The sequence below is a fragment of the Solibacillus sp. NPDC093137 genome, from assembly GCF_050280445.1.
GTDB lineage: Bacteria > Bacillota > Bacilli > Bacillales_A > Planococcaceae > Solibacillus > Solibacillus isronensis_B.
The window spans coordinates 115,344-173,014 of sequence record NZ_JBNNVH010000002.1 but is presented as its reverse complement, the minus strand read 5'-3'; the positions used below and the strand labels follow the sequence as shown (position 1 = coordinate 173,014).

55 protein-coding genes, 1 other RNA gene and 1 riboswitch (1 of these 57 only partly in view) are annotated in these 57,671 nt (G+C 39.3%); of the genes, 16 read left to right on the top strand and 40 right to left on the bottom strand.

What is annotated here, in order from left to right:
• The 4 genes in view from dmpG to ACQKN3_RS12625 are tightly spaced (at most 14 nt apart) and all read right to left on the bottom strand, a layout consistent with a single transcriptional unit that may run on beyond the window.
• A protein-coding gene (gene dmpG / locus ACQKN3_RS12640) for a 4-hydroxy-2-oxovalerate aldolase (protein ID WP_427711903.1) crosses the window boundary here: on the bottom strand, nucleotides 1–889 show its 5' portion. 104 nt of this gene lie to the left of the window's left edge; 889 of the gene's 993 nt are visible here — the first part of the coding sequence; its start codon is at nucleotides 887–889; the stop codon falls past the left edge of the window.
• Entirely contained in the window at nucleotides 886–1,776 is an 891-nt protein-coding gene (locus tag ACQKN3_RS12635) for an acetaldehyde dehydrogenase (acetylating) (protein WP_427711901.1), read from the bottom strand. Before ACQKN3_RS12635 ends, dmpG begins: the two co-directional genes overlap by 4 nt.
• Nucleotides 1,773–2,567, bottom strand: coding sequence for a 2-keto-4-pentenoate hydratase (locus ACQKN3_RS12630; RefSeq protein ID WP_251690595.1), 795 nt, complete (start codon nucleotides 2,565–2,567; stop codon nucleotides 1,773–1,775). Before ACQKN3_RS12630 ends, ACQKN3_RS12635 begins: the two co-directional genes overlap by 4 nt.
• A 14-nt stretch (nucleotides 2,568–2,581) precedes the next feature.
• Complete coding sequence (locus ACQKN3_RS12625; RefSeq protein ID WP_251690594.1) at nucleotides 2,582–3,055, bottom strand: flavin reductase family protein; 474 nt, start codon at nucleotides 3,053–3,055, stop codon at nucleotides 2,582–2,584.
• Between the two features lie 555 nt (nucleotides 3,056–3,610).
• On the opposite strand from ACQKN3_RS12625, the gene ACQKN3_RS12620 reads away from it, so the two are divergent.
• On the top strand, nucleotides 3,611–4,903 hold the full coding sequence (locus ACQKN3_RS12620; RefSeq protein ID WP_427711899.1) for an MFS transporter: 1,293 nt from the start codon (nucleotides 3,611–3,613) through the stop codon (nucleotides 4,901–4,903).
• A gap of 105 nt (nucleotides 4,904–5,008) precedes the next feature.
• Here the strand turns inward: ACQKN3_RS12620 and ACQKN3_RS12615 are convergent, their stop codons facing one another.
• Entirely contained in the window at nucleotides 5,009–6,814 is a 1,806-nt protein-coding gene (locus ACQKN3_RS12615) for a V4R domain-containing protein (protein WP_427711897.1), read from the bottom strand.
• 176 nt (nucleotides 6,815–6,990) lie between these two features.
• On the opposite strand from ACQKN3_RS12615, the gene ACQKN3_RS12610 reads away from it, so the two are divergent.
• The 4 genes from ACQKN3_RS12610 (at nucleotide 6,991) to ACQKN3_RS12595 (ending at nucleotide 11,286) form a co-directional block, all read left to right on the top strand.
• A complete protein-coding gene (locus tag ACQKN3_RS12610) occupies nucleotides 6,991–7,887 on the top strand; it encodes an alpha/beta fold hydrolase (protein ID WP_427711895.1) in 897 nt (298 codons plus the stop codon).
• A gap of 24 nt (nucleotides 7,888–7,911) precedes the next feature.
• The gene (locus ACQKN3_RS12605) at nucleotides 7,912–9,081 is read left to right on the top strand and encodes an acyl-CoA dehydrogenase family protein (RefSeq protein ID WP_427711893.1); all 1,170 of its coding nucleotides are present in this window, start codon (nucleotides 7,912–7,914) and stop codon (nucleotides 9,079–9,081) included.
• 69 nt (nucleotides 9,082–9,150) lie between these two features.
• Nucleotides 9,151–10,131, top strand: a complete 981-nt coding sequence (locus ACQKN3_RS12600; RefSeq protein WP_251690589.1) for a VOC family protein — start codon at nucleotides 9,151–9,153, stop codon at nucleotides 10,129–10,131.
• Between the two features lie 102 nt (nucleotides 10,132–10,233).
• Nucleotides 10,234–11,286, top strand: a complete 1,053-nt coding sequence (locus ACQKN3_RS12595) for an AbrB family transcriptional regulator (protein WP_427712020.1) — start codon at nucleotides 10,234–10,236, stop codon at nucleotides 11,284–11,286.
• A gap of 284 nt (nucleotides 11,287–11,570) precedes the next feature.
• Here the strand turns inward: ACQKN3_RS12595 and ACQKN3_RS12590 are convergent, their stop codons facing one another.
• The 7 genes from ACQKN3_RS12590 to ACQKN3_RS12560 form a co-directional block, all read right to left on the bottom strand.
• A complete protein-coding gene (locus ACQKN3_RS12590; protein ID WP_427711891.1) occupies nucleotides 11,571–12,374 on the bottom strand; it encodes a carbonic anhydrase in 804 nt (267 codons plus the stop codon).
• A 401-nt stretch (nucleotides 12,375–12,775) separates the two neighbouring features.
• Complete coding sequence (locus ACQKN3_RS12585) at nucleotides 12,776–13,198, bottom strand: hypothetical protein (protein WP_427711889.1); 423 nt, start codon at nucleotides 13,196–13,198, stop codon at nucleotides 12,776–12,778.
• 104 nt (nucleotides 13,199–13,302) lie between these two features.
• On the bottom strand, nucleotides 13,303–13,737 hold the full coding sequence (locus ACQKN3_RS12580; RefSeq protein ID WP_251690586.1) for an SgcJ/EcaC family oxidoreductase: 435 nt from the start codon (nucleotides 13,735–13,737) through the stop codon (nucleotides 13,303–13,305).
• Between the two features lie 21 nt (nucleotides 13,738–13,758).
• Complete coding sequence (locus ACQKN3_RS12575; RefSeq protein ID WP_251690585.1) at nucleotides 13,759–14,253, bottom strand: GNAT family N-acetyltransferase; 495 nt, start codon at nucleotides 14,251–14,253, stop codon at nucleotides 13,759–13,761.
• 292 nt (nucleotides 14,254–14,545) lie between these two features.
• Entirely contained in the window at nucleotides 14,546–15,736 is a 1,191-nt protein-coding gene (locus tag ACQKN3_RS12570; protein ID WP_427711887.1) for an acyl-CoA dehydrogenase family protein, read from the bottom strand.
• A 10-nt stretch (nucleotides 15,737–15,746) separates the two neighbouring features.
• Nucleotides 15,747–16,919, bottom strand: coding sequence for a saccharopine dehydrogenase family protein (locus ACQKN3_RS12565; protein WP_427711885.1), 1,173 nt, complete (start codon nucleotides 16,917–16,919; stop codon nucleotides 15,747–15,749).
• An 89-nt stretch (nucleotides 16,920–17,008) separates the two neighbouring features.
• Nucleotides 17,009–18,490: an aldehyde dehydrogenase family protein gene (locus ACQKN3_RS12560; RefSeq protein ID WP_427711883.1), complete on the bottom strand. Its 1,482-nt coding sequence runs from the start codon at nucleotides 18,488–18,490 to the stop codon at nucleotides 17,009–17,011.
• 194 nt (nucleotides 18,491–18,684) lie between these two features.
• Between ACQKN3_RS12560 and ACQKN3_RS12555 the strand changes: the two genes are divergently transcribed.
• Complete coding sequence (locus ACQKN3_RS12555; protein ID WP_251690581.1) at nucleotides 18,685–19,482, top strand: TIGR00266 family protein; 798 nt, start codon at nucleotides 18,685–18,687, stop codon at nucleotides 19,480–19,482.
• Between the two features lie 55 nt (nucleotides 19,483–19,537).
• On the opposite strand, the gene ACQKN3_RS12550 is transcribed toward ACQKN3_RS12555, so the two are convergent.
• The 6 genes from ACQKN3_RS12550 to ACQKN3_RS12525 form a co-directional block, all read right to left on the bottom strand.
• Nucleotides 19,538–20,362 (bottom strand): undecaprenyl-diphosphate phosphatase, encoded by an 825-nt coding sequence (locus tag ACQKN3_RS12550; protein ID WP_251690580.1) that lies wholly within the window; start codon nucleotides 20,360–20,362, stop codon nucleotides 19,538–19,540.
• 23 nt (nucleotides 20,363–20,385) lie between these two features.
• On the bottom strand, nucleotides 20,386–21,456 hold the full coding sequence (locus ACQKN3_RS12545; protein WP_251690579.1) for a metallophosphoesterase: 1,071 nt from the start codon (nucleotides 21,454–21,456) through the stop codon (nucleotides 20,386–20,388).
• A gap of 107 nt (nucleotides 21,457–21,563) precedes the next feature.
• Nucleotides 21,564–21,758 (bottom strand): hypothetical protein, encoded by a 195-nt coding sequence (locus tag ACQKN3_RS12540; protein ID WP_427711880.1) that lies wholly within the window; start codon nucleotides 21,756–21,758, stop codon nucleotides 21,564–21,566.
• Between the two features lie 72 nt (nucleotides 21,759–21,830).
• A complete protein-coding gene (locus ACQKN3_RS12535; protein ID WP_427711878.1) occupies nucleotides 21,831–24,026 on the bottom strand; it encodes a histidine kinase dimerization/phospho-acceptor domain-containing protein in 2,196 nt (731 codons plus the stop codon).
• A 381-nt stretch (nucleotides 24,027–24,407) separates the two neighbouring features.
• Nucleotides 24,408–25,094, bottom strand: coding sequence for a response regulator transcription factor (locus ACQKN3_RS12530; RefSeq protein WP_014824875.1), 687 nt, complete (start codon nucleotides 25,092–25,094; stop codon nucleotides 24,408–24,410).
• A gap of 261 nt (nucleotides 25,095–25,355) precedes the next feature.
• Complete coding sequence (locus ACQKN3_RS12525; RefSeq protein WP_427711875.1) at nucleotides 25,356–26,222, bottom strand: DMT family transporter; 867 nt, start codon at nucleotides 26,220–26,222, stop codon at nucleotides 25,356–25,358.
• A gap of 117 nt (nucleotides 26,223–26,339) precedes the next feature.
• Between ACQKN3_RS12525 and ACQKN3_RS12520 the strand changes: the two genes are divergently transcribed.
• Nucleotides 26,340–26,570 (top strand): DNA-binding protein, encoded by a 231-nt coding sequence (locus ACQKN3_RS12520; RefSeq protein ID WP_427711873.1) that lies wholly within the window; start codon nucleotides 26,340–26,342, stop codon nucleotides 26,568–26,570.
• A gap of 54 nt (nucleotides 26,571–26,624) precedes the next feature.
• On the opposite strand, the gene ACQKN3_RS12515 is transcribed toward ACQKN3_RS12520, so the two are convergent.
• From ACQKN3_RS12515 to ACQKN3_RS12505, 3 genes are all read right to left on the bottom strand, one after another.
• Nucleotides 26,625–27,611, bottom strand: a complete 987-nt coding sequence (locus ACQKN3_RS12515) for a homoserine dehydrogenase (protein ID WP_251690575.1) — start codon at nucleotides 27,609–27,611, stop codon at nucleotides 26,625–26,627.
• 643 nt (nucleotides 27,612–28,254) lie between these two features.
• A complete protein-coding gene (locus tag ACQKN3_RS12510; protein ID WP_427711871.1) occupies nucleotides 28,255–28,653 on the bottom strand; it encodes a hypothetical protein in 399 nt (132 codons plus the stop codon).
• 189 nt (nucleotides 28,654–28,842) lie between these two features.
• Entirely contained in the window at nucleotides 28,843–30,147 is a 1,305-nt protein-coding gene (locus tag ACQKN3_RS12505) for an O-acetylhomoserine aminocarboxypropyltransferase/cysteine synthase family protein (protein ID WP_427711869.1), read from the bottom strand.
• Between the two features lie 117 nt (nucleotides 30,148–30,264).
• Nucleotides 30,265–30,379, bottom strand: a riboswitch (SAM riboswitch).
• A gap of 245 nt (nucleotides 30,380–30,624) precedes the next feature.
• Here ACQKN3_RS12505 and nfsA point away from each other — a divergent pair.
• Nucleotides 30,625–31,359, top strand: a complete 735-nt coding sequence (gene nfsA / locus ACQKN3_RS12500) for an oxygen-insensitive NADPH nitroreductase (RefSeq protein ID WP_251690572.1) — start codon at nucleotides 30,625–30,627, stop codon at nucleotides 31,357–31,359.
• Nucleotides 31,360–31,403: 44 nt separating this feature from the next.
• Here nfsA and ACQKN3_RS12495 read toward each other — a convergent pair whose 3' ends face one another.
• Entirely contained in the window at nucleotides 31,404–33,083 is a 1,680-nt protein-coding gene (locus ACQKN3_RS12495) for a hypothetical protein (RefSeq protein ID WP_427711867.1), read from the bottom strand.
• A 169-nt stretch (nucleotides 33,084–33,252) separates the two neighbouring features.
• On the opposite strand from ACQKN3_RS12495, the gene ACQKN3_RS12490 reads away from it, so the two are divergent.
• From ACQKN3_RS12490 to ACQKN3_RS12480, 3 genes are all read left to right on the top strand, one after another.
• Nucleotides 33,253–33,900, top strand: a complete 648-nt coding sequence (locus ACQKN3_RS12490; RefSeq protein WP_427711865.1) for a lysoplasmalogenase — start codon at nucleotides 33,253–33,255, stop codon at nucleotides 33,898–33,900.
• 151 nt (nucleotides 33,901–34,051) lie between these two features.
• Nucleotides 34,052–35,275 (top strand): peptidase T, encoded by a 1,224-nt coding sequence (gene pepT / locus ACQKN3_RS12485; protein ID WP_427711863.1) that lies wholly within the window; start codon nucleotides 34,052–34,054, stop codon nucleotides 35,273–35,275.
• A gap of 90 nt (nucleotides 35,276–35,365) precedes the next feature.
• Nucleotides 35,366–36,331 (top strand): DMT family transporter, encoded by a 966-nt coding sequence (locus ACQKN3_RS12480; RefSeq protein ID WP_251690568.1) that lies wholly within the window; start codon nucleotides 35,366–35,368, stop codon nucleotides 36,329–36,331.
• A 25-nt stretch (nucleotides 36,332–36,356) separates the two neighbouring features.
• Here ACQKN3_RS12480 and ACQKN3_RS12475 read toward each other — a convergent pair whose 3' ends face one another.
• The 4 genes from ACQKN3_RS12475 to ACQKN3_RS12460 all read right to left on the bottom strand — a co-directional run bounded on the left by ACQKN3_RS12475 (nucleotide 36,357) and on the right by ACQKN3_RS12460 (nucleotide 40,031).
• The gene (locus tag ACQKN3_RS12475; protein WP_427711860.1) at nucleotides 36,357–37,433 is read right to left on the bottom strand and encodes a S26 family signal peptidase; all 1,077 of its coding nucleotides are present in this window, start codon (nucleotides 37,431–37,433) and stop codon (nucleotides 36,357–36,359) included.
• 3 nt (nucleotides 37,434–37,436) lie between these two features.
• Nucleotides 37,437–37,931 carry a sigma-70 family RNA polymerase sigma factor gene (locus tag ACQKN3_RS12470; RefSeq protein WP_251690566.1) on the bottom strand — a complete coding sequence of 165 codons (495 nt, stop codon included), beginning with the start codon at nucleotides 37,929–37,931 and terminating at the stop codon, nucleotides 37,437–37,439.
• Between the two features lie 26 nt (nucleotides 37,932–37,957).
• On the bottom strand, nucleotides 37,958–39,232 hold the full coding sequence (locus tag ACQKN3_RS12465; protein WP_427711858.1) for a polysaccharide deacetylase family protein: 1,275 nt from the start codon (nucleotides 39,230–39,232) through the stop codon (nucleotides 37,958–37,960).
• A 370-nt stretch (nucleotides 39,233–39,602) separates the two neighbouring features.
• Complete coding sequence (locus ACQKN3_RS12460) at nucleotides 39,603–40,031, bottom strand: DUF4395 domain-containing protein (protein ID WP_251690564.1); 429 nt, start codon at nucleotides 40,029–40,031, stop codon at nucleotides 39,603–39,605.
• A 108-nt stretch (nucleotides 40,032–40,139) separates the two neighbouring features.
• Between ACQKN3_RS12460 and ACQKN3_RS12455 the strand changes: the two genes are divergently transcribed.
• Nucleotides 40,140–40,847, top strand: a complete 708-nt coding sequence (locus tag ACQKN3_RS12455) for a Fe-S oxidoreductase (RefSeq protein WP_427711855.1) — start codon at nucleotides 40,140–40,142, stop codon at nucleotides 40,845–40,847.
• 154 nt (nucleotides 40,848–41,001) lie between these two features.
• Here the strand turns inward: ACQKN3_RS12455 and ACQKN3_RS12450 are convergent, their stop codons facing one another.
• The 7 genes from ACQKN3_RS12450 to ACQKN3_RS12420 form a co-directional block, all read right to left on the bottom strand.
• A complete protein-coding gene (locus ACQKN3_RS12450; RefSeq protein ID WP_427711853.1) occupies nucleotides 41,002–42,114 on the bottom strand; it encodes an amidohydrolase in 1,113 nt (370 codons plus the stop codon).
• A 148-nt stretch (nucleotides 42,115–42,262) separates the two neighbouring features.
• Nucleotides 42,263–42,400 carry a hypothetical protein gene (locus tag ACQKN3_RS12445; protein ID WP_251690562.1) on the bottom strand — a complete coding sequence of 46 codons (138 nt, stop codon included), beginning with the start codon at nucleotides 42,398–42,400 and terminating at the stop codon, nucleotides 42,263–42,265.
• Nucleotides 42,401–42,568: 168 nt separating this feature from the next.
• Entirely contained in the window at nucleotides 42,569–44,584 is a 2,016-nt protein-coding gene (locus ACQKN3_RS12440) for a TRAP transporter permease (protein WP_251690561.1), read from the bottom strand.
• The gene (locus tag ACQKN3_RS12435) at nucleotides 44,577–44,936 is read right to left on the bottom strand and encodes a DUF1850 domain-containing protein (RefSeq protein WP_251690560.1); all 360 of its coding nucleotides are present in this window, start codon (nucleotides 44,934–44,936) and stop codon (nucleotides 44,577–44,579) included. The genes ACQKN3_RS12440 and ACQKN3_RS12435 overlap by 8 nt, the downstream gene beginning before the upstream one ends.
• Nucleotides 44,937–45,166: 230 nt before the next feature.
• Nucleotides 45,167–46,201: a TAXI family TRAP transporter solute-binding subunit gene (locus ACQKN3_RS12430; RefSeq protein ID WP_251690559.1), complete on the bottom strand. Its 1,035-nt coding sequence runs from the start codon at nucleotides 46,199–46,201 to the stop codon at nucleotides 45,167–45,169.
• Nucleotides 46,202–46,561: 360 nt separating this feature from the next.
• Nucleotides 46,562–47,101 (bottom strand): superoxide dismutase family protein, encoded by a 540-nt coding sequence (locus ACQKN3_RS12425; protein ID WP_427711849.1) that lies wholly within the window; start codon nucleotides 47,099–47,101, stop codon nucleotides 46,562–46,564.
• 86 nt (nucleotides 47,102–47,187) lie between these two features.
• A complete protein-coding gene (locus tag ACQKN3_RS12420) occupies nucleotides 47,188–47,931 on the bottom strand; it encodes a LysM peptidoglycan-binding domain-containing protein (protein WP_427711847.1) in 744 nt (247 codons plus the stop codon).
• Between the two features lie 570 nt (nucleotides 47,932–48,501).
• On the opposite strand from ACQKN3_RS12420, the gene ACQKN3_RS12415 reads away from it, so the two are divergent.
• The 4 genes from ACQKN3_RS12415 (at nucleotide 48,502) to ACQKN3_RS12400 (ending at nucleotide 50,727) form a co-directional block, all read left to right on the top strand.
• Nucleotides 48,502–48,672 (top strand): YjfB family protein, encoded by a 171-nt coding sequence (locus ACQKN3_RS12415; RefSeq protein WP_427711845.1) that lies wholly within the window; start codon nucleotides 48,502–48,504, stop codon nucleotides 48,670–48,672.
• 360 nt (nucleotides 48,673–49,032) lie between these two features.
• Complete coding sequence (locus tag ACQKN3_RS12410; protein WP_427711843.1) at nucleotides 49,033–49,677, top strand: YfbR-like 5'-deoxynucleotidase; 645 nt, start codon at nucleotides 49,033–49,035, stop codon at nucleotides 49,675–49,677.
• Nucleotides 49,678–49,824: 147 nt separating this feature from the next.
• Nucleotides 49,825–50,016: non-coding RNA, 6S RNA (ssrS, locus tag ACQKN3_RS12405), on the top strand.
• A gap of 180 nt (nucleotides 50,017–50,196) precedes the next feature.
• On the top strand, nucleotides 50,197–50,727 hold the full coding sequence (locus ACQKN3_RS12400; protein WP_427711841.1) for a GNAT family N-acetyltransferase: 531 nt from the start codon (nucleotides 50,197–50,199) through the stop codon (nucleotides 50,725–50,727).
• Between the two features lie 137 nt (nucleotides 50,728–50,864).
• On the opposite strand, the gene ACQKN3_RS12395 is transcribed toward ACQKN3_RS12400, so the two are convergent.
• Genes ACQKN3_RS12395 through ACQKN3_RS12365 form a run of 7 tightly spaced genes read right to left on the bottom strand, consistent with a single transcriptional unit; the run spans nucleotide 50,865 to nucleotide 57,523 of the window.
• Complete coding sequence (locus ACQKN3_RS12395; RefSeq protein WP_427711839.1) at nucleotides 50,865–51,467, bottom strand: malonate decarboxylase holo-ACP synthase; 603 nt, start codon at nucleotides 51,465–51,467, stop codon at nucleotides 50,865–50,867.
• On the bottom strand, nucleotides 51,458–53,146 hold the full coding sequence (locus ACQKN3_RS12390; protein ID WP_427711837.1) for a biotin-independent malonate decarboxylase subunit beta: 1,689 nt from the start codon (nucleotides 53,144–53,146) through the stop codon (nucleotides 51,458–51,460). Before ACQKN3_RS12390 ends, ACQKN3_RS12395 begins: the two co-directional genes overlap by 10 nt.
• Entirely contained in the window at nucleotides 53,139–53,435 is a 297-nt protein-coding gene (locus ACQKN3_RS12385) for a malonate decarboxylase subunit delta (protein ID WP_079523867.1), read from the bottom strand. The genes ACQKN3_RS12390 and ACQKN3_RS12385 overlap by 8 nt, the downstream gene beginning before the upstream one ends.
• Entirely contained in the window at nucleotides 53,389–54,258 is an 870-nt protein-coding gene (locus ACQKN3_RS12380; RefSeq protein ID WP_427711834.1) for a triphosphoribosyl-dephospho-CoA synthase, read from the bottom strand. Before ACQKN3_RS12380 ends, ACQKN3_RS12385 begins: the two co-directional genes overlap by 47 nt.
• Before the next feature lie 12 nt (nucleotides 54,259–54,270).
• A complete protein-coding gene (gene mdcA, locus ACQKN3_RS12375; RefSeq protein ID WP_079523869.1) occupies nucleotides 54,271–55,920 on the bottom strand; it encodes a malonate decarboxylase subunit alpha in 1,650 nt (549 codons plus the stop codon).
• Between the two features lie 2 nt (nucleotides 55,921–55,922).
• Nucleotides 55,923–56,849 carry an ACP S-malonyltransferase gene (locus ACQKN3_RS12370; protein WP_427711832.1) on the bottom strand — a complete coding sequence of 309 codons (927 nt, stop codon included), beginning with the start codon at nucleotides 56,847–56,849 and terminating at the stop codon, nucleotides 55,923–55,925.
• 23 nt (nucleotides 56,850–56,872) lie between these two features.
• Nucleotides 56,873–57,523, bottom strand: a complete 651-nt coding sequence (locus tag ACQKN3_RS12365; RefSeq protein ID WP_251690547.1) for a GntR family transcriptional regulator — start codon at nucleotides 57,521–57,523, stop codon at nucleotides 56,873–56,875.
• Nucleotides 57,524–57,671: the final 148 nt, after the last annotated feature.

Here is a 57,671-nt window from a genome sequence, read left to right as displayed (position 1 = left end):
ATTGTTTTGCGGCCTTTTGTGCATGTAACAGGAAGCTTGAATAAACACCTGCATACCCTAAAGTTAAACTACTACTAGTTATTTCTTGCGGTTGTTGCATGAGCGGTGCAATTACATTATTTGCTAAATCCATTAATTTATACAAATCAATACCAGTCTCATAACCTAGTCGTTCTAAAACCGCTACCATCACTTCTGTTTGCGTATTACCTGCACCAGCACCTAATGCACGTAGACTTCCATCAACATAAGTTGCTCCAGCTTCTACCGCTGCAACTGTGTTCGCCATTGCCATCGATAAATTATTATGGGCATGAAAACCAATATCACACTGTAAATTTTGCTTAAGCGCCTTAATTTTTTCCGTTACATCATTAGGCAACATCGCTCCTGCAGAATCCGTTACATACACAATTTCTGCTCCATAGCTTTCAAATAACTTTGCTTGCTCTACAACTTTTTCAACACTTGCCATATGGCTCATCATTAAAAATCCGGCAGTTTTCAATCCTAGGTTCCGTGCTAGTTCGATATGTTGTGCCGCTACATCTGCTTCGGTTACATGAGTTGCTACACGAACCATTTTCGCTCCTAATTTTGATGCATTTTCCAAATCTTTTTTTGTACCGATTCCGGGAATCAATAACACGGCAACTTCTGATGTCGTACACTCTGAAACAGCAACTTCAATAAGCTTCAGTTCATCTGTTCTAGACAAACCGTACTGTAATGAAGAGCCTCCTAAACCATCTCCATGTGAAACCTCAAAGTAGCGAACACCCGCTGCATTTAAACCTTTTGCTGCGGCCCGGACCTGTTCTTCTGTAAATGAGTGACGCACAGAATGACTTCCATCTCTTAATGATACATCTAATATATTTAAGGTCATAAGATGACCTCCTTTTCACGTTGTAAATGGTGACGTGCCATTTCATTGCCAACTTGTACTGCAGCTGCCGTCATAATGTCCAAGTTACCAGCGTATGCAGGCAAATAGTCAGCTGCACCATTTACTTCAACAAATACAGATACTTTTTTGCCTTCAAAAATTGGTGATGCTTTTAATGTATATCCCGGTACATAAGACTGTACTTCCCTTACCATTTCCAGAATCGATTTTAGAATTGCTTCTTCATGGCCTTCTTTTTCTACTAAAACATGAATTGCATCACGCATAATAATCGGCGGTTCTGCAGGGTTTAATATGATAATGGCTTTCCCTCTTTTAGCGCCTCCAACTACTTCAATTGCTTTTGATGTTGTACTTGTGAATTCATCAATATTTGCTCTTGTACCTGGACCTGCAGAAAGGCTCGCAATCGTTGCGACAATTTCTGCATAGTCTACCGGTACAATACGGCTGATAGCATGAATTATCGGAATAGTAGCTTGACCGCCGCAAGTAACCATATTCACATTTGATTTTTCGATGTGTTCTTTTAAATTTACTGGCGGAACAGTAAATGGTCCAATTGCAGCTGGTGTTAAATCGATCACTTTCTTACCTTTAGCCGTTAATAAATCGCTATTATGCTTATGGGCATATGCACTTGTTGCATCATATACGATATCAACTAATTCAAGGCGTTCCATTAAGCCTTCAATTCCATTTGAAATAATATTGTAACCGCGATTTTCCGCACGTTTTAATCCATCAGATTCCGGATCGATTCCTACCATAACACTCATTTCCAATAATGGACTGCGCTCAATTTTATACATCAAATCTGTTCCGATATTTCCAGATCCCAGAATTCCTACTTTGAGTTTTTTCATTTTTTCACCACTTCCTTCGAAATGATAGCGTTTACTTTTCCAAGTACACCAAAATCAGCCTCGAATTCATCGCCTGCTTCGAAGGGAACAGCTTTCGACAAAGCTCCTGATAAAACAAACATGCCTGGCTTAACAGAAATATCATATTCACTCAGTTCATTTGCTAACCATACTACTGCATTGAGCGGATTTCCTAATACAGCCGAACTTGTAGCTTCATCTAGAAATTTCCCATTTTTCTTTACAACCATTCGTATATTTGCAATATCCTCTATATCTTCAAGCAAAGTACGCTTTTTCCCTAAAATTGCTCCTGCCGATGAACCATTATCTGCTACTGTATCTTCAAATTTTATTTTCCAGTCTGCAATACGGCTATCGATTACTTCTATTGCTGGTACAACATAAGAGGTTGCATCAATTACATCTTGCACCGTCACATTCGGTCCTTTTAATTCTTTATTTAAAATAAAAGCAACCTCAAACTCTACTTTTGGCTGAATAAATGAGTCAGTAGATAAACCTTCGAACTCATCATAAAGCATCGTATCTAGAATAAAACCGTAATCTGGCGTATAGACATTTAACATTTCCTGCATTGCTTTACTTGTTAGACCAATTTTCAGTCCTTCTATCTTCGCGCCGTCGTTAACTTTTTGGCGAATTTGCGTTAATTGTACCGAATACGCATCAGCCACTGTAATATTTCCATAAGTTTCCGTTAATGGTGCAATCGGCTGTTTTGTATGTTCCGCCTCTGCCAATGCTTTAGCCATTGTTTGTATATTCATAGATTACTCCCCCTTTATGACTCTACCGTTTCCAATTCAGTTAGTTTGCGATACTTGCCACCAAAGAATAACAAAGGATCTTTTTCTTCAAGGCGTAAATCTACTACTTTACCGATGAATAATGTATGGTCCCCTTCAACGTGCTCCGATACAACTTCACATGTGAGTTGAGCAATAGCTCCTTTCAATACCGGTTGCTCAGCTAATATTTCAAATTCAACTGCTTCTCCCGGTCTGCCGGCAAAATGGCGTGAATAATGCTCTTGATCTTCAGCTAATATGTTTACTGTATATTTTTTCGATTGTGATACTTTCTCTAAAAATTTCGCCTTCTCACCAATTGAAATTACAACAAGCTTTGGGCTCAATGAAACTGACATGAAACCGTTCGCTGTCATACCATGAATTTCCCCATCATTTTCTGTCAATAAAACTGTTACTCCTGTAGCAAACTTCCCCATTGCATCTCTAAATAGACGATCATCCATCTCCATTCCTCCATCCATAACTGATTAATTCAATCATAAAGGAGTCAATTTAAAATTATCATTACGTTTTTTATTGAAAATTCTGATAAAAACAATAAAAATTACATGTTACTCCATTTGTAAGGTTTATGGATAATTTTAGTTTAAATTTCAGCTTTATCAGTATTTGATGCGTTCATTAATCGAGAAAATATTATTCATTTTTCTCTAAAAATTGTTTCTTATTTTCTCGAAAATACATTTCGGCGTTATTTTTTTATCTTGTAAAACTATTTTTTTTCAAATAAAATTCTTTTCATGAAAGGTTCGGATCCGGATTTTTCTTTTGGACACATAGAGGTGCCCGAAAATTTTGAAGAAAGTACAAGCATTTGAAGTGTTTTGTAAACGCTATCACTTGTCTAGTATTAACCGGAAAGATGAAAATGACCTCATTTTTAGTTCAATATGAGGGCGAATGGAGGTGGGAAATTATCCTAGCAGTTTATCGGATTTACTAGTGTTTTGTCTGTTAACAAGGTGATGGAAAATAAGACAATACAAGGGGGATTTAACATGCGTTGGGTTGTATTAGGATTTTTATTCTTACTCTCTGTTTTAAACTATACGGATAAATCTGTTCTAGGATTAGCTGCGGAACCAATAATGTCCGAGCTAAATTTAACTTACGATCAGTTTGGACTAGTAGGAAGCAGCTTCTTTGCTGCATATGCTATCGGAAGTATTGTTTTAGGTACATTAACGTATCGCTTCAACTCGAAATACCTTCTAATGATGATTGCTGCTGGATGGACGGTTTCATTAGCAAGTGCTTATTTTGTAGAAACATTAACACAATTAATTATTCTTCGTGTTGTTTTAGGTTTCTTTGAAGGTAGTACGCTTAGTATGTGTCTCGTCCATCTTGCACGATGGTTTAATAGTTCACAACGAGGGCTCGCTACTGCTATTATGACTTCTGGTACAACAGTTGGTACGTATTTAGCTGCACCCCTTTTAGTTATGGGGATTACAAACTTTGGCTGGCAACATACATTCGCATTGTTAGGGGTAGCAAGCTTGATATGGGCAATCTCCTTCTTCTTTATGAGAGACGAGCCAAAGCAACCATTAGTAGAAGATGTTAAATCTTTAGCTTCAAACAAAGAAGTACCATTCAAACATATTTTGAAAGTATTCATTAACCCTTATGTATTATCAATTTTAGTTGTAGGTTTCGTATCAATGTGGATCACTACTTGGGTGCTTACTTGGGCACCTACTTACCTAACTCAGATTGTTGGCCTTAAGCCGCAAGATATGAGTCTAATATTCGCTGGGATGGGTATTGCAGGGACAATATTTGCAATTTGCGCAGGTAAATTTACAGACTTTTTATTTAAGAGAAACAAAAGTCTCATTAAATCATATGACCGTGTATTAGTTACCGTATTAATTGTTGGTGCAGCTGCATACGCGATGACAACTATTGTATCTTCTCCCATTTTAGCATGCGTTTTCTTAGGCATTGGTTTAATTATGAATACAAGTTTACTGCCATTGAATGCTGCGATTAAGACACTAATCATTCCGAAAAATTTAGTAGGATCTATAACTGGTATTTCATTGTCTATCTCTAGTATGGCAGGAATCATAGGACCTTGGATAACTGGCTACTTAATTACAATTGCAGGGGATGATGTCCGCTCTGGCTTTAATGCAGGGGTAATTGTTATCGTTAGTTTATATGTTGCAACTGCAATCGTGCTGCTAGCTACACGTAAATTAAAAATTACAGCTACCGAAAAAGAAAATGAAAGCCGAATTGCTGAAGAACAGGCAAAATTGGAAGTCGCTATAGATCAATAAAGTATTCTAGACATATCAGATAAAAAAAGACTGTAAATAAACTCAAAAATGAGTTTCATTTACAGTCTTTTTTACTGAACAGTTACTAAATAATTGATTTCGTTTTTATCGTTCAAATTCTTCAAAATTCAAGGAATCTGACAGTATTAAAGCCTGAATGACTAATAAAGTATAGGCTGCAGTTGAAGCATTTTTCAGGGAAATTTGTAGTTGATCCTCGATTTGTTTTATACGATATTGAATACCACCAATCGATAATGCCAATTCATCCATTGTTTCCTTTAAGCGTTGACTGTTTAATAAATAAACGTAAAGAGTATGCAATAATTCCTTTTTGCGGGAATCCTCAAAATTATATAACTCTTTCAACGTCTTTTTCGCCATTTCATGTAACTGCTCAACGCTCATATGTTTTACAATATCACCAAGCATTCCTAAATGCTCGTATGTTGTTAGTAGCTTTTGGTTTGGGAAGCGCTGTGCTGTACGTGCTTCTTGCAAAGAGCCTTCGAAATCTTTAAAGTTACTGAATGTTCTACTAAGACCTATTGAGTATTTATACTCACTATTTTGTTTTTCCATTTTATTAAATATTTTTGTTATTTTCTTTTCCCAGCCCTGCTTGTCACTACTTAGCGAATTGAGGATTGCAATATCTTCTCCAAGTACTGCAAAAATACAAGGCAAATCCCACTCTTTTGCCAGCATTGACAGCTGTGTTAGCTGATCATGAATGTCAATAATCTCATTGTTTTTCTTTTTCTTTTTTACACTAATAATCCCTGTTGAAAATGGTGGCTGAAATTTAAAGGGTAAGAATTTATAGTAAGATTCAATATCCTTAATATTACGATTGTGGATTAAGCGTTCCAATAACGAACTGCGCATACGTTGCTGTTCTTCAAACTGTGCCTCTTCGTATAAAATGCATAATGCTACAACTGTGGAAATACGTTCTAAAAATAAATGGTCATTCTCCTCTATATGATTTTCACCAAAGTAAAAAAGTGAACAAGTAGCATAGTTTCTTTTATTTATCAGAACAGGCGCTGTCAGCTTCCAGTATTGATCCCCTTTATACTGTGAAATATTGTGTTTACTATTGAACTCCGATAATTTCACCTTATCTTTTTTTATTGAAAGTTTCTGTTCTTCATTAAAACCTATTTCGCATAACGGATTACCGTGAATATCTTCAATTAAAATCGGAATGTTCAACAAGTCATAAGCAGTCTCTATAATTTCATTCAATGAATGTTTTTCAGTTACTTTTTGCGTGAGTTGACCGTGAAACTTTGATATTTTTTCAAGCACTTGTTTATGATGCAGAAGTGAATCATATGTCATTTCGAGCTCTGATAAAATATTATCATTTTGATAAAGGTTGATCAGTTCTTCTTCCTCTTCCATCCAGTCACGTTCCAGACGAACTTTAAATTCACAGCATGGATCCCCCTTTGCTACGCACTTATATTCAATAGCAATAATTGACTCCCCAAATTCATATGTCAATGCACCACTTGCAAAACCGCATAGCATATGACAAACACATTCATCTGCCAGACCGTAATTTTTAAGATGCAGTGCTGCTTCAAATGATTCTACCCATTGTCCCCATGTATTATTACATTCAATCGTGCCGTCCGGGTGAGCTATAATTTCCCCCATGAAAATAACATCTTTAACATGACCTAAGCGCGAATGTCTTTTACCGACAAGATCTTTGGACCCTTTATTTTGAAGAGTATTTTTTGCAGATTCCATCCCAAATTCTTTGCCAAAACGGAATAAAAAGCCTTTCGTTTTATGGGAACCAATATTGTTAACTAAATTGTTTTTTAATGTGTGGAAGGCATTTGCCGACATTAAAATATCTTTTGTTTTACTAGAATCGAATGCAATTTCACTCATTAAATTCACTTCCCCTTTGATTTTCTATTCCCCATATTACAAAAATAAAATTTGTTTTTCAATAAATTTTAAAGATTCTCACTATTCATTCAATAAAAATCACTATAACTTTTAAATTTTTTTACAGGTATACTCAAAGCAGAAAATACTACTTATCATCACAAGGGGGTAAAACAATGACAATTTTTGAAGGATTTCATAATAGTTACGTATTAGCAAATGGTGTACGTACGCACTATTCTTGGGCCGGAACAGAAGGACCAGCAGTGATATTACTACACGGAGCAGGACCTGGGGCTTGTGGCGCAGCCGGATGGCGTTTTATGCTGCCAGCTCTGGCAAAAGCAGGGTTCCGCGCATATGCAATCGATCAATTATCAATGGGGTTCACAGATGTACGCCCTCATGCATGGCCTGTAAACGGACATCAAAGTTTAGTAGATCATGTACATGATTTTATTGAAGCCTTATGTCTGGATGAAGTATCACTTGTCGGTAACTCACAAGGAGCTTACGTTGCAGCTAAATATGCAATCGACCATCCTGAAAAGGTAAATAAAGTAGTTTATATCGGCAGTAATACCATTTATCAGGCAATGCAAGAAGTACCTGAAAGAAAGCTCCGTTCGTTCTTGGAAGTAATTGGATACGATTATACGGAAGAATCGTTACGAAAATTTATGTATCGTAATTCAAATGAAGACACAGTCGTTCCGGAAGAGTTGATTCAGCTCCGTCATCAAGCCGCAACCCGCCCAGGCGTACGAGAATCTAATCAAGCATTTGACGCATACTTGGCAAGAATGAATGAGGAACCAAAACTTTGGGATCGCTACTGCATAAAAGATTCGTTACCAAAATTAAAAGTTCCTGGCTTATTTATCTGGGGGAACCAAGATGCTGTTGCACCAGTTGAGACAGGTTATAAACTCGAAAAATTGTTACCTAAAATTAAATTTGAATATATCGAAAACTGCGGTCACCAGGCACAAACTGACCAACCAGAAATCGTTAACAAACTTGTTATAGATTTTTTAGCAGTTGAAAAGGGACAAAAGGTTACAGCCCAATAAACTATTTTTGAAAGGAATGATTAAATGGTTACCGTAGTTGAAAATAAAGACCTTTATGAAGAAATAATTCAAAAAGCAAAGCGTATTGGTGAAGCTGCAGAGCTAGAAGCAATTGAAGCCGATCACAACTCGACAATTTCTCCCCGCATAGCTGATATTATCCGGGAGGAGGAAATTCACCGTTTAATTTTGCCTAAAGAATTTGGCTATCCACAACTTGATTGGCGCACATTCGTTGATATGGTAAGTACAGTTGGTTACCACAATCTTTCAGCTGCATGGTTAACGTACTTTTTCTCAGCTCATAACGCTTGGGTGTGCTATTACCCAAAACACATTCGTGATGAAGTCATTAATCAGGGAGGTTTTGTAGCAGACGTATTTGCCCCAATAGGCAAAGTAGAAAAAGCGGAAGACGGTTATCTCGTTTCTGGCAAGTATAATTTTGTAAGCGGTATCAACTATTGTGATTGGGTTGGCGTTGGCGCAATGATGAAATTTGATGACAGTGAAAAACCAGAACGTGTAGGGATTTTACTGAAAGTTTCTGACTTGGAAGTTGTAAAAACGTGGGATTCACTTGGTCTTCGCGGATCAGGCAGCAACACATTAATCGTCGATAACATTTTTGTAAAACCTGATGCCATTTTACGCTTCAGCAAAATTATTGAAAATAGCCAGCCACCATATGAAGATTTTGACCAAAATTATTTATACTACAATACACCATTCTACCCTGGATTTTATGTAGGTTTTGCAGCGATGGCTGTCGGTGGTGCCGAGCGTGTGCTTGATGAATTTGAAAAACATACAGCGGGACGCGTACGCTTTTCAGGTGTAAATGAAAAAGAGTCCCCTACCAGCCAACGTGTGCTTTCAGAGCTAAAGCTTGAATTGCTTTCTGCCAAAACACTATTAAATGAATATATCAATATGATGCAAACGGATAAAGGTGGTTCCTACGAAGGGGCTAAATATAAAGCGATTCGTGCAAAAGTTATCGATAAATGTACACAGATCGGTGTAAAGTCACTACTTACATTAGGCGGTCATGCGTTATTAAAAGGTCATCCGGTAGAACTATTTACTCGTGACTTGATGGCGATTGCGACCCACATTACTTCTCTCTATGAAGATGGAATTTTAGGTTACGGCAGACACTTATTCGGTGTTAATACAAATATTCAAGGTTAATAGCAGGATTGAAAAAGAAAAGATTCAGATGACCTTTAAAAAAACTAATATCCTATGAGGTGAATATAAATGGAAAAATTTCTTTACGCACCGGAAATCGCAAAATTAGGGCACGTTGCTTTAGTATCAGAAGACCTTGAAAAATCTTTATGGTTCTTCCGTGACACAATTGGTCTGGAAGAAACAGAAGTTGTAGATGGTGTACACTATTTGCGGGCTTGGGGTGATTTCGAACATCATACATTGTCAATTACAGCCGGTGAGACATCTTATATCGATCATATCGGCTGGCGTACAAAACGACGCGAGGATGTAGCAACATTTGCCCAGTTATTAGAAGATGCAGGTACTGAAGTACGCTGGATAAAAGCCGGTGAAGAGGTTGCACAAGGTGAAGCCATCCGCTTTGAACTACCAAGCGGCCACCGTTTTGAACTTTACTATGATATGGAAAAGACGCCTGCGGATGAATCACGAAAATCCGTACTTAAAAACCAAACGTATAAATCTTGGGCTAAAGGGGTTTCCCCTCGTCGAATCGATCACGTAAATTTGCAAACTTCTCACGACAATGCTGAAATTGTACAATATTTAAAAGAAGCATTAGGTTTTAATTTGCGCGAATATTTCGTCAATCCAGACGATGTGCAGGTTGCAAGCTGGTTATCGGTAACAAACTTAGTGCATGACGTTGCAGTTATGTCTACCCCACGTTCAAAAGAGCCAAATGAAATGCACCATATTGCTTACTGGTTAGACAATGCTCAAGACTTGCTGCGCGCTGCCGATATTTTATGCGAAGCTGACGTACAATTCGTAGGTCCAGGGAAACATGGGATTTCACAAGCAATGTATATTTACGTAAAAGATCCAGGAAGTGGTTTACGCCTTGAAATCTTCACAAACGGCTACTTAATCTTCGAACCAGACTGGGAACCAGTAAAATGGACATATGAAGAATACCTTAAAAACGGTTCCGCATATTGGGGAGACCGCCGTCGCGACGATGTTGATCGTGAGGCACAAGTAAAAGAATTAGCGAAATCATAATAACTGTACCACCAGTATTCATAATGATGAAAGCTGGTGGTTTCTTAATAATAATCATAGCTATGTATACTGCTATAGAAAGGGGTGTTACTGTTGAAGGCAATGCTAAAGGTGTTAATTTTATCTTTAATTGGAGGTTATATTTTTAACCTGTTACACATCCCTATTCCATGGATGCTCGGTCCAATAGTTATCGTCATGTTAGCACAATTCATTTATAAAGGACCGCTCAAATGGTCTGGTCAAATGCGAGATGCAGGTGTCGTCATTGTAGGTACCGTGATTGGTATACAATTTAACACTAATCTATTCGGCATGATAGGTTCTATTATATTTTATATGTTACTATTAAACGTTATTTTAATAGGCGGCTCAATCTGTATTGCTTATTTAACAAGCAGATGGGCAAAAATTCCAATAAAAGCTGCGATTCTGGGAGCTATTCCGGGAGGTTTAGGTCAGATTGTTATATTTGCTGAAGAAGAAAAGGTTGAGGAAATCGGCATTATCTCTTATTTTCAAGTAATCCGGCTATTATTAGTCGTTGTATTTGTTCCATTTATCGTTGCTGGTCAGGTAATAAGTAAACCTTCCGCAGATGCTAAGCTAACAATCAGTTTAGTACTGTTAATTATCCTGGCATGGGCATGTTCCCATTTAACGAAACGTATTCATTTACCCGTTGCATTTTTCATTACACCAATTATTTTATTAATTACACTGCAACTCACTACACCACTTGTTATGCCCCAAATACCAGGTGTTGTTATGGATATTGCTCAACTTCTCATTGGTGCACATATTGGTTTAATGCTCAAGCCACATATGATAAAGCTACCAGTACGTGTACTTGCAGGTGGCATTTTCAGCGCATTTGCACTAATTGCGCTAACATTCGGATCAAGTTTCTTGATGTCCTTGGCATTGGATACAACATTTCCCACAAGTTTCTTAAGCACAGCTCCTGGTGGTTTAGATCAAATGGTGTTATTAGCTGATGCTGTTAATGCGGAAGTCTCGCTTGTTTCAATGTTTCAAACCTTTAGACTACTCTTCATATTTTTATTAATCATGCCTTTAATGAAAATATTTTACCGGTGGCGAGAGAAAAAAGAAATTGCTTACAATCAAGAAAACGGTGTCGTTAAATATTGATTATAATAGAAGAAACTATACCTTATTTAATGAAGGACTGACAAACGAACCCGTTACACCGGTATGGAATTTGGGTGTACAGGAAAAAATAAACCCTTTCCTGCACATCCAAATCAAAGCTTCATACAAGTCATTAAATTTGACGAGCCTTCCCGGAAAATCGGAGAAGTCAATTACAACAATATTGACACTCCCCCACTCTTTTTTATTGAAATCCTCTATTACGGCTCTGTTCCTCAAAATAATTTTTATGCTGAATTTTTCTCTACCAATTCTTCATTTCTTCAATCTTCATTTTTATTAATTTCCCGTTCATTTATCGGCTGAACAGGACGGTGGTTGTCCGAGAAAATTTGCTGGAATGCCTTTATTTGTGCTTTTGACATTTCAATCGGCTGCTCAAAAATAATCCACTGTACTTCTTCTGTACACGGAGGTGTCGTTAATGAACCAGAGTATTGGAACGTCGTTTCATTTTCTGGCAATAGAGCTTGTAAATCAATTACATGCTTTTCGGAATCACCTTTTACCGCTTTATCTGTCGGCAATCCATTCCACATTGAAGCAAGCAGTTTGTTTTCATTTCCTTCTTGAATCATCAACCCAATAACAGCCAGTTTTCCATTCTCGTCACTATGTACTAGATGCAGTTCCATATCATAGTTTTGACCGTTAAACTGATGCTCGCTCGGTGTATGGAAATGAAATTGTGAAAGCTTGTACTCATTATTTTCAATGATAATGTGATTGCTTTCTGTTGTGGCATTCGCCTGTATCGTATGACCATTATTTTCAAGTGTAAAAGGTGTTGACTCATAGTGAATCTCACTCTCACCTTTTGATTTTCCATCTGCTTTCACTTCGGGAAACTCAACATTAATCGGCGATTGTTCGCTTCCATTTACACATGTTAAATTGCTGGGATCGAGTTCTCCCCAGCGTTCAGGTCCAGTCGATTCCTCATAAGACCAGTCATTCTGATTAGTGCTTGTTGTAATTACTTCTTTTTCTTCACTTTTTTGTTCCGCGCATGCAGCAAGCATCAAACTTGAGAACATCGCTAAAAATAAGTATCCAAGTTTCTTCATCTTCTGTAGCCCCTCTTATCTCTAGAATAATAAAATTATTCCATATATAATTATTTTATCCAAATAAATATACTGGAATATTAAAATTCGGTTAATATAACCTATTCCTTTATCCATATATAGAATCATAATCTAAACTTCTTTTAGTCATTTATACTTCATTTAGCATTCGCTCTTTCAGCTTATTTATAACTTAGAATGCAAATTTGGTTCATAAAAAAAGAGCATGCTCAGTATACTAAGCTCGCCCTTTTCAACCTATAAATGCATATAAACGTTCCTTGTTGGAGTCATTATTAAATATTTAAAAGCACCACTCGACTTTTCATTGTAACACTGGAAATCAAAGGCCCTCCCAGCTTATACAAGTTTTGAGGGTTTGGCGTAAGTATGAACTTCCTCTAATTTTTATATTTCCAAGCTAATCGATTTTTCACTTGTTCCATCATTTCGTGATCCTCTGAATGCATTGCATCATAGAACTCACTCTGCTTCGTATAGTCTCTTAAATCTATCGAAATAAAACGGGTAGCCTTCAGTACTTGGTACAAATCTGCAGCATCTTCTTCAGAAAGAGGTGAGCCATTCGCATAATTCAAAAAATAAATTGTAGTATCACCCACTCTGTCCACCCATTCAGTATGCACGGTAGATCCACTGAAAAATAGATCTGTTACATCAAGAAATTCCTTAGCCAGACCTCTAAAATCTTCTTCATTTTCATCAGTTAAAGGTTCACTAAAGTTCCATTCCAGAAGCTTTTCAACAGTACCTCTTAAGAGAAAGTTCGCATATGTGTATTGCGAGCTAATTTGATCTTCCAATTCGTTTACCCGGTCTTGTGCCGGATGTGCAAACCAAATTACACCGCGCCCAGCACTCCCTTACTAATCTTCCAATTAATTATTCCTATCACTCTCCACTAAAACTAAAGCAACTGCCTTAATTCCTCCGTCATTTCTTCCACCAGTTCCGGTCTTCCATGAAACTGTGCAGGAGTATTTTGAAATAGCTCCACCTGCCAGCCGTTGTTCTTTTTCACAGCGACCAGTGTTTGATGGACGTTTACGGTAGGCTCAATATCTGATTTTCCAGAAGGAATCATTCCCGCAATCGCATGGAGAATAGCCGCATCTGTTCCTAGCGACCGTATCTCTTTAATTTTTGTTATATAGGGAGCGGTTGGATGCTCTTCAAAGATAGGGTTAAGATGCGCTAAAATTTCTTCTTTGCCAATTAGCTTACTACCATCAAATCCAATTTGGACTCCCTGTTCTGCAAATTGATCAGACATCCCTTTGGCGTCACGTCTATTCCAGGCATCAATCAGTTTATTATAAAGGTCTTCAACTTCAGTATTCATATTAATTTCTCCTCTTGGATTTTACTGACAAAGCTGCACATTTAATACCATTCGCACTGTTTTTAACGTATAGCCCTCAAATTGATCATCGAACTCTTTTAACACTTGAAAGCCTTTTGCGTCATAAAAGCTCTTGCCAATTTTATTGTCCTTTTCAACATTTATATAAATTTCTTTAATACCATCTATTTCATTAATTCCTTTTTGTAATAAAGCCGAGCCAACCCCTTTTCCTTGGTATTCTGGATAAAGGTAAATAGCCCCTAGTTCAGCTTTCCCTTCTTCATTAACAGGCGAGAAATTCGCGAACCCTATAATATTGCTATCGATTTCAGCTACAAAAAGAAAAGAACGTTCCAATCGTTGTTTCATTCTTTCATCATTGTAGGCCATCTTTAGAAACTTTTCTTGGATTTCCAAAGGAATGATCCCCTCATATGTAGCATTCCAGGATTTTTCCGCCACATCCTGAACTTGTGGAATATCTTCAGCATGCATTGTACGAATTAGCGCCATTTTACTCTCTCCTCCGTAACTCTGATTAGTTTTATAAGTAAATATTAACATGAATTACCAAAACATAACGACACCTAAATTTATTAACCTAATCCCTCAATTTTACAGACTTTTATTGCTACATATGTGAAGGTTTATTAGCTAATTTCTAGACGGTATTCGCCATTTCACTTAACATAATCGCCAATTCCAGCAAGCTATTCTCCAAGCCCCATCCAACACAACCGAGTCACTAGTCCCCCGCTTGCATACAAAAAAGCGAAAGGTCACAACAACCTTTCGCCTCACCAATTTATTCAAATGGCCAGCTTGGGAGCATACAGCGTAACTTCTTATCTGCACGTTTCCCAAGCACATAATCTGCCTGCATCATTGTATGAATTTCGCGTGTCCCTTCATAAATGACCGGTGCTTTGGAATTTCGTAAATAACGGGCTACTGGATATTCATCGGAATAACCGTATGCCCCGTGGATTTGAACCGCATCATCCGCAGCTTTATTCGCAAAGTCGCATGCCTGCCATTTGGCGAGCGATGTCTCCCTCGTGTTGCGTACGCCTTTATTTTTCAGCACTCCTGCGCGATACACAAGCAGGCGGCTCATTTCGTAGCCAGCTTCCATTTTTGCAAGCATTTGACCGACTAGTTGATGCTCACCAATCGGTTTACCGAAAGTTTCACGTTCTTTACAGTACTTGACGCTCGCTTCGATACACGCCTGAATTAAGCCGACTGCGCCTGCAGCAACAGTAAAACGGCCGTTATCCAGTGCGGACATTGCAATTTTAAACCCTTCCCCTTCTTCACCGAGTAAGTTTTCTGCCGGAATTTTGACATCCTCAAAGAACAGTTCGCCTGTATTGCCTGCACGAATACCGTACTTTCCTTTAATTGCCTTTGAGCTAAACCCAGCCCATTCACGCTCTACGATAAATGCAGAAATACCATGGTGCGCTTTTTCCTTATCTGTATAGGCAAATACAAGAAAGTGATCTGCGATATCACATAAGGAAATCCAAGTCTTTTGACCGTTCAAAATATAGTAGTCTCCATCACGCTTCGCAAATGAACTCATCGCAGCGACATCCGATCCGGCACCAGGTTCTGTCAGTCCGAATGCGCCAATTTTCTCGCCCTTTGCCTGGGGAAGCAAATATTTTTCCTTCTGCTTTTCTGTGCCCCATTGCATGAGCGTCATACTGTTTAAGCCAGTATGAACGGAAACGGCTGTACGAAATGCCGTATCCCCGCGCTCCAGCTCTTCACAGACAATCGCAAGTGAATTATAGTCCATTCCTGCTCCGCCGTATTTCTCCGGTACACAAACTCCCATTAAGCCCAGTTCGGCAAGTCGCTTCCATAAATTCGGGTCAAAACCGCCGCCTGCATCCCATTCGGCAATATAAGGGATAATTTCTGCATCTACAAATTGCCTTACTGTTTTTCGTAAAAGATTCTGTTCTTCTGTAAATTCGAAGTTCATACCCTCACTCCTACCACTTTACAATCATTGATGAACGGTGTGATGTTTCTTTAATATCCACACCTCGTTTCGCCATTTCCTGAATAAACTCACGACCTGGCACAACCGTTTCCGGTGCAAATACACCACGCTCAACAATCAGTCCCTTACCAATCATTTGGGCCACGATTGAAATCGTATTTGCTGTTGCACGTGCCATCGCCGTCACGTTTTGCTCTGTATCTTTTCTTACGACCATTTCATATTCATACGTAATTTGCTCTTCCGATTTTTCACCTGAAATAATTACACGTAATAGTACTGCATCGATATTATTGCCGATATCCAGTTTTTTCTGTAATACTTCCCTCGTTACTTCTCGGACATTTACTTCACGACCGCCAGCTTCAACTTTATTGTTTTTATCAAGGAAACCTAAATCAGCAAGCAGTTTAAACTGCTCGGCATGACCTTTATAGCGGATTGTTTTGTATTCGAGTGTTTTTACATGAGGAAATGTTTTATATAACGTTGAAATTCCGCCTGATGTATAGAACGCCTCCAATACTCCAAACTCGTCAAAGTAAATCGGCTCCAGTCCTGTTAAAGATTCGACCTCTGTTAGCACACCTTTTTGAATCATTTTCGAAGGCTCTGTATAATGATCGAATACCCCATCCAGTGAGAACACACGAATATAGTGCAGTGGAGGCTGTGGCGTTGTCGGAATACCACCTACATACAATTTGATTGAATCTACAGAATCAAACTTTGTCGCCCCGTAACCCGTTAAAATATTGATCATTCCAGGTGCTACACCTAAATCCGGAATAATCGTCACGCCATTATCGACTGCCTGACCGTGCAGTTCGAAAATAGATTCTGTAATTCCGCCAATGTGGCCTCCTAAGTCTACCGAATGCACCCCTGCATCAATTGCCGCTTTTGCAACACGTTCATTGAACTTATAGAACAGTGCATTCACTACTACATCACCACGGCTGATGACATCGCGTAATGCTTTGTCGTCTTCAGCATCAAGTTGTATTACCTCCACCTTATCTGTAATCAATGTATTAACAAATTCCTCTGCAGGACCTGTTGAAACATCTGCTAAATAAATCTTTTTCACATCTTCACTACGGACTAAATCGCGCGCTACTTCTTTCCCCATCAACCCTGCACCTAACACTACTACTTTCATGTAAACATCCCCTTTTTTATTAAGTCAATTACGCATTAGCGTGATTGCGTCCAGAATTTTGAGATGTGATGATTCTTAAAAATGAATCATCAAGCGTTATTATCGATTTGGGCACGTTGCAACTTGCCGCTGTAGTCTATATAAATACTCTTCCATTCCGTATACACATCAAGAGCTGCCTGGCCTGAATCGCGGTGACCATTTCCTGTACCTTTCGTTCCGCCAAACGGCAAGTGAATTTCCGCGCCTGTTGTTCCGGCATTTACATAAACAATACCTGTATCAAGCAACTGCTGTGCTTTGAAGATTGTGTTAACATCTTGCGAGAAAATCGAGCTTGATAAGCCAAACTTTACACCGTTATTCACTTCAATTGCCTCTTCCAAACTGCTGACTTCAATAATACTTATGACAGGACCGAAAATTTCCTCTTGTGCGAGAATGCTTGATGCTTCCACATCGGTAAAAATTGTCGGGGCATAGTAATAGCCTTTTGCCAATTCGCCTACAGATAAAATTTCTCCGCCAATCAGCAAATTCGCACCTTGCTGCTTACCGATCTGTACATAATGATTGATTTTTTCCAGTGCAGCCTTATTAATGACAGGCCCTACTTTAACTGAAGGATCCAACCCGTCCCCGATTGTCAGCTGCTTCGTTGCTTCCACAAGACGATTTTCCAATTCCTGTTTTACATTTTTATGCACAATTACACGGCTGCATGCTGTACAGCGCTGCCCAGCCGTACCAAAAGCACTCCATAAAATACCTTCAAGCGCTAAATCCAAATTAGCATCATCCATTACAATGACTGCATTTTTCCCGCCCATTTCAAGCGAAACTTTTTTCAGATGTTTTCCGCCAAGCTCGGCTACTTTGCTTCCTGTCGTTGTTGACCCTGTAAAGGAAATTATACGGATGTCCGGATGCTCGACAATCGCTGTTCCTACTGTAGGACCTGATCCGAATACAACGTTGACGACACCAGGCGGCAAGCCGACCTCTTCATATATTTTGGCAAGCTCGTAGGCCATAAAAGGTGTTTCGTTAGAAGGTTTCCATATAACAGTATTACCGGCTACGAGTGCAGGGAATGACTTCCATGTCGCAATTGCAATAGGGAAATTCCACGGCGTAATGAGTCCTGCCACCCCAATCGGAGCGCGCACACTCATCGCAAACTTATTCGGCAATTCCGACGGGACCGTTTCTCCAAATAAACGTCTACCTTCTGCTGCCATATAAAGCGCCATGTCGATTCCTTCTTGTACTTCTCCGCGCGCTTCTTCAATGACTTTGCCCATTTCCTTCGTTAATATTTGCGCGAGATGTTCTTTCTTTTCTTTCAGTTTAAATGCAATTTCATATAAATAATCTGCTCGTTTTGGCGCAGGGACAAGCGCCCATTCTTTTTGAGCCGCTTTCGCCTTTTGAGCAGCGAGTTCGACTTGGAATTTTGTCGAAAGTGGTATCGTTCCTAACTGTTCACCATTTGCAGGATTGATCACAGGCATCGTTTGCAATGAATCGTCTTCTATCCATTCTCCACCAATAAAATTTAACAGCTTCATTTCTCCACCTCACAAATTCTCATTTACCTTTTAATTATTCGACATTCTCTACTTTATTCCCTTTTTTTCTCAAAAAGAATAACAGAATAATATTATTCAGTGACAAATATTATTTTCACCATTTTGAAACTTTTGGAATCTTCAAGCGTATCTATTATTGTAAATATTAAATTGAATTATAAGGGGACATAAAAATGAAAAATCATGAAATCGACTACGTCTTACACGGCGATGATATGCAGTTTGTAGAGGTAGAGCTTGACCCGCAGGAGACGGTTGTGGCGGAAGCTGGAAGTTTAATGATGATGGAAGATCAAATCCAGATGGAAACCGTATTCGGTGATGGCTCAGCAAATCAGGGCTCCGGGTTGATGGGGAAATTACTTGGCGCAGGAAAACGTTTAATTACAGGCGAAAGCTTATTCATGACGACATTCACTAACAGCGGCATGGGCAAACGTAAAGTGTATTTCGCTTCTCCATATCCAGGTAAAATCATTCCAATGAATTTAAGTGAATTGGATGGCAAAATCATCTGTCAAAAAGATGCATTTCTAGCTGCGGCAAAAGGTGTATCGGTTGGCGTAGAATTCCAGAAAAAGTTAGGTACAGGATTCTTCGGTGGTGAAGGATTCATTATGCAAAAGCTTGAAGGAGACGGTATGGCTTTTGTGCATGCAGGCGGTACAATTTATGAACGTAAACTTCAGCCAGGCGAAACATTGCGCATTGATACAGGCTGTCTAGTTGCGATGACACAAGATGTAAACTACAATATCGAAATGGTAAGCGGCATTAAAACGGCTTTATTCGGTGGTGAAGGTTTATTCTTTGCAACGCTTTCTGGTCCTGGTACAGTTTGGGTACAATCATTACCATTCAGCCGTCTGGCAAGCCGTGTGTTTGCTGCAGCACCAGTATCTCAAGGTGGTGGCGGTAAAGATGCAGGTGAAGGCGGCATCGGCGGATTATTTGATCTGTTCAATAAATAAAGGCAAAAAGGAGCTGTCTCGCATATTATTATTGCGAGACAGCTCCTTTTCCTTGTTATACAGCTAAAACGATGATTAATATTAGTGCCAGTACAATTCGATAAATCGCGAATGGCGTTAATTTCACTTTTGAAATCAGCTTCAGGAAGAATTTAATCGAAATAAGTGCAAATACAAATGCGCTCACAAAACCGACTACATAAAACCAAAAGTGATCGGCGTTAATTTGATCCCAGTTCTTAACAAGCGACAAACCGCTTGCCCCTGCCATAATCGGCACGGCCATAATAAACGTAAAGTCCGCTGCAGTTTTATGGTCCAATCCTAGCAATACCCCGCCTGAAATCGTTGAACCCGAGCGTGAAAACCCTGGCCAAAGCGATAAACATTGGATAAATCCAATTTTCAGTGCTTTACTGTACGAAATATCATCCAGTGACGTAATGGCCGGCTTTTTAGGTCCCAATTTATCAGCAATAATCATAAAAATCGCTCCGATAATTAATCCTACAATTACGGTTTTGATGCTGAATAGATTTTCATCGATAAAATCTTCAAACAGTACGCCAAAAATACCTGCTGGAATAATACCGATAATCACATGTCCCAGATTAAAACGAGTCTTTTTCTGTCCTTCTATTTTATATAATCCAACTAAACTTAGTAATCGTTTCCACATAACGAAAACGACTGCCAATATCGATCCTAGCTGAATGACAATTTTAAATGTATTTGCCGAACCTGATCCTAGAAATTCCTTCGTCTGCAACCACATATCATCAACAATAATCATATGTCCTGTTGAGGAAACTGGCGCAAATTCGGTCATCCCTTCGACAAACCCTAAAATTAAAGCTTTTAATAGCTCAATCCATTCCATTTTCTTTTCTCCTTTTTACTTTCTTATTCGCTAAATTTCACTTCTATTACCCATAATTCGGAGCGGCTACCAATACGTGTCGGAGGCCCCCAAAAACCAAAGCCGCTCGAAACAAGCGCATGTAACTGCTCTTTTTTGAGAAGGCCGTAATCCAACTCAAAAGTTCTTTCTGTAATGAGGTGGTTTGGCCACATTTGACCGCGGTGCGTATGTCCCGAAACATGGAAATCCACTCCTAAACGAGCCGGCTCATCCATATCCAGCGGCGTATGGTTCATAACAAACCAAGGCAAGTTTTCCTTTTCGGGCTGCATCTCTTTTAAGGCTAAACGGTTTTTGTTCGTCACGTCTTCCCGCCCTGTTAAATAAAAACGATTCGCCACTAAAATTGTTTCATCCATTAAGATTTTAACGTTTGCTTCAGCCATTTCCTTTTTAAATTCCGGTATTTCGTTACCGTAATATTCATGGTTACCCAGTACTCCGTATACACCATATGTTGCCTTTAAATTTTTCATCACTTCGCCCATGTCTTTTTCGACAAAGCGCTTTGGACTATCATCGACAATATCACCCGGAAGAAGCACTAAATCAGGATTTTGTTCATTGGAAAGCGCAACAAATTTCTCCAAATGTCCTTTCCCTGACAACAAACCGAGGTGGAAATCAGATGCCATAACAATACGCATATCATCTCCAGGTTTATCGATGTTGATTGTCGCATTTCGAACTACCGGTGAATAAGCAAAATATGTACCTGCAATCAATAAAACAACGAGTAAACCAACAACCCCTGTACCGACCATTTTCGTTGTAAGCGGTGTAAGTCTGATGATTAAGTTGGCGATGATACAAAGGAAGAGCCCGTACTGCAAAAAGAACATCCAATAGCTGCCGAGCACCGAGAATGGCGTGAACAGTGGATGGAGCTTTCCTATAAAATAACCGTATGATACGAGAAACAGCACTGTCCAATAAATAATCGGCCAGCGAAATTGCTGAATCGACAACAGCCATGCCCTAAAATTCCAGCCAAGATAAAAAGTGAGACCACTGTATATCGCTAATGCTACTATGCCTAAAAGTATACGCATCGTAATGTTGCTCCTAACTTATTTTTTATCTACAATGTGCTATTTTACTATATTTTGGACTTATGGCGTTAGTCAATAATATTATCATCTTTTAATTTCAAAGACGATTAGTTGAGGTTTTCTAATAAATTCGATTTTTTTCTAATATGGCATTCACTTGTTCTAATAAAACCGGGGTTTTCTAATATCATCGCCGGATTTTCTAATATGTGCATGAACTTTTCAAATAACAGATCCGAACTTTCAAATATCCGATCCACTTCTTCTAATAAAAACTTTCTTTCTTCTAATAAATCCTGCACGCCCGCTACATCCGACCCAACAAATACAAAAAACTACAGCAAGGCACACACCCCTCGCTGTAGATTTACTCACTATTTATCTGTTGGAATACTAACCGTCACTTTAAACAGATCCCCATCAACTGCGATGTCCAATTGCCCGTCATGCAAATCAACAATTGACTGTGCAATGGCTAGCCCCAGCCCTGAACCTTCTGTATGACGTGATGTATCGGCACGTTTGAAACGCTCGATTAATTGGGAAGCTTCTTCGTTCAGCTCGTATTTCGCGACATTTTTCACAGTCAATTCGGCATTCCCCTCATGCGACTTCAAGTTGACGTAAACACGTGTGCCTTCCAACGAATATTTACGTGCGTTAATAATTAAGTTATCAATGACACGCCACCATTTTTGCCCGTCCACACGAGCATAAATCGGCTGTTCTGCGATATTGATACGTAAATCCAAATTGGCTGCTGCAAAGTCTTCTCCATGCTCACCGACCGCCTGCTGCAACAGTTGTGCTAAGTCGATGCGCTGTTTCGTAATTTCTACATTGCCGCTTGCCATTTTCGATACTTCAAATAAATCTTCAATTAATGTTTTTAAACGATTCGATTTCGCATCTAAAATGTCGATATATTTTTTTCGCTCTTCCTCTGTGATTGCTGGATTTTTCAGTAAATCCGTATACGTAATAATTGATGTGAGCGGTGTACGCAAATCATGGCTGACATTCGTAATGAGCTCTGTTTTCATCTGCTCACTTTTTGCCTGTTCATTCATACTGTTACGGACACCTTCACGAAGCCCATTTAAATTTTCGGCGTGTCTTGCTAAAGGAGATTTCCCTTTCACCTTTAAATCTTTTGTGAGACGGCCATGTGCCATGTTTTCAGTATGTTGCATAATACGGTTCAGGTAGCCCATACGACGCATGAACATATAGAGTGCCGGAATAAAGAACACTACAAATAAAAACATATAGAACAGGAAAACACCGAAACTGCCTGCTGTCATAACAACGGCAAATCCAAAGCCTCCAAGGAAAACAACAAGAAGCAATATTAGTGACTGCATCCCGATTGAACGATTTTCAAACATTGAGATAGCACCATCTACAAACTTCGCCGTAAATGTCTCCGGCCAGATTTTCTCCAAGTCACGCTGCCCTTTTAAACTTACCCATATTGAAACAACCATAAAGACGATTGCAACAATAAGCGCAAAACTGATAACGCCTGTCACGATAAAATCCGTAAGAAAACCCGAACGATTATCCGTATAATGATAAATTAGCGTCTGTATGGATCTTGTAAAAGAACCATTAAATATAAATGCAAAGTATGTTGCAATAAGAGTTGCTACGATTCGAATATCAATAGGGAAACGTTCAAATAGTTCACGTAGCTGGAACTGGCGATTGAACTGTTCAAGCTTTGGTTTTAAAGAAGTCATTAATAAAATAAAACTGATAATCCCTGCAAGAATAATGCCGTAATACACATATTTCGTAATGATAAACGCACTTTTTTCATTGCTTATATGAGTGTTTGCGATCCAACTAGCCGGCACAGTTACAACACCTGAAATATCCGATAAATCCTGCTCAAGTGTATAGCTATCTTGCAGAATCCCCATGCTATCATACTCATAATAATTAAGCGGATAGAGACCTGAGAGGCTTTTCCCTACATTGTTAACTGTTTTTTTAAAGACACTCTTTTCACTAATATCGCCATTACGGTAAACTTCTCCGGTTTTTTCATCTTTAAATTCATAAGCAAAGTAATCGTATTTGCTCAAAACTTCTTTCTTTTCTCTTTCAATTTCTTTAAGCTTCTGCTGAATTGCTTTTTTCTTAATTACTAGTATTTTTTCTTTTACATATTCATCATCTTCAAAGTTTTTCTTAATGTCGGCAATCTTGGCGTCACGTTCTTGTTCAATTGCCTCGATTACTTCCTGATCTTGTGTTCCATCTATTTCGCTTGCATACTGCTCTTTAATATTTTGAATTTGCTCAGCAAGGGAACCGTAATATGTACGGTAATCCTCAATTTCCTCAACCGATACTGTTAAAGCCCCTTTAAATTCTTCTTCCGTCGGCGTGTTAAACACATACTGCGAGAACTCATATACTAAGTTCTCTGCTTCATTGTTATAATTTTGCGATTCATAAAAAGTTTTTCCTAAATAACGACCGCCATTAGTAAAAATTAAACTTACTGCAGTTACTACTACAAACATAAGAAAAAGCTGGAGGTATAATTTATTGTTTTTCATTTTTCCTTCCTCCTCACTTAATTATCAATTTCGCCTCGGCGTAATTGCGTCCAGATTTTTTAGGCCCACAGGATGTGGGTTAGTCAGCCGTTGTCACACGATGTGACGTATTTAGGCTGACTTCATTGTCCCTTTAAAAATCTGTGACATCCGCCAGGGGCTTATCTTCATTCAGCAGGCTATCGAAGTACCCGTTGCATCAAATAAAACAAGTATTCCTTACCCGCTTATAAAAATGTTTGTATTCCGCTGAATGAAGATAAAAAATATAGGAATTGCTTTACTAAGGGAACGAATCGCCCTGTCAAATAGTCGATAAAATAAGTCCCGATAAAATAAAAACCGATCACCGCGCCGAGAGCTCCAACCCAAGAGAAAATTTTACTTTTCAATTTTATAACCCAATCCCCACACCACTTTTAAATAACGAGGATTTTTCGGATCGGCTTCGATTTTTTCACGGATTTTCCGGATATGCACGGCAACAATATTTTCTGCGTTATACGCGGGTTCATTCCATACAAGTTCGTAAATATCGCTGATTGAATAGACGCGCCCCGCATTTTTTAGTAGAAGCTCAGTTATTTTATACTCAGTCGGTGTCAGTTTGACAGGTTCTCCGTCCACACGGATTTCCCGCGCTGCAGCGTCCAGCTCCAGTCCTTCAACAAGCGGAGCGGCTTCTCCTGCAGTGCCGAAGTTGACATAGCGTCTTAGCTGGGACTTGACGCGTGCCATCAATTCAAGCGGGTGGAACGGCTTTGTAATATAATCGTCCGCACCTACTGAAAGCCCATGAATTTTATCGCTTTGTTCCGCCTTTGCACTGAGCATAATAATTGGGATATTGCGTTCTGCACGAATTTTGAATGTGGCGGTAATCCCATCCATCTTCGGCATCATGATGTCTAAAATCATACAGTGCACTTCATTTTGTTCAAGCAGTTCGATTGCCTCAAGCCCGTCTGCCGCTTTTAACACCCGGTAACCTTCATTTTTTAAATAAATTTCTATGCCGTCCCGGATGTCCTGATCGTCATCTGTTACGAGCACCGTCAGCTGATTCATCTTGCTCACCTCACAACTTTTTCTTATAAGTTTATAATAAAGCCCATTTCTTAACATCTAACTACTGAAAATCTGAAGAAATTCTTAAGATTTCTTCTTTAAATTAAAAGAGATTCCACTTTATATGCAATGTTTTCTACTTTCCCTGCGTTAGGTACTACTTTCCATTCAAAAAGTTCAACTTCGCCCACAGAACTTTCCACTTTATGGACAGTTTGTTCCACTTTCACCGCGTACTTATGACAATAAAAAAACTGCCTCCTATGAAGCAGCTTTCTTTGTGCCGAATGTTAGCACAACTATTCCACCTAATAATAAACTAACACCGATCCAAGCAACAAATGTTAAATGTTCCCCTACTAAAAACACACCCAGTAATGCAGCTGTTAAAGGTTCGGCTAAGCTTAATGTCACTGCGGCTGACGAACTGATTTTCTTTAAGCCGCCCAAAAATAATATGTATGCCAAACTTGTAGCAGCAAGTGCCATAAAAAGAATCGGCCAAATATTTACGCCTTCTGTCAGCCAGCCAAACCCGTCTTTTGCTGCGAGCGGCAACAAAAATAATGCGCAAATGGAAAAAGTCATCGCTACAGCAGGCAATGTTTCTTCCCGTTTCATCAACTGCTTACTCACATTCGTATAAAGCGCAAACATGGAACCTGCAGCCAATGCTAACCCTATGCCAAGCGGGTTGATCGCCGTCTCACCTTGATTCATAAACAATAGCAAGCAGCCGACAATGGCGAGCACTGTCGCAATTGCCCATACGAACGTTGGCCGGACTTTCCAAAAGACCCACTCGATGAATCCCGCAAATACTGGTGCACTTCCGATTGTCACAACCGTCCCTACTGCAACCCCTGTAAAGCGAACAGATGTGAAAAAAAGACTTTGGAATAAAGCAATTGCGATCGCTGCTAAAATGGTCCACTTCCATGACCAGTTACGGAATGAAATTTTTCTCATTAAAAGAACCGCCAGCAGCAACACCCCGCCGCCAATACCAGACCTTACACCCGCTACCGCAAAGGAAGAAATCCCTTCCGATAAAAAAGTTTGTGTTGTCCCGACTGTCCCCCAAAGCATAGCGGCCAGCAGCACAAACAGATACGGTAAAATATTCACATCCCACACCTCATTTTTATTAATTATGCTATCATACGTTGTAAGTCTATTCGAGATGAAGTTTTATTAAAATCGATTTATAATAAGATTAACTAAAACTAAAAAGGAGGCATCATGATGTATAAAACGGTAGAACAAACTGCAGCGGAGATAGGCATGCCTGAACATCAGGTTTTACAGTACATTTATGCTGGTCGCATTAAAGCAGTGCATGATGGTGAACACTTTTTAATTAATAGTGCGCAATTTGATACGTACCATCAGCAACTCGAACGAATTAAAGAAGAGATCGAAATCTGGAAGAACACGCCGATTCCCGAAGATGTCGATATAAAAGATGAAGACTAAAAGAAAAGAAGCGAATTCGTTCATCGAGTTCGCTTCTTTTTTAATCTCTTCTTATTATATAGTGACTGTAAACCCCGCACGTTTACCGATAATTTCAGCGTAATCCTCTACCATTACACTTGCAGTCGGATACATCCCCGCTCCAGGCCCAATTACAGATAATGTTCCAATGTAGTTTGTCTCCATCGTTACTGCATTAAACACATCGTCAACGGGATAAAGCGGATGTTCATTGTTCACTAGTAGTGGTGCCACTTTTGCCTGAATCGTACCATCTTCAAGTTTTTCCACTTCCGCCACATGACGATAGCGAAGACCTTGCGCTGTTGCTTCCGCTACTTGTTCTGATGAAATTGTATCAATTCCGATTACTTCTACATCTGCCCAATTTGGCTGTTCTCCAAATGCAAGGCTCGATAAAATCATAAGCTTTTTAAATGCGTCCTGACCCGATACATCATTAAATGGATCGGCTTCAGCATAGCCTAATTGCTGTGCTTCTTTTAATGCTTGTTCAAAGCTCCAGCCTTCCGCACGCATTTTTGTTAAGATATAGTTTGTTGTTCCATTTAAAATTCCTTGAACACAGCTTACTTCGTTGACAAGAAGAATGTTTTTCATTGTTTTAATAATAGGCACACCGCCTGCTACCGTTGCCTCAAAGCCTACGAAAACACCATTTACTTTCGCCAATGCTTCGAGCTCCTCACCCCGTTTTGCAAGCATTACTTTATTCGCTGTAATGACATGGCATTTTGCCTCAACAGCGCGCTTTAAGTAAGTGAATGCAGGCTCTTCATTTACAATCGCTTCAAATACAACTTGCAGATTATTTTCCGCCAGTACGTCATCCATTGATTCCGTCATTAAATGTTTTGTGCCCGGTACACGCTCACGGCTTGCATCGGTTACTAAAATCTTCGCGACCTCTAGTTCAACACCTAGCTTTTCGCGAAGCTCCTGCCTCTTTTCATTTAAAATATGGTAAATCCCCTGACCTACTGTGCCAAATCCTAAGATCGCTGCCTTGATTGTTGCCATTGCCTTTCTCCTCCAAATTCTTAACACACATATATTAACGAATAATTCAAAAAATTTATCTTAAAGAAAATTCTATCCTATATAATACATGAAAACAAGGGAAATCTCGCCTAGAAGGACATTTGTTTACTGTAAACGGTCAATATTCATCCAAATTTTATTTTTTAAGAGCTAATTTGGAGACTATGATGTTAATATTTCCAGTCACTACTTGTGTTTGAGGCTAAGCAGTTGAGAGAGTTTTGTTATGTTCTAATATATTCGGAAATCATCTAATATATTTTAAAATGTTCTAATAAAATTGCGATCTTCTAATATAACCGGTTAATGTTCTAAAATGAGGTCGCAATCTGCTAATATCCTCACTCAATTTGCGAATATCGCTCACACTTCTTCTAATATCGCTCATCATTGTTCTAATAAATCGCAAACACCGGTTTCAACAACCATTTCCTGCCTGGAAAATAAGCGTACCCAACCCTCAAATTCACCCAAATTCTAATAACATCGATATTTCTTCTAATATCCCCAAAATTTCTTCTAATAATCGTTTTCATACTTCTAATAAACCATATACACCGTGTAAAAAATCATCAAATAAAAAAACACTAGCAAGGAGGCTCGCTAGTGTTCCGGAATTATTTTATACTGCCACGTTTACATCATTATAGGCCCGTAAACGATAGGCAGTTAAAATCTTGGTCATGACGATTTCCTCTTTTGCCGAGTAGTCAGGGACCGCGTATGGGCGCTCCACTAACTGAAATTCACCATATTTTAAGAACCACTCTCTGGCTGGCGATAAAATATGGGCTGTACCATGAATTTTGTATTCCTCGGCAACTTCTTTTACAACATAACCTGCTGTGGCAAGATCGTGAGCTTGTTCAGAGAAGGCACTGTGTCCAAAAACATGCTGCCACATCGTATTCACATCCGCCAAAATTTGCTGGATAGCGCAAGCGTTCACAAATTCCTTTACGTCATTAAGTTCATAAATAATATAGGCTGCAATGTTTTGTGCACTGTATACTTTCCCCATGTTGAACAACTCCTTTTCTTCCAATGATGCTGCAACATCACTTTAAATTTTTCCGGTTGGTAATATTATTATCCCAATTGTATTACTTGGTATTAAATTTGTCAATAAAACTTATAAAAATAGTAGGGATTAATTTTCTAAAAATTGCTTAGCTTCTCGAATGGGAAAAGCTAAGCCTTTTTTAAAGGTTTATGCGTTTGTTTCTGCGCCTACTTCAGCCGCAACTTTCGCTAATGCCTGTTCTAAATCTGCGATAATATCTTCTGCTGCTTCTAACCCGATCGATAAGCGAATGAGCTCTTCCGATACGCCGGCAGTTTTTAGTTCTTCAGCAGATAACTGTTGGTGCGTTGTGCTCGCAGGGTGGATAATCAATGAACGGGCATCCCCAACGTTTGCTACGTGTGAAAACAATTCTACGTTATCGATTACTTGGCGACCGGCTTCGCGTCCACCTTTAATGCCGAACGTAATGATAGATCCAAAGCCGTTTTTCAAGTACTTTTTCGCCAAATCATGTGTCTCAAAATCTTCAAAGCCGTTGTAATTTACGTATTCCACAAATGGGTGGTCTCTTAAATACTCGGCAACTTTTTGTGTATTTTCATTGTGACGGACAATACGCAAATGAAGCGTTTCAAGTCCTTGCAGGAAGTTAAATGCTGCGTCAGCAGATAATGTTGGACCAAAATCACGCAATAGTTGAACACGAAGCTTTGTCGCAAATACTGCGCCTGCTGTGTCAATCCCGTAGCGTAGACCATGGTAAGAAGTATCCGGTTCTGTAAATCCTGGATGTCTTCCTTGTGTCCAGTCGAACTTCCCTGCATCAACGACAATCCCGCCGATTGTCGTTCCATGACCACCAATCCATTTTGTTGCAGAATGGATAACAACATCCGCACCGAATTCAATCGGATTACTTCCGTATGGGGAAGCAAATGTGCTGTCGATTAATAAAGGAAGACCATTGTCATGAGCGATGTTTGCTACCGCTTCAATATCCAGTACTTTCAAGCTTGGATTTCCAATAATTTCAGCGAAGATCGCTTTCGTTTTATCCGTGATTGCCGCCTGGAAGTTTGCAGGATCTGATTCATCCACAAATTTTACTGTAATGCCGTAGCGAGGCAATGTAGTTGCGAATAAATTGTAAGTCCCACCGTAAAGTGAACCTGCCGCAACAATTTCATCCCCTGCACCGGCTACGTTTAAAATCGAAAATGCTACTGCTGCTGCGCCAGATGAAAGCCCTACTGCAGCTGTACCCCCTTCTAATAAAGCAACCCGCTCTTCAAATGCCCCGACTGTCGGGTTCATAATACGAGAATAAATATTGCCTGTTTCCTGTAATGCAAATAGACGTTGCGCATGAGCTGTGTCATTAAATGCATAGGCTGTTGTGCGGTAAACTGGAACTGCAATTGCACCTGTTACCGGGTCTGGCTTTTGTCCCCCGTGTAATAATAAAGTTTCTGGTCTTAAATTTGTCATTTTATTACCCCCAAAAATTTAATCGATGGTGAAATCGGTGTTTTTTGAGGAGGATTTTTTAAATGAAAAAAACCCTCTTCAGTTAAGAAGAGGGTTGCGCATGAGCAAGTTTGCCTCCTCTTATCTTTCAAAATGATTGTCCATTTTGTAGGAATTAGCACCTTAGTCAGTTCATCACTTACTGGTTGCCGGGCATCTCAGGGCCTATTCCCTCCGCCGCTCTTGATAAGAGTTATGTGATTTGTGTTCCATCGTTGAGTCTCAGTATAAAACATACTAATCCGATATGTCAACACAAAAAATTAAAATTTTCAGATTTCTATTCGGATTACTCTTATCTGTATTTAACGATATGCAAAAATTCCTTCCTTATGAATTGAACAGACGTTAATAATCGACTTCAAGTAAAATATTGACTAAAATAAGCTTGAAGGCTATATATTTATTTTTTTTATTACATATAAGGGAGATGTTCACGTGAATACAAAAGAATTATTACGCAGTCATACATCTGTTCGTAAATATACAGGTGAGGAAATTTCTAAAGAAACTGTCATCGATTTAATCGAAACTGCACAAATGGCGGCAAGTTCGCATTTTGTACAGGCCTACAGTGTCATTTGGGTAACGGATGAAGAAAAGAAAACGAAGCTTGGTGAACTGTCTAAAAATGAATTCCAGTTCAAAACAGCGGGCGCCTCTTTCTTGTTTTGCGTAGATTTCAAACGTTTGCAAGTAGCCGGTCAAAAACATGGGGTTGATATTTCTGCTGACACGGCTGAAAACGTGCTTGTAGGGGTAGCAGATGTTGCATTATTTGCTCAAAACTTCGTTATTGCAGCTGAATCAATGGGTTACGGCATTTGCTATATCGGTGGTGCCCGTACAAATCCTAAGGAAATCAGCGCGCTGTTCAATTTACCGGAATACGTTTTCCCGTTATTTGCGATGACAATCGGTACACCGACAAAACGCAATGAAACAAAACCGCGTTTACCGGTAGCTGCGGTATTGCATGAAAATGGTTATGACGTTGATAAGTACGAGACGCTGCTAGATGAGTACGATGGAATTATGGAAGACTATTACAGCAGCCGGTCTTCGAATCAGAAGACTGCAACATGGACGAAACAAATGGCTGATTACTTAGTTGAACAAAACCGTCCGCATATTAAAGACTTCCTTGCTTCACAAGGCTTTACTTGGAAGTAAGCTAATAAAAAGGAGTATGCCGCAAAATGGCATACTCCTTTTGTTTATTTCAACCCTTCAATTTGCAATGCTTTTACAGGCTGGAAATCTTCTCCTGTTTTTGCATACGTTATCGTCGCCTGGTCACCTTCTTGCAAGTATATTGCAAACGGTGCAACTTCCGTAGAAACGATGAAGTTTTCACCTGTGTTCGCCAGGAAGGATACAATTGTGAAATCACCTACACGCTCTTTATAAACACGCATGACTTTTACCGTCGCTTTGGCCTCTTCGGCATTCGAAGTACCATCTACCGTACTGCCGCCACGGCTTAACGCTGTTTTATAAAGTCTTAACGCTTCATTTGGTGTTGTACCATATGCCGAAATTTCAGGATTTGCTGCTGACACGATAAAGTAATTTTGCAGGAATCCGTTCGCATCAAGTACAGCTGACAGCCAGCTCGCTTCACCGTAGAAGTTATAAAGGATCGGCATTTCGCCCTCCCATTCTTTTTCGATGAATTTTTTCTCGATAATTTCAAGAGCCCCTTGGGAATCCATATAAGACTCTTCCAGATTTCCAGTATAGTACGTTGCTTCACCAGTACGTGCATGTGTTAATGCATAACCAAGCATCGAGTCAACGCCCTCTTTTGGACTTGTAAAATCAGTGAAATAATACATTTCCCCGTCTTCCATAAAGATCGGACTTACATTTGCTTCCGTACCTTCATCACTCGGTAACTTAACATCCTTTTTACCGACAAGACTATTCCAGAAGCCGTGTACATAGTTACCGAAATAACTGTTTTGCAAACTTACTGCTTCCGGTGAGACAGCACCGTCAATAAATGCCGGTACATCTGCAATCGCAATTTTCTCTGTTGCACCCGTCTCCGCATCAACAAGCACAATCCCTTTTACATCAAAGCCGTTACGAGCAGAAATGAATTCCCCGTAAGAACGGATGTAATATGGTTTTCCATCTTCATCAATTTCCAGCTGCGGATCTCCATAGAAAATTAATGATGGATTTTGAAGACGAATATGACGCTCCAGGTTTTTATTTAAATAAGCAGATGGAACATAGCTCATTTCTGCCTTCACAAACTTTGGATTATCGCTTGAGTCAGTAGCACTCATCGTGAAATATCCTGGAGTTGTTTTTCCGTTAAACCACTTAAAGAATCCTGAAAACTCTACAGGTGCAATGTAAACATACTGATCATTTACTTTTTGAATTTGCAGATTTCCTAATTCATAATAGCTCGTGTTTGGCACCTGTCCAAACGCTTTTTTCATTTTGTTTTTAACAAATTTCGGCGGTACACTTGCCGGTGTTTTCGTCTCATCAAACGCCGAAATTTCCGTCTTTTCCTTCATTTCTGAAGACTTGAATTTTTCATCTGCATTTAAAAATGGTGCACTTACTAAATAGCCGATCCCAATAATGCTGACAAGCACGATCGCAGATTTAATTTTTTGCTCCTTACCGACTGCAAATATCGCGCCAATAATCGCTACAACAGGTATTACGTATAAAAAAATCGTCCAGCTTAGATCGATTTTAGAAATATATACTGTTAAAAATACTGAAATAAAACTTACTATAAATGTTGTAATGAATAAGCTCGTAAATGTTTTTGATGAAAGCTCCTTATTGCGAACTTTTTTTGATAACGGCATTAATAATAATGTGATCAAAAGTGATCCAATTGCCGTTATTAGCAATAATTGTCCCATAACAATCACCCTCTCTTACTTACTATGTACGAATAACCTTTCAAAAAGATTCATAAACAAGTAAAATCGCATAATTTCTGGCATAATAGAGCATATATTGTATTTTTATGAAATCATAGTTTAGTTGTTTAGTAATTATATATAAATATTATACTCAGGGGGTTAATGGATGGCACGGAAAGTTTTGATTTTACTGTTCTTCGGGCTTGGCTTGTACTATGTATTCTTTTTTGAAACGATTGATAGTTCACTAAAAATGGTCTTTAAACTTTTGCCAATGATTTTGCTTATAGCGCTTGCACTTTTAACAAAAGTACATGTGAAATCTCCATATTATTGGCTTATCTCCATCGGTTTAATTTTCTGTGCGGTTGGCGATTATACATTGCAATGGTTCATCGTTGGACTGAGCTTTTTCCTGATCGGTCATATTTTCTATATTTTTGCATTCCGTTCAACAAATCAGCAGAACACACCACTGTATGTAAAAATTACTTTAGCTTTATACGGTGCGGTTATGATGTTCTGGATTGCGGGAAGCCTGCTACAAAAAGGAGACACTGTACTTGCCATTGCAGTGACCGCTTATATTTTAGTTATTTTAACAATGGGATGGACATCATTCCGAACAGGAAGTAAGTTTGCTGTCATCGGCGCCATCCTCTTTATCATGTCGGACTCAGTATTAGCTATTAACCGGTTTATGTTTGATGTTCCCGCTTCCCATATCCTGATCATGTTCACGTATTACGGCGCACAGTTTTTCCTCATGCTCAGCATAATTGATTATGATCGATTACGATCGCGTCCAGATTAAAAAAATATCATTTAAAAAATCTATGATATCTGCCAGAGGCTTATCTTCATTCAGCGGGTACTTAAGTAGCCGCTGAATGAAGATAATTAGTTCAAAAACCGAAATAAAAAGTGTAGAATAAAAGCAATAAGTATTAGGAGGTCTTTTTCGTATGAAAGAGAAAGTAATTGAACGTTTAGTACGCTATGCAAAAATTGATACACAATCAGATTTCAATTCTGACACTACCCCTTCAACAATGAAGCAATTCGATTTATTACATGTATTAAAAGATGAATTGGCAGCAATCGGTTTAACGGATATTACGCTGGACGAAAACGGCTACCTATTTGCAACACTTGAATCAAATACAGACAAAGACGTACCGACACTTGGCTTTTTGGCCCATGTTGATACGACATCGGACTACACAGGAACAAATGTACAGCCTCAGCGCATCGATAACTATGATGGTGAAGCGATTACATTAAAAAATGGTTTAGTCATGGCACCGGACTACTTCCCGAACTTAAAAAACTATGTTGGCCAAACGTTAATTACGACAGACGGCAATACATTGCTTGGTGCGGATGATAAAGCCGGCATCGCTGAAATTATGACGGCAATGGAATACTTAGTTAACAATCCAGAAATCAAGCACGGCAAAATCCGTGTAGCATTTACACCGGACGAAGAAATCGGGCGCGGTCCGCACAAGTTTGATGTCGAGAAATTCGGTGCGGATTATGCTTACACAATGGATGGCGGTCCCCTTGGTGAGCTACAATTTGAAAGCTTTAATGCAGCTGGCGTAAAAGTAACGACACGCGGCACGAACATCCACCCGGGTTCAGCAAAAAATAAAATGGTGAACTCGATTACAATGGCGATTGAATTCCAAAATGAAATGCCTAAAGAAGCGGTTCCTGAAAAAACGGACGGCTATGAAGGCTTTATCCACTTAATGCATTTCAACGGTGGCATTGAAGAAACAACAATGTCATACATTATCCGTGACCATGACCGCGCTAAATTCGAAGAGAAAAAAGCGTATATGGCAAAGGTCGGCAAAGAGTTACAGGCAAAATACGGTGAAGAAGCATTAACTGTAGCGATCGAGGATCAATATTACAATATGGGCGAAAAAATCGAGCCTGTTATGGAAATCGTCGATATCGTAAAAGAAGCGTTTGCCAAGTTTAACATTAATCCGATTGTCGAGCCAATCCGCGGCGGGACTGACGGTTCTCAGCTATCATATATGGGCTTGCCGACACCAAATATTTTTGCGGGCGGCGAAAATATGCACGGTAAATATGAATTTGTATCAGCTGAAACGATGGAAAAAGCGACGGAAGTCATTATTGAAATTGTTCAGTTATTCGAACAACGTTAATAGTAATTTTTAAATGGGGCGATTACTTTCGCTCCATTTTTTTGTATACTTAATAGACAGAAAATTCAATACAATCAAACGAGGTGTGTGATGAGGGAAATACTGATTGGCATTTTAGCGGCCTTATTTTTTGCGGTTACATTTGTATTGAACCACTCAATGGAATTGGAAGGCGGAAGCTGGCTATGGAGTTCTTCACTCCGCTACTTCTTTATGCTTCCCTTTCTCATTTCCATTGTTGCTATCCGGGGAAAAGGCGGTTTTCGTATTTTATCGAATGAAATGAAAGATCATCCCGGTGCATGGCTCATTTGGAGTTTTGTCGGGTTCGTATTATTTTATGCGCCGCTTACATTTGCCGCGGCATTCGGTCCAGGCTGGCTCGTATCGGGTACATGGCAGTTTACGATTGTAGCAGGTGTTTTATTGGCTCCGCTATTTATTACGACTGTCGCCGGAAAAGACGTCAGGGCAAAAATCCCGCTTATTTCACTTGGCATCTCGGGCATTATTTTATTCGGGATTTTGCTTATTCAAATCCCGCAGGCACAGTCAGTTTCTATGAAAAGCCTGCTTCTCGGTATTCTGCCAGTAATTATCGCGGCATTTGCCTACCCGCTCGGCAATCGGAAAATGATGGAGTTATGCAAGGGAAGAGTCGATCCGTTTCAACGTGTTCTAGGCATGACAATCGCTTCCTTGCCTGCATGGATCATACTCGCAATCTATGCATTGTTTACTGTTGGCCTGCCCTCTGCGAGCCAAGTATATCAGTCGCTGCTCGTTGCTGTTTCTTCAGGTGTTATTGCGACAATACTTTTCTTTATCGCAACAGACCGTGTGCGCCATGATCAAGGAAAGCTGGCGGCCGTTGAAGCAACACAATCGACAGAAGTGCTTTTTGCGATGGTCGGTGAAATGATTTTACTAAGTGTACCGCTTCCGCAGCCGATTGCTTTAATCGGATTGGCGGTTATCATTATCGGCATGCTGCTACATAGCTATCACACAGTACTTATGAACAAAAGATTACAGGCAGCAAGTGAAAAAGGGTAGCGACATTGCGTCACTACCCTTTTTGCTACATCCCCCACTGCCAAATGCCAGTCGGATCTTTATACATTATAAACACATATTCCCCTACAGCTTCGCGGTTGTACTGGTAGCGTATTTCCACTTCTGTATCGGATAAATACGTAACATTTCGGTAGGACGCTTCCAAAAACAGCTCGGCTAAACGGTTCGAATGTGTAAATGGAATATCACTTGCCGATAATCTTTCACTAATTGACCCATCTCCAAAAATTTGATCATACAAATAAAGATCAAAGTATTGTTCTGGTGTATAGTCATTTTCTAACTCAAAATAAATTGATGTTGTTGTACTTTCCTCTGCCAATGCTACGACTTCCCCGTAAATTTTATGCACAGCGGTAATTGTACCTGCCTGCATTGTACCCTCTGCCGGGAAATGATTCACCAAAAAGTATTCACGCGCATTCAATAACTGATCGTAGCCTCCTGCAATCGTATTGCCGTTTTCCTCATACAATTCCTTTAATTCCGATCTTACAGGCTTCCCATTTACCGTTAGCTTGCCGTCCTGCAAAACGACACGGTCTCCTGGTACTGCAACTACTTCATAATAGGCGTTTTCGTATATTGGTAAATGACTGCTCGTATTAGTCATCGTTCGTACTACATCGCCCGCTTCATATACGGCTTCATCAAATAAATTTTCCTGACGTTCTATCACTGTATGGTAAAGTCCCTTTTTCCCTGCAAGTGTAAAGGTTTCTTTGTCTACATATTGTAAATCCGATAATTGTTCCAGCACTGGTAGCTGTGCAAAGGAATCATAATCGATTGTTGATAATTGCTTCTGTTTTTGAAGAGTAGCAATTTCCGCTAAATCATCAAGCGGATCATAAGGGGCACCCCGCCCTTCATTTCCCGAATTATGCGTAAAAGGAACGGCTGTCATAAATAGGAATACCGCAACTGCTGCAACAGCTGCCGTTACTAATTGAACATGCCATGAACGTTTCTGTTTTCGGGGGGGCGGAGTCAATTCGGACTTCACACGCTGCTTAATACGACTTTCCTGCAAGCGTGTATCACCCATCATTTCATCCAGTTGTTTTCTAAATGGATCCATGCATCATTCCTCCAATCCCTCTTCGCTAAAAAACTCTTTCAATTGTTGCTTTGCTCGACGCAAACGTGTTTTCACCGTATTTTCATTCAGCTGTAAATACAGTGCAATATCGGCAATGGACTGTTCGTCATAATAAAATAAAATGAGCGGTTCACGATATTTCAGTGGTAGCTGGAATAACTTCTGTTCAAGTGATGCAAGATGCTCTTTTTGTATAACTTCTTCGTCCGTACCTTTTGTTTGAGCAAAGATCGTTTCAAAAACGACATCCTTTTTATGCTTCCATGAGCGTAAATAATCTTTTGCGCGATTGGCTGTCATTTTTGTTAAATACGTTTTCAATGACGACTCATTGCGAAACTGGTCGCTCTTTTGAAAGTATGTTACAAACACTTCCTGTACGATGTCCTCGGCGGTAGCCCAATTTTTAACGTACAAATAAGCAATGCGCACTAGATAACGCGTGTGCTCATCAACAATTGCATCAAATTCTCTCATGTAACGATTAACACCTTCTTATATCCTTAAGACCAGTCCACCCCCTTTACAAAGGACGTGAACTGTTCAAATGTTTTATTTTCCGTTATGCCGAAACGATTGACCTCATAATTTGACTGCTGCATATTAGCATAGCCTTCATTTGTAGTAAAACCGATTAACAGCCCTACTTCCTTCATCGCTGCGATCATATCTTCATCGTAATGACCAAATGGATACGCTAAAGAAGTCGCATTCGTCAGCATGTTTACATTTTGCTGCAAATCCTTCGCAATGTCAGCGGATGTCAACTCTAATGCGATTCCTGCCCCATTGCTGAACTGATGCAAGTTATGTGTATGCGCTTCGTATTGAAACACGTCCGTCATTTGCTGCATCTCTTCGGCCGTGAAAAATTGAAGGGGTCCTTTGGCGTCAAAAACTTGTTCACCTTCAAAGCGCTCTGTACGAGAAGATATAATATGCTGTACCGCAGAAAATCCATGTTCCTTTAAAATTGGGTAAGCATAGATCTTTGTCGATAATAAACCATCGTCAAATGTAATGAGTACTGAATTAACCGGTAAAATTTGGCGACCTTCCAAATAATCATAAAGCTGTGTTGTCGAAATTGTTGTAAATTGCTCTTCAGCTAAAAAGGCCATTTGCTGTTCAAATGATTGTACAGAAACCGTACTCGCATTTGTCACCATTTCTTCTTTCGGCAAAATATGATGATACACTAAAACTGGAATTCCTTCATCTATTTCAACTGATGTTTTATGTATATAACCGGCACGTTCTCCTACTTTTATGACAAACCAACCGTCAATCTCCCCCACGATCGGGTAACGAAACCCCTGTGAAAGCTGCAGCAACACACTGCTCTTAAGATCTTTTTCTTCATATACATTTATTTGTTCTGTCGTTTTAATTGAGTTCGTTATTTCTGTATTAACTAACGTCTCAAGGGGACGTTTTTCTACAGTGGCACTTCCCTTTTTAATAAAAGCCGAAATTTTCCCGAATCGAAGTTCGTAATAAAGTTCATCTTCTCCTACGATTGCAAAAGAAGTATTCGAATGTACAATTCCAATTTCCGTGAGGGCATTTCCTTTTATATAAATCGGCTGTTCTTCATTCAGTACTATGACTTTTTCAAATAGATGCGTAGTTTGTTCTATTTGGGTTCCTTTATCTATAGCTGTTATATCCTTTTCATTTGCAACTGCACGTTCAATCTTTTCACTTGAACCTCTATATTCAATTGTCAGGAATAATACGCATACAGCGATAAACCCTACAGCAATTAACTTTTTCATCATTTCCTCCGCCTACATTTTTTATTTAAGCAACGTACAGACGGAGAAATTCAAAATAAGTTTCAAAAAAGTTTTAGAAATTTTTTATACACAAAAATACCCGTATCTGTAAGCGACACGGGCAATGGGTCTCCCAACAAAGGAAGAAAAACTAGAAGAAAAATATAAAGGGTGAAAAACTCAGTGTCTGACACACAGTCAAACTTACATTCTAAATGAGGGGGTTTAGAACGCTATGGCTGAGCTAACAAACTCCTGGAGAAAAGTTGTTAGCTCAGACTTATTTGTACTGTATTACAAATAAGCTCTTGCTACAGTTATAATGATAATGATTATCAGTATCATTGTCAACCCGTTTCCAAAAATCTTTTTAAGTATTTTTTAATGAACGTCGATATTGGTACTGTTTGTATTGGAAGACCATAAAGCAGCCGATACAAAAGCCTAAAATTGCTACAAATGATGCAACCGCCACCATAATCGTAAAGCTGTATGCAACGACCGGCCAATCAAATGCAAACCCTACTATTCCACCTGCCAGACAAATGCTTGCAATCGCTGAATTGAATTTTTGCTGTCCGATATCTTCAGGAATATACGTTTTGATGTCTTTCGTTAAAAATATTTTCGCAAAACGCATAATTGGATTAAACCCGGTGAAAATCCCAAGTAAATTTGCAATTAACGGTATCGCTAAAATCCAGTACTGTCCTGTCACCCATGTGATAACGACTGATAAAAATATAACCCACTGATTTACACGAACTAATGGTCTTGGTACAGAAATCGGTTTTGTCATTAAAACCAACCTTTCTTATATGTTTTATTCATTTTAGCGTTTTTTACCGCGTTTGGGAAGAGAAATGGTATAGTAAATGTAAATATTTTTTTAGAAAAGGTGATACGTATGCCTGCACTTTCTTATGATCAAGTAAGACAATTAAATTCCTATAGTATTTTTACCGAAGAACCTGACCGTCCATTATTTACATTGGCGAATCTACATAAAGACTTCTATTTGACAGATTTCCGCAATTTGATGATGGGCATCACGAATGCTGCAACGGAAGCTGCGGCCATCTCCCACTTCGGACGTCGATACGGCATGTTTGTCGCAATGCAGTTTTATATGCTGACTACGTATGATGAAGTTTGGGACGGCAAGCCAGAAGATTTGCGTTTCGCTATTGTTCAGGAGTTCGGCATTCATACACTCGGGATGTATATAAACCCAAATGATTTCCGTTATGTGGAGGATGATGAGCGCGAAAGAGTGATGGCGGATATTTTATATAAGACATCTGTTGTTATTGGCCAGCTACGGAAAACAACGTCCATTTCGCCGCTGACTTTATGGGAAAATATTTTCGGATACATGCTTTGGCACTTCCATACATTACTCGAAAATCCGGCATTGGCTGACCGTGCTTTCGAGGACCTGGACATGCTCGAAGATAAAAATGTTTGGCGTTACTTCTCGGACAAATCACTGTTTTTAAATTATACAGGCGGAAAAAGCCCTTCTGCTCTCATCAATCAGCCTGTTCGCAAAAGCTGCTGTTTTTCAAAAGACATCCCCGGCTTAATGGCTTGCGGATTTTGCCCGATGAAATAATGTTTTGTTTTAAATGCCGTTTAACCGCGGCACTTTTTTATTTTGCAGGATTTGCTTGGGGTCACGTGTTTCTATTATCCGGCCTTCTATTATCGCTGCAACCACTCGACGAAAAAAAACGATGCTACAAACTTCATAGCATCGCCTTATCATCTTATTTCATTGCACTGTTTTTCAAAGTTGTTGCGATCACTTTGGCGCCATCGAGCAATGCCTTTGCATCAAAGGTCATTTTCGGATGATGGAGTCCCGGACCAAGATCTGCGCCAACGCCGATCATCGTCGCCTTCAACTCTGTATTTTTAATCGTATAGAAGTGGAAATCATCGCTTCCTGGTGTTACTACTGCCGGTGCCAGACTTTTCTCTCCAAGTGCTTCAACAATCGAGCGTTCTGCAATTGCTGCAGCTTCCGATGATACTTCCGCGCCTGGTGTAACGTCCATCCAATCCCATCCAACCCCAATATCGAACATCGCTGCAATTTGTTTCAAGCCTTTATCAACATCACGCTGTACTTGCGCCAATACTTCATTTTTCTGTGCACGTACATCGATTGAGAAAGTCGCATTTCCCGGAATAATATTGACGCTTCCGCCATCTGCTACAATTTTCGTTAACTTCGCTGAGTATACTTCAAATGGATCGACATGGATATTTTTCAGCATTTGCTGAATCGCTACAACGACATCAATTGCATTTTTCCCTTGGTGAGGACGAGCACCATGTGCATCAATACCAGTAATTGTCCCAGTTAAGAATGCTGCAGCACCATGATAGATTGCAGGTGATACTTTCCCTAATGGCAGCTCTTCCATAGGACGTAAATGAACACCGAATAAATGGGTAACATTTTCCATTACACCTCGGTCAATCATCGCCAATGCGCCGCCACCTGTTTCCTCAGCCGGCTGGAAAATAAAGCGGATTTTCTTTTTCAAAGGTTCATTTTTTAATGCATAAAGCGCACCTAAAACAATTGATATGTTTGCATCATGTCCACAAGAGTGATTTGCCTGCATAACCCCATCCACTTCCTGCCATAGTGCATCGATATCCGCACGAACCGCAATTGTTTCTTCGCCTTTTCCGATTTCCGCGACAAGACCAGTCACATCATCAAACTTTTTATAGCTGACGCCCATATCATCTAAGATTTCTGCTAATTTTGCTGTTGTATTTATCTCTTTCCAGCTTACTTCAGGGTTTGCATGGAAATATTGAAACCAATCAAAAATCATTTGTTCTGTAGAATTAACCGCTAACATGAAACGCACCTCGAATATTATTTAGTACTTCTATTATACAGTACAATTTTTGCATACTACATTATTAGTGCCTAAAAAAACGACATCTATCCAATCAGTTTCGTTGAATAGACGCCGTAATATTTTTAAATTCATTTTAAAAACTCCTTTATAGGCTTGAGAAAAACCCTTGCGGATATTGAGTGCGTTCTTCACTTTCCGAAACCTCTTGCTGCTCGGCTAACTCAAACTCCACCTCTTCGTCAAATAAGTAAGTTTCAAACGTCGACTTTAAAAGTGTTGACATATCATTTTCTCCCCTTTAAACTATTTGAATTTTTAATTAATTTAAATAATATAATGGTTTTTCAAGAAAATCAACAAATAAATGCACTTAATGCATAAAAAGTATTAAATCTATCTATTTTCGAGATAAATAGAAAAGCGCCTGAAATAAATTTCAGACGCCTCACTTTTATGAAATGGCCACTTTGGAACCGTTTCCTTTATTTCTAGTAATATATTGAATCACGAACATGACTCCAAATACAATAAGTCCAATTGTATCCGACAGTGATTCAGGGTAAATCATTGCTAAACCTGCACCCAATAAAATAATACGTTCAATCCAGCTTACAGGGCGGTACCAGTAGCCAATAATTCCGACACCTATTGCAATCATACCCATAATCGCAGTGAACACTACCCATAAAATTTGCCAGATCGTTACATCAATCATAAGCAGTGCCGGTGAGAAGACAATCATGTACGGAATAATGAATGCCGCGATGGCAAGCTTCGCGGAGTTCACACCAGTACGAATCGGATCTCCTCCAGAAATACCGGATGCTGCAAAGGCGGCGAGCGCAACAGGCGGTGTAATATCCGCAATAATACCGAAATAGAACACGAAGAAGTGCGCTGATAAAACTACAATCAGTGGAGCTGCACTTGCCGCTACGTCCGGCGCTAGTAATGCAATGATTGCTGGTGCAGCAATCGTTGATGTAATAACATAGTTTGCCGTTGTCGGTGCACCCATACCTAAAATTAACGAAGCAATCATTACAAAGAATAACGTAAGGATAATACTGCCTCCTGCTAATTTTACTAAGCTGTTTGCAAGGGACAGCCCTAATCCTGTCTTTACAACAACGCCTACAATAATACCCGCACAAGCTGTTGCAGCAGCAACTGCTAATGCCGAGCGTGCACCCTCAACCATTCCATCGATAATTTCTTTAAAGCCGAATTTCACGTCAGGATTAATGAACCCGACAACTATACAAGAAATAATTCCGTAAAGCGCCGCGTGAATTACCGGTACACCTGACATCATTAGAATAATAATCAGTACAATCGGAATAAGTAGATAAATTTTCTTGAATACTTTAGAGCGATCTGGCATTTCTTCATCTTTTAAGCCACGTAATCCTAAACGCTTTGCTTCAAAGTGTGTCATGATCCAAATACCTGTAAAGTATAGAACTGCCGGAATAGCCGCAGCCTTGGCAATATCCCAATATGTGACACCACGACCGATAAACTCAACCATTAAGAACGCAGCAGCACCCATGATCGGCGGCATTAACTGTCCACCTGTAGATGCTGATGCCTCTACAGCACCAGCAAAGTTTTTGTTGTAGCCGAGACGTTTCATCATCGGAATCGTATATGAACCTGAAGTTACTACGTTTGCTACAGAACTTCCTGAAATTGTACCTTGCAGTGCAGATGAGAAAATTGCAACTTTTGCAGGACCACCTGTTAATTTTCCGGCAATCGCAATCGCTAAGTCATTAAAGTATTCCCCTACCCCTGTTTTTACAAGGAACGCGCCGAATAATAGGAACGCAAAAATAAATGTAGAAGATACTGCTAATGGTGTCCCTAAAATCCCGTCTGTCGAGAAGAACATTAAGTTCACAATACTATCCAAACTTTGACCTCGGTGTGCCATAAAGTCCGGCATATACTGACCATAAAATGCGTAAAGTAAAAACAGCCCGGCAATAATAGTGATTGGTAAACCGACCGCTCTACGGGCACCTTCCAATACGATAATTACTGCCAGTATTCCGATATAGAAATCCATTGTTTGTAGTTGACCTAAACTTTGAACGAGCCGGTCATAATTGATTACCCAATAACTCCCTACAATAATAGCAATAACAGCTAAAATATAGTCATAAAACGGAATTGTCCGTTTTGATAGCTTACGGCTTGCTGGGAAGAGTAAAAACACAAACGTCAAAGCAAATCCAATGTGAACCGTACGCTGAATTTGTGCAGGAAACTGTCCGAAAATTGCTGTGTAAACTTGGAAAAGTGTAAATGCAAGTAAACCAAAATAGATGAAATGCTTCATGAAATTTTGCGGGTTACGCTGATTTGATTCCAAATCATATTTTTCAAGTAATTCTTGCTGCTGTTCCAAAGTAAGTGATTCGTGTAAAGCTTCTGTATCTACCGCCACTTTCTTCTCAGTCATCTAATTCGACTCCTTTCAATTTGTCATATAAAGACAATTTTTGAATTGTTACCATATAGGATTTCCCTCGTACTAAATGCTTTTTTAAAGGAATGATTTTCCCTCTATGCTGAAGATTTAATTTATAGTCGACATTCCCGATATGTAACGTAAAATTTTCTAATTTTGCATCATTGTACTGAAGTGTATAGACCCCATCTTCATATTGTAGTGTCTGCCCTTCTTCAGCATGCCCTGGCATCCCTATTGCCACATCCGTATACTCCATTGCAAGCAGCTGAAGTTCATTTGTAGGCAGCACTTTATAACTCTCTGTTACATCCGTTAAATGTATGGAATGAGTAAAAATCATCTGAAACTCATTTTCATCCTTCAACGGCAAAAAATGTTGAACAGGCTTCTGAACTCTTGTCTCTGTAAAAGTTATGCTCCGTTCAAAAGGAATAAACCAAACAATAACACTAAGAAAAACCAGGATGATAAAAATCCATTTTTTCATTTGAATGATCACTCGCTTAAATAGAAAATACAACAAAGGCCTCTGAAGCTATTTTTGCGACAGAGGCCCTTTGATTTTCCTAATTACTTCACTTCATCAAAGTATCTTTGTGCACCTGGGTGTACGTCAATACCGATTCCGTCTAAGCCTGTTTCAGCTTTAATAAATTCGCCTTTAGCGTGACCAATTTTATCTGTATTATCATAGATTGCTTTTGTCATTGCATACACTAAATCTTCTGGCAGGTCTTTATTTACTGCTAACATTGCACCTACAGAAACAGCAGGAACTTCTGCTTCTAAACCGTATGTGCCAGCAGGAATATTATCCACAGCATAGTACGGGTACTTCTCGATTAACTCTGCCGCTTTGTCTGCTTCAACTGGAATGATGTGCACCCCATTTGTTGCATTTAAAGCTTCAACAGCACCAGTTGGGTAACCAGCTGTAATAAATGCTGCATCAATTTGACCTGATTGAATACCGTCAGTAGATTCACCGAAGTCTAAGTTTTGTGCTTGAATATCATCTTTAATTGATAATCCGTGGATTTCCAATAATTGCTCAGCGTTTGCATAAGTACCAGAACCTGGTGCACCTACAGAAACTTTTTTACCTTTTAAATCTGCAAATGTTTTAATGCCTGAATCAGCTAATGTTACTAATTGAACTGTTTCCGGATATAAAGCGCCTAATGCAACTACAGAGTCAATTTTTTGCCCTTCGAACATTAAAGTTCCTTGAGTTGCATAGTAAGCGATATCTGTTTGAACGAACGCAACTTCACCGTCACCTGCAGCTAAAGCTGTCATGTTTGCTGCAGAAGCTTGTGATACCTCAGCAGTTGTTTTTACCCCTGTATCCGTTGTAATTAAATCCGCAAATGTTCCTCCTAATGGATAGTAAGTCCCTTGCGTACCACCTGTTAAGATACTTAAAAACCTAACATCTCCGAAATCTGCCTTTTCAGAGCCAGAATCCGTTTTGTCAGTACCTGTAGATGTTTCAGTACCAGTTGAAGTTGATGTTTCAGCATCATCATCCCCACCACATGCAGCAAGGACTAAAATAAATGCACTTAGTACTAATAAGAAAAGCATATTTTTAGATTTGAACATGAAATTATCCCCCTTTTTACCTTATTATAGAATTCATTTTACATACACAAATATTCAAAAGTCAATTAATATCTTAAAAATCTAATTATTAAGCAAGCTATAATATTCTATAAAAATCATAAAAGTGCTATAAAATGATGCTTTTCACTAACAGCCTTCAACTCTAAAATCACTCTCAGCTTTTAATACATGTCGTATAATGCATAAAAAATGAATAAAATTACTTTTCTAATATATATAATGTTATTGAAATATTCTGTATATTATTAACACAAAAAATCTCTTAAGCAGAAAAAAATACCTTTTCCCTTTAGGAGGAAATGGTATTTTTCGTGTTAAACATTTCTTAGTTTTTTGCCGTTACTCAACTACCCCACAAACAATTCGCGCACCTGAATTTCCTGATGGATCTGTTTTATAATCGTCCGGTTTTTCATGAATGACAACAGAAGTTCCATCTGCATCAAACAGCGAATTTTCTTTTCCTTTTTCAAGTGTAAAATCAGCTGTCACATAATTTAACTCCACATTACCCGCTTCATCGGCAGTAATATTCGGTAAATCACCTAAATGCGGGCCCTCTGGATTATCGACGCCATGCTGCTTTTTCATTGGATTGAAATGAGCTCCTGCCGATTCAAAGCTAGGGGGGTCACACTTCCCTACTTCATGCAGGTGGATTCCGTGATCACCCGGCGGTAAATTATTTAAAACAGCAGTCAGTTCGACTCCTTTAGATGATTCTTTAAATAAGATTTCACCAACTAGGTTGTTCTTTGTATCATACATCTGCGCCTTCGCAGATAATGCTTCTGGTGCACTTACCGGGACGGTTTCCTTTTGAAATAAATTACATCCGCTTAATAATAGTACACATACGAATAAGCTAATTACTCGCACACTATCCCCTCCTTGCTTCTAGTATTTCAATAAATAGGGCTGAATATACAAAAAGCCACCCAAAAATTGAGCAGCTTCTTTTCGTATTAGTCTAAAATTTTTATTTGTACTGTACGGCGGCCCCATTCATAAGCGTTACCTAAGTCTGGAATAAATACATCAATTTTATTGCCTTTAATTGCCCCGCCTGTGTCAGCAGCAACGGCTTCTCCATAACCTTCAACCCAAACTTTTGTCCCTAACGGAATGATACGCGGGTCTACTGCAATTACTTTTAAATCTGGATTGGCACGTAAATTCGTACCGTTTGCCGTTGTTCCTGAACATCCCTCACAATAGGCTGTATACGCTGTCGCTTCAACAGTCATCGTTCTACCTGTATCAGGGGCTGAACTTGTTGTTGTTTTTGCCTGTGTGCCGCCTGTCGCGCTTTTCACTTCACTCTTGGCGTATTCCTGTTGAGGTCCGGATATTGTAATGGAGTCACCCGGATAAATTAAGTCCGAATTGATATTGTTCCATTTCTGCAGCTGGTCAACTGTTGCATCATGAGCTAATGCAATATGAAATAATGTATCGCCTGGTGCAATCGTATATACTTTCTCATCATGACCCCCGATTTTTAATGTATCACCAACAAAAATTGTATTACTCGTTAAATTGTTCAATTCCTTTATCTCTTCAACTGATGTTTGAAACTGTTTACTTATTTTATAAAGTGTATCTTCAGGTTGGATCGTATAAGTATCTGCAGAAGCTTGAGATGCAAATAGCCCCCCTGTAGCGAATACTCCTGCCAATAGAACTGCCATTAATTTTTTCTTTGTCAAATTTCTGTCCCTCCATATTTTCCAAATAAATTTAGGTTATTTCGACTCTGCTATTAACCTTACAGCAAATACATTGCAACACGATGACGCGGATATGAACCCTCCATTACAAGCACATTGCAGAGCTTTTGGATAATTATTACTAAATTTGAAGCGATTTATACATAGATTTACCATTTTTTTGCGGAGTGACAGGATAAGAACGAATAATAATTGGGAATTCGTTTTCAGACTTATTACAAATCCCCTTGTTCCTTTAATAATTCTTTCAATTTTGACGATATAAAGTGAAACTTCAAACAGTAGGATTTTTCTCAATCCCACTGAGTTAGAAGGAACACAAGTTAAAATCGTCACATCCTGTGACAACACTTGTGTGACCAACATCGTGTTGGCCCGAACCATTCGGGCTTTTACGGGTAGTTGATCTCCCGCCTATTTCTTTTCGCACTGCTTAAATCTAGAGGCGGGAGCCTTACCTCTGCCGCTTCGCTTTCAAGGCGAATAAATTACTACCCGTTAATGCGGGATAAATGACAAGGAGGGATAACTATGGAATTAAACGCCATTATGTCAGCTCAGCTAGCATCACTACAGCAAACTGTGCAAATGAGTATTTTAGACAAGGCAATGAATACCGGTGCGGCGACTGCTGTTCAAATGATTGATGCTATGCCCCAACCGCAAGCAACTCCAGCACCCCACCCTTATAAAGGACAAATGATTGACGTCCAGGTTTAGTTTTAAAAAACAGAAAGGACGCTCACGCAAATTGTGAGCGTCCTTTCTGTTTTTAAATTCAGGTATGGCTGCGACAGACAGAGAATATTAGAACACTTTTTTACTTATTAAAAATTAGGCGCCTGTTATTGGCACTTCGGAATTACATAATCGAAGTGCGAGGAGACATTTAAAAAATTCTACATACTATATTGGATAATCCAACTTTTATTAGATAATGGACCAAGTCTTTTGTAGGTTTTTCATTATTAGAAATCATAATGCCTAATGTAAACGCTGCGTTAAATTTTGGTTAAACACTTTTAAAAAAACATTTTTCGGGTATAACTAATAGTACACTGATGATATAAGCTAAAAGGAGTGATTATTATAGGTATTCATACATTTTTTACAAGTCTAAATGATTTAGAGCGCATCATCCGCTGTCCGGGTCGCTTTAAATTTGAAGAACATAATGTGGCAGCGCACTCATGGAAAGTTTCCCAGTACGCGATGTTCTTCGCAACACTGGAGGAACGTGCAGGCAGTCAGATTGACTGGAAATCGCTATACGAAAAAACGATTAATCATGACTTTGCCGAAGTGTTTATCGGGGATATTAAAACACCTGTCAAACATGCAAGTGTTGAACTAAAGCAAATGCTTTCACATGTCGAAGAGAAAATGATGGAGAAATTTATTCGGGAAGAAATTCCACATGACTTACAGGATGTATTTTTTGACCGTATGAAAGAAGGCAAAGACGAGACAATTGAAGGACGACTGCTTGAATTTGCTGACAAGCTGGATCAGTTTTACGAGTCTTTTGCAGAGCTGAAGCGCGGGAATACAGACAAAGAGTTTGTTCATATGTATGAAACAGCACTTAGTAAGTTATTATTGATAGATCTCCCGATATCTGTAGATTATTTCCGCAACGAAATTTTATCAGATGTTGTTACGGAAAAAACGGTCATCGATATAGCACTTTTAACGGAAAACATTTTACAACAGCATACTGAATAATAACAGAAGGCTTCCGATTAATAAGGAAGGCTTTTTATTTTGGAAATAAATCCTACTGAAAATCTTCAATATATCCATTCAAATCATTTGACTTTTTTTTTAAAACATACTTTATTGCATTCCACATTAACTTACTATAAGATAACAATAAGGCTACGTTGTACGTACGAATATTAAGTTTTAACCTTTATACTTATACAGGGAGTTTTACATCGATGTTGGAATGGCGTGCCTGGACTCTTTTGACTTCAGGATAGACAGGATAGCATTTGCGAACACCCACTTTGAGGAGTGGTGGTTTAAAACTTTCTATAATAACTACGGCAATGTGGCTGCTTACATAAGCAATACAGCCATTACACTTACAGACACTTACACGAATTTATGTGTAGGTGTTTTTTTATTTTCCTTTTCCTGGTATCATCTGAATATAAAATCTATAACCTTGAAGGGACTGAACTATGCGCAGATGGCAATATTTTTTATCTAACTGATTAAAAAATATTGGAGGTAATTAAATTGATAAAAGAACTGAATACTAAAAGATTGTATTTGAGAAGAATGGAAATTTCAGACTCACCCAGCTTGTTTAAAATATGGTCTGATCCACATGTAACTGAATTCATGAACATATCCAGCTTTACACATGAAACTCAGGCGAAAGAAATGATCGAACTGCTTGAGGATTTGGCTCAGGCTGGTAAAGCTGTTCGTTTCAGCATGATTGAACGGGATTCGAATGAAATAATAGGTACGTGTGGATTTAACGCTATAGATTTTGAAAATGCGAAGGCGGAAGTTGGTTACGACATCGCTAAAGCCTATTGGGGCATGGGATTTGCACCTGAAGGTATCAGTGCATTACTGGATTGTGCTTTCGGAACTTTAAAACTAAATAGAATTGAGGCAAAAGTAGAACCCGCAAATGTTAATTCAATCAAGGTTTTACAAAAACTTAGTTTCACATTTGAAGGAACTCTTAGGCAATACGAAAAATCTAAAGGAAATTTTATCGACATCAATATGTACTCACGATTAAAAACGGACTAATTTAGTTCCCTTCCCTACTGCCTGTATCTTCAATAAGATATAGGCCTTTATTTTTAGTAACTCTGCAAATTTGCTCAAACAAAAAACCTCATTAAATAACTGTTCGTTATTTAATGAGGAAGAGATCATATAATTCGCTATCCCTTATAGATCAATGACTCTTTTTCAAGCAGAATCGGTCCAGTACTCGTTCTTACTATAAAAGAAGAGTGGTTTAAGTAATCAGCTAAAACAACCGCCCCAACGCCTAAAATCTCCACCTGGACATCAACACGTTGGGGACTTTTCTGCAGCTCTGAGAGAATAGGCTTCAACTGATCCAGCTCCTGTAGCTTTTCACAGTACAAAATAATGTCAATATCACTGTTTTCATGGCAGACATTGATTCCAGTTCCCATTGAAAAACCAATACTTCCGCCAATCCCCCATTTAAAACCGTCCAATATCTTTTCAATATAAGTAAGTGATTGGACATGCGTCGCAGGATACGGATTTATCAGAACATCAAACGGTCGAATTACACGTTTAATATTAGATATCGTCGTAATCGCTGCAAATCGTTTCGACCGATTATCCCCACGAAATCCTATCGCAACTTTCCCAGCCTCTACTTTCATACGTCTCACAACAGCAATACCTTGAGCCATTTCGTCCTCATCCATCCAAACAGGATAATCACAGAAGTAATCAATTTGATCCATGGACTTTAAATACACTAAATCATGTACAGTCAGTTCCATTGTTGTGTAATCTTTTCACGTACAGCAATCGATGCTTTACGACCATTTTCAACCGCTACTTTTGATTGAATTCGATTTGCTAACGTTCTATCTCCAGACTGAATTATATCTTCTTTTGCCATTACAATTGAATGAAGAACTTTTCGAACTTGTTCTTTAGATGGTTCGTCTGCGTTAATACCGTGGATCAACTCATGTAATGCGCCAAGCGTTTGGAATGAATGGACATCATACGCCATCGATGGAACAGATTTTGCGAATTCATCCAACTCTTCAACAGTACGCATTGTAACAAGCGCTGCTGATTTTTTGGACATTACATGTACTTGCACTTCTGAATCATCAAGCGAAATAATACGGTTACCTTGCATGCCGTGTGCTAAAAATGCTCCTGAAATCGCTTTACCTACAACACATGTGACGATCGGATGACCGCTTTGACGTGCATATGCATACGCTTCAACACTTGCTGCACATGCTAAGTAAATGCCGAATAATTCTTCATGATAGCCGAATGCCTGACCCGGAACATCGACAATAGGAACGATTAATCTTTTATCCGCTGAATCCTTATCTTCTTCAATTGCCTGACGTACATATTTTGCAACAGTCCACGCTTCCTGCAGACCAAACTCCCCATTGCTGGCACGGTAAAATTTATTTTCACTGTTTGGCACTACAGCAATGAAACGAGCTTTTTCTCCATTTAAATGGGCATCTGCCACTAAAACAGATGGCGTTTCTGAAATTGATGGTGCGTTATTTGTAAATGCATTAAACCACGTTCGGCCTCTGCTTGAGTTTTCCCCGTCTGCAACCTTTGAATCTGCAGTTGCCAATTCAGATCGGTTACTTAAAATCTCCTGGGCTTCATCAGTACCGATTTTCTGTTCAAACTGCAAATGATTCAGCATATTTAAAAATGTATCGTACTCAGTTGTTCTGTGTTTGAAGTTGTTTTTTGTCCATAAGTCTTCCAGCGCATCTAAGTAATTGACAACATCATCTTCAACGATGGCATCCACTAAATTCGAATTGTAGCGCATTGATCCACCAATCATTTTCCAGATAAACGGCTTTTGTTTTGCATTTAGCTCTTGGATACCCGCTTCCTGCTGAACTACTTCAGGGCCATTCATGCCAAGTCGCCCTTCTCGTGTCATGATTAAAGCGGAACAAAGACCAGCTGTTAGCGACATTCCTCCGAAAGAACCGACTTTCCCCGGAATAATACCGATTACAGGTACATATTTTTTCAATGCAACAATTGCAGAACTAATTTCAGCAATTGAAAGCAACCCGTAGTTCGCTTCTTGCAGACGAACACCGCCTGTATCGTAAATGATGACCGGATAGATCAGTTCCCCTGCTTCACATGACACAAATGCACGCTCTAAAGCACCTGCAAATTTTGCACCGGAAACTTCACCGATTCCCCCGCCTTGGAAACTTCCTTCTATTGAAATAACTAATGAACGACGACCTCGAATTGTCCCTTGCATTATAATCATTCCGTCATCACTTTGCGGCACGATGTTTTGTGCTTCCAAATGAGGTGATTCAAAAAAGTCGAACGGACCTAATATTTCATGTGCTGTTCCTTCATCTAATAGTAAAAGTGCACGTTCTCTTGCTTTACTTTCTACTATACTTACAGGTAATGTAATAGAATTATTCACCGAAAACCACCTCCGCTGCCTGTGCAAGTCGTATCGATACGACACCTGGTGTTGCACCGAAATCATTAATCTTGATTGAAGCCAATATATCCTGCTGAGAAACAAAACGCTCCACTACTTTTTGCCAAGTTTCAGCATAACCCGTAATTCCTGTACGAACTTCTACTTTTGTTTCCGAGCCTTCGATTGGCTGGATCAGTATTTCTAAATCCCCCGATCCTACAACCCCGATATGCGCTTGCTTAGTAACCGGACGATTTGCCTGAAACGTGTAATTCAACTTTTCCATGCTTTGCACCCCTTTTCAGTTTATCTGACATATTAATTACGAATAATGTGGCCGCAAACAAATCAGCCGATCCCCCTGGAGATAACCAGTGCTTAATATACAACTCATCTAGTTTCTTCATATTTGAAATTGAAAAGCTTGTTAGCAGTTTCTTCGCTTCCTGTTTCGCAAACTCCAATCCTTCAAGACCGCCTCGATGAAGTAAACACGTGTCGTTTAAATTTGCGATTAATACTAATAATGTAGTAAGTTTCGCATCTCTTAGCGACATCTTCTGAGCCGCCTGTAAAAACGCTGGCAAACTATACTTTTGGATATGCGGAAATGCCTGCTGCGCTTCTTCTCTGGCACCTGGAATCCCATAATTCTCTTTTACTTTGATCCCATTCGTTTTGGACTTTGGAATATATTGATCCGGAAGATTGGCCAGTTCTGCAGCATCATTAAATACTTGCGGAAAGAGTACCTTGCCCTGTCTTCTTGCTATTGCGGAGCAGAGTAAACCAATCGACCAGATCGCCCCTTTATGCGTATTACTATTTTCAGTAACCGCAAACATTTCCTTTTCGCCATTCCGTCCAATTGCGCCAAATTGTTCCCTTATTTCTACTGTTGGCTGTCGGTTGAAACTCAGCATTGCCATTTGATAAAACGTATTGTGCAATGAATGTGCTGAATTCTGCATTTTTGTTAAAGATAAATCATGATGCGCACCATTATTTTCTGTATCTACTAAACCAGGCTTTGGTGTTAATTGAACTTCTTCGATCAATGCTGCAACAGCCTCATCAGCAATCCGTTTACAAATCACATGCTGTTTCATCCCTTCAGCTCCTTACCAACTTTTGAATTTCGATGGTGGCTCATATAAACCGCCAGACCATTGAACAAGCTCATCAATATTTTTTGCTGCCAACAATGAACGATTCGCTTCACCGCGTAAAATATTTAAGTCTTCCGGCATTGCCACTAAACCGCGCTCGCGAAGTGATTTTGTACGCTTCACATCATTTTCCATCCCTAATGGTGTTACCCCTGCAATGGAAGCAATCATTTCTCTTCGTTCTGCCGGGCTATCTGTTTTATACAGGTAGGCAATCCCTTCTTCTGTCACAACATGTGTAACATCTTCGGCATAAATCATGACCGGTGCGACTGCCAGATTCGCCTGTTTCTTTACATCAATTGCATCTAAACGTTCAACGAAGACTGGTGTGTTGGCATCCTGGAATGTTTCAGCTACTTGCACAACTAGCTTTTTCCCGCGAGCCAATTCATCCTGACTCGTCATCATGTTATACCAAGCTTCTGTTGAGTGACGGCGTCCGCCCGGATCATGTCCCATATTCGGTGCACCACCATAACCTGCAACGCGCCCTTTTGTTACCGTCGAAGAATTTCCATATGCATCCATTTGCAACGTCGATCCGATAAATAAGTCAACTGCATACTGACCTGCAAGCTGTGCCAACGTACGATTTGAACGAAGACTGCCATCTTTACCTGTGAAGAAAATATCGCGACGTGCCTGCACATATTTTTCCATCCCTAGTTCACCGCCAAAACAGTGGACACTTTCTACCCAGCCAGTTTCAATCGCTGGAATTAGTGTCGGGTGCGGATTAAGAACCCAGTTTTTGCATATTTTCCCCTTCAAGCCTAATTGCTCACCATATGAAGGTAATAGCAGCTCGATTGCAGCTGTATTAAAACCAATCCCATGATTTAATGATTGAACGCCGTGTTTTTCATAAATACCGCGAATACACATCATCGCCTGTAAAATCTGAATATCTGTAATATGACGCGGGTCACGTGTAAATAACGGCTCAAGCTCATACGGTTCATCCGCTTCAACGATGAAATCGACCCAAGAACCCGGAATATCGACACGTGGCAGTTCATCTACAATTTCATTTACTTGAGCAATGACAATTCCATCACGGAAAGCTGCTGCTTCTACAATTGTCGGTGTTTCTTCCGTATTTGGTCCCGTATATAAGTTTCCGAAACGGTCTGCTTTATCAGCTGCAACTAACGCTACATTCGGAATTAAATCGATAAACAATCTTCCATAAAGCTCAACATATGTGTGCAGATCCCCTAAAATTAATCGGCCATCTTCTATCATTTGTGCGATACGTAAACTTTGAGGTCCCGCAAAACTTAAGTCAATTTTCTTAGCGATACCTTCCTCAAAAATATCTAAATGTTCCGGACGCGACACACTGGACATAATCATATGTAAATCATGTACACGCTCAGGATCGACCTTTACTAGAGCTTGTGATAAAAATGACGCCTGCTTTTGATTGTTACCTTCAAGAACAACCCGATCCCCCGGTTTAATAAGCAACTCAAGAACATCTACAATTTTCTCTGTAGGAATTGTTACACCGTTTACTAGATGCTCCACTTCCGCCAATCTCTTTTTCTTTCCTTCCAACCTTGTTGACCAAGAACGTTGCTGTTGAATTAATACCATATTTACACCCCTTCATTTTTTGCTAAATATAGACAATTATTAAATCCTTCCTTTTCGACACTGTAACTATCCGCCTCTTGAAATGCATTTTTGGCAAGTTTTTTTAACACATCCCCTGGCGACATTTCAATAAACTGACGTACTCCGTTTTCAAATAAAATTGAAGTTGCATCATGCCATCTGACGGGTAAAGCAATACTTTCAGCCAAATCCTGAACGATACGGGAAGACTGGCGAAGTACTCGTGCATTTCGGTTTGAAATCAACGGAAATTTCGGCCTTTGGAGCGTTATGTTCTCCATCTCCTTTGCCAATCGATCCTGAACCGGTAAAAACAATGGACAATGGGATGGTGTAGAAACATTCAGCATCTTTGCTGAACTTGCCCCTTTTCCTGACACGTAGTCCAATACGTTTTGCATTGCTTCCTTATGACCCGATAAAGTCAATTGCTGCGGTGCATTACGATTGGATACATAGACCGGTTTTTCATCCGTATGGAATTTCTGTGTAATTTCTATAAGAGTTGATTCAGGCAATCCTACAACAACCGCCATTCCATACGCCTCATCCTGTAAAGATTCCATCAGTTCCCCACGAAGCGAAACTAAATTCAGGGCATCATTGAATGTTAGTACCTCGCTCGTCACCGCGGCGGCAAATGCACCTACCGAGTGACCTGCCAAATAATCTGGTTTTGCACCTTCATTTAGAAAGGTGCGCGCTGTTGCAACACCGGCTGCCAGCATTGTAATCTGGACGTTTTTTGTGCTCTTTAATTTTTCTGCTGTTGCAAGCAGCTTAATATCCGTTTTTAAAACATCCGAAGCTTCATCTAAAGTTTCTTTAATAGTAGGGTGTGTAGGAAGTGACTCTAAAAACCCGCCATATTGCGAACCTTGTCCCGGAAAAAGCCATGCCTGTTTCATCGTTAACTTCCTCTCCCTTTGCTTTATAATTGCTTATTCCGGACACTGAAAATTACATCTTCTGTATGCTTTCTTAAAATGGACTTCAGCTGATCCAAGTCATCATTCTTTAAGCATTCGTAAATACTTGTATGTTCTATAATCGATTTTTCGATAATTTCATTATTAGAAAAATGGATTACTTGAATTCGAAGTAACGGAAGTGCTATTTTACTGTACATATCATTTAGCACTAGGCTATTACTTAATTTGAATATGAGAAAGTGAAATTGATAGTTTAAGTGCGTATATTCTGTATAGCTTTTCGTTTTTGTCATCTTCGTTAGGACGGCTTTCATTTCTTTCAGTGTGCCTTTTTCTTTACTAGGATTTTCTATACGTTCGGCTGCCAGCATTTCCAAATGGTTTCGCACATCCAGTAAATCTTTCATATCATCCAATGTGTAGCCCTTAATGAACGCCCCTTTTCGAGGTACACGTTCAATAATTCCTTCTGTAGCTAATAAATATATTGCTTCTCTTACAGGAGAGCGGCTCGTTTCATATTGTTCTGCATATATCGATTCAACGACTTGATCTCCCGGTCTTAACTCACCATTTAATACTTGTTCGAGCAAGTTATTGGCGATTCTAATCGATAAAGCATTGTCCAATGCTCTTTCAAAATAATTCAATTAAACCTTCTCCTTCTATAAGAACTTGGTCGACTGTATACAATCCATAATATATCTTTAAAACATAAATTTCAATCGTATTATCTACTTTTCTCTAAAAAAAATAATATTTTTCTTGATTATGTATATATTATTGTTTATTCTATAT

What these genes read in the sequence shown, in the direction of transcription:
- ACQKN3_RS12380 (WP_427711834.1), bottom strand. Translation starts at nt 54,258, where the DNA reads ATGAAACAGCATGTGATTTGTAAACGGATTGCTGATGAGGCTGTTGCA.
- ACQKN3_RS12570 (WP_427711887.1), bottom strand. Translation starts at nt 15,736, where the DNA reads ATGAACTTCGAATTTACAGAAGAACAGAATCTTTTACGAAAAACAGTA.
- ACQKN3_RS12475 (WP_427711860.1), bottom strand. Translation starts at nt 37,433, where the DNA reads ATGGATCCATTTAGAAAACAACTGGATGAAATGATGGGTGATACACGC.
- ACQKN3_RS12615 (WP_427711897.1), bottom strand. Translation starts at nt 6,814, where the DNA reads ATGAGTGAAATTGCATTCGATTCTAGTAAAACAAAAGATATTTTAATG.
- ACQKN3_RS12455 (WP_427711855.1), top strand. Translation starts at nt 40,140, where the DNA reads ATGCCTGCACTTTCTTATGATCAAGTAAGACAATTAAATTCCTATAGT.
- ACQKN3_RS12565 (WP_427711885.1), bottom strand. Translation starts at nt 16,919, where the DNA reads ATGAAAGTAGTAGTGTTAGGTGCAGGGTTGATGGGGAAAGAAGTAGCG.
- ACQKN3_RS12555 (WP_251690581.1), top strand. Translation starts at nt 18,685, where the DNA reads ATGAAAAATCATGAAATCGACTACGTCTTACACGGCGATGATATGCAG.
- ACQKN3_RS12385 (WP_079523867.1), bottom strand. Translation starts at nt 53,435, where the DNA reads ATGGAAAAGTTGAATTACACGTTTCAGGCAAATCGTCCGGTTACTAAG.
- ACQKN3_RS12445 (WP_251690562.1), bottom strand. Translation starts at nt 42,400, where the DNA reads ATGTCAACACTTTTAAAGTCGACGTTTGAAACTTACTTATTTGACGAA.
- ACQKN3_RS12580 (WP_251690586.1), bottom strand. Translation starts at nt 13,737, where the DNA reads ATGAATACTGAAGTTGAAGACCTTTATAATAAACTGATTGATGCCTGG.
- ACQKN3_RS12510 (WP_427711871.1), bottom strand. Translation starts at nt 28,653, where the DNA reads ATGGGGAAAGTATACAGTGCACAAAACATTGCAGCCTATATTATTTAT.
- ACQKN3_RS12435 (WP_251690560.1), bottom strand. Translation starts at nt 44,936, where the DNA reads ATGATTTTTACTCATTCCATACATTTAACGGATGTAACAGAGAGTTAT.
- ACQKN3_RS12610 (WP_427711895.1), top strand. Translation starts at nt 6,991, where the DNA reads ATGACAATTTTTGAAGGATTTCATAATAGTTACGTATTAGCAAATGGT.
- ACQKN3_RS12415 (WP_427711845.1), top strand. Translation starts at nt 48,502, where the DNA reads ATGTCAGCTCAGCTAGCATCACTACAGCAAACTGTGCAAATGAGTATT.
- ACQKN3_RS12505 (WP_427711869.1), bottom strand. Translation starts at nt 30,147, where the DNA reads ATGACAAATTTAAGACCAGAAACTTTATTATTACACGGGGGACAAAAG.
- ACQKN3_RS12625 (WP_251690594.1), bottom strand. Translation starts at nt 3,055, where the DNA reads ATGGATGATCGTCTATTTAGAGATGCAATGGGGAAGTTTGCTACAGGA.
- pepT (WP_427711863.1), top strand. Translation starts at nt 34,052, where the DNA reads ATGAAAGAGAAAGTAATTGAACGTTTAGTACGCTATGCAAAAATTGAT.
- ACQKN3_RS12460 (WP_251690564.1), bottom strand. Translation starts at nt 40,031, where the DNA reads ATGACAAAACCGATTTCTGTACCAAGACCATTAGTTCGTGTAAATCAG.
- ACQKN3_RS12430 (WP_251690559.1), bottom strand. Translation starts at nt 46,201, where the DNA reads ATGTTCAAATCTAAAAATATGCTTTTCTTATTAGTACTAAGTGCATTT.
- mdcA (WP_079523869.1), bottom strand. Translation starts at nt 55,920, where the DNA reads ATGGTATTAATTCAACAGCAACGTTCTTGGTCAACAAGGTTGGAAGGA.
- ACQKN3_RS12480 (WP_251690568.1), top strand. Translation starts at nt 35,366, where the DNA reads ATGAGGGAAATACTGATTGGCATTTTAGCGGCCTTATTTTTTGCGGTT.
- ACQKN3_RS12465 (WP_427711858.1), bottom strand. Translation starts at nt 39,232, where the DNA reads ATGAAAAAGTTAATTGCTGTAGGGTTTATCGCTGTATGCGTATTATTC.
- ACQKN3_RS12605 (WP_427711893.1), top strand. Translation starts at nt 7,912, where the DNA reads ATGGTTACCGTAGTTGAAAATAAAGACCTTTATGAAGAAATAATTCAA.
- ACQKN3_RS12535 (WP_427711878.1), bottom strand. Translation starts at nt 24,026, where the DNA reads ATGAAAAACAATAAATTATACCTCCAGCTTTTTCTTATGTTTGTAGTA.
- ACQKN3_RS12635 (WP_427711901.1), bottom strand. Translation starts at nt 1,776, where the DNA reads ATGAAAAAACTCAAAGTAGGAATTCTGGGATCTGGAAATATCGGAACA.
- ACQKN3_RS12395 (WP_427711839.1), bottom strand. Translation starts at nt 51,467, where the DNA reads ATGGAACTGACTGTACATGATTTAGTGTATTTAAAGTCCATGGATCAA.
- ACQKN3_RS12560 (WP_427711883.1), bottom strand. Translation starts at nt 18,490, where the DNA reads ATGAAGCTGTTAAATTTTATTGGTGGAGAATGGATAGAAGACGATTCA.
- ACQKN3_RS12600 (WP_251690589.1), top strand. Translation starts at nt 9,151, where the DNA reads ATGGAAAAATTTCTTTACGCACCGGAAATCGCAAAATTAGGGCACGTT.
- ACQKN3_RS12630 (WP_251690595.1), bottom strand. Translation starts at nt 2,567, where the DNA reads ATGAATATACAAACAATGGCTAAAGCATTGGCAGAGGCGGAACATACA.
- ACQKN3_RS12370 (WP_427711832.1), bottom strand. Translation starts at nt 56,849, where the DNA reads ATGAAACAGGCATGGCTTTTTCCGGGACAAGGTTCGCAATATGGCGGG.
- ACQKN3_RS12470 (WP_251690566.1), bottom strand. Translation starts at nt 37,931, where the DNA reads ATGAGAGAATTTGATGCAATTGTTGATGAGCACACGCGTTATCTAGTG.
- ACQKN3_RS12590 (WP_427711891.1), bottom strand. Translation starts at nt 12,374, where the DNA reads ATGAAGAAACTTGGATACTTATTTTTAGCGATGTTCTCAAGTTTGATG.
- ACQKN3_RS12490 (WP_427711865.1), top strand. Translation starts at nt 33,253, where the DNA reads ATGGCACGGAAAGTTTTGATTTTACTGTTCTTCGGGCTTGGCTTGTAC.
- ACQKN3_RS12450 (WP_427711853.1), bottom strand. Translation starts at nt 42,114, where the DNA reads ATGTTAGCGGTTAATTCTACAGAACAAATGATTTTTGATTGGTTTCAA.
- ACQKN3_RS12545 (WP_251690579.1), bottom strand. Translation starts at nt 21,456, where the DNA reads ATGCGTATACTTTTAGGCATAGTAGCATTAGCGATATACAGTGGTCTC.
- ACQKN3_RS12575 (WP_251690585.1), bottom strand. Translation starts at nt 14,253, where the DNA reads ATGGCGCTAATTCGTACAATGCATGCTGAAGATATTCCACAAGTTCAG.
- ACQKN3_RS12495 (WP_427711867.1), bottom strand. Translation starts at nt 33,083, where the DNA reads ATGGGACAATTATTGCTAATAACGGCAATTGGATCACTTTTGATCACA.
- ACQKN3_RS12550 (WP_251690580.1), bottom strand. Translation starts at nt 20,362, where the DNA reads ATGGAATGGATTGAGCTATTAAAAGCTTTAATTTTAGGGTTTGTCGAA.
- ACQKN3_RS12530 (WP_014824875.1), bottom strand. Translation starts at nt 25,094, where the DNA reads ATGAATCAGCTGACGGTGCTCGTAACAGATGACGATCAGGACATCCGG.
- ACQKN3_RS12440 (WP_251690561.1), bottom strand. Translation starts at nt 44,584, where the DNA reads ATGACTGAGAAGAAAGTGGCGGTAGATACAGAAGCTTTACACGAATCA.
- ACQKN3_RS12595 (WP_427712020.1), top strand. Translation starts at nt 10,234, where the DNA reads ATGCTAAAGGTGTTAATTTTATCTTTAATTGGAGGTTATATTTTTAAC.
- ACQKN3_RS12620 (WP_427711899.1), top strand. Translation starts at nt 3,611, where the DNA reads ATGCGTTGGGTTGTATTAGGATTTTTATTCTTACTCTCTGTTTTAAAC.
- ACQKN3_RS12515 (WP_251690575.1), bottom strand. Translation starts at nt 27,611, where the DNA reads ATGGCAACAATCAAGGCAGCGATCTTAGGATTTGGCACAGTAGGTCAG.
- ACQKN3_RS12520 (WP_427711873.1), top strand. Translation starts at nt 26,340, where the DNA reads ATGTATAAAACGGTAGAACAAACTGCAGCGGAGATAGGCATGCCTGAA.